The organism is Sphaerisporangium sp. NPDC005288 (assembly GCF_040607475.1).
GTDB lineage: Bacteria > Actinomycetota > Actinomycetes > Streptosporangiales > Streptosporangiaceae > Sphaerisporangium > Sphaerisporangium rhizosphaerae.
Map to the genome: position 1 here is coordinate 1 of NZ_JBEXGT010000039.1, position 57,671 is coordinate 57,671.

Below are 57,671 nucleotides of genomic sequence, written 5' to 3' on the forward strand. Positions count from 1 at the left end.
CTGAGCCAGGATCAAACTCTCCAAACAATGTCTGAAGAAACATCCCGGCAGACACCCCCCACACATGGAAGATGCCAACCAAAGGAACCATCCCCGCGACCACGAAAGCCACGGAAGACGGGAAAATGCATAATCATGCACTGGCTTTTAACACACTGTTGAGTTCTCAAGAAACGGACGCGTACACCACCGGAAACCAGACCCACCAAGGACCCGACCCCCGACTGGGGCGTTCATCTCGTGTTCTTAAACTTTACCAGTTTCCGGCGATCTCCGTCAAATCAACCGATCTGCCGTCAATCATCGAAACCTGCTAAAATTCGCCACCCCGCTTCCAGGGCAACCCCTCGAACTTACCAGGCCAACCGGACAGATGCAACTTCGAGGCATCAACCGGGATGAACCGGACAGCAAGAGGATTGCGGGCACAGCCAGTCATCCGGAAGATTTTTTGGATCTCTCGGGGCCTGATCGCCGCCCAACGAGGGGAAACTCTAGCAGCATCCCAGGAGTGCCCGAGGCCACTTCGATAGTCGGTAAACCTTTCCCGCCTCTCAGCCATCCCAAACAGCGAGCGATTCGCGCCGGGGCAACCCGTCGGCAAGTCATCCGCAATCGCCACACGTTACGAAGAGGGTGCGGGACTCCCTCGGCGCCACCCCGGCGCCCGGGACCCCGCCCGTGGAGGTGGTCATCATGACGCGGTCGGAGTTCGACGACATCCGTGCTCACATCGCGGCCGAGAAGGGCGGCTCCGACGATCTCCTGCAGATCGCCGGCACCCTGCTCGACGACTTGGAGCAGGCGCGACTGCGCGAGGCGACGCTTCGCGCCCACTACCTTGGCCTGCTGACGGCCGCTCGGGCGACCGTCGCCGCGGAGGCGATCGGGGACGCCGACCCGTTGACATTCCTGCGGCACGAGTTGGGCAAGAAGGGACAGCTTCCCGACGGCGACGAGGAGGTCCTGCGCATCCTGTCGGACGTCCGGTCGGCGGAGGCCCTGCTCGCCAACCTTGAGCAGCGGCCGGCGAGCCGTCCCCGGGCGAGCGCTCGGATGCGCCGGTGCGGGGGCACCGCCCGCAGGCTGCCTCGCTGATCGATATTCCACGCCAAATCGGCACAGCAAGCTCACGTGTCGAGATGACTGGCTTTGCCGCGACATGAGAGTCGCCCTGGGAGACTTCCCCCATGTTGATGCGGGGGCTGAACTGGGCGGCTGTCACCTTGGTAGCGGTGTTCGGCATGCTCTGGCTGGGCGTGGTGGTCTTCGCCGCCACGGCCACGCCCGGGTGGCTGCGTGCCATCCAGATCGTCTTCAGCGTCTGCCTGCTCGGCTGGGCGGGTCGCAAGTCGTTGTCGCTGATCAGGGCCACCGCGTGGGCCGAGCGCGAGCGGGCGTGAGCTATTTGGCGTCGGCGTAGCAGGAGACCGCGACGGCCTCCATCGGAATGCGCACGGGCGTCTGGCCGAACAGCAGCCGCGTGGCCTCCTCCGCCGCCCGGCTCACCGCCGCCGACACCTCCTGCACCACCTCTTCGGGGCAGTGGACCATCACCTCGTCGTGCTGGAAGAACACCAGCCTCGCGGGGGACGGCAGCAGCCCGCGCAGCAACGCCATCAGCGTGAGGGCCCACTCGGCCGCTGTCGCCTGCACGACGAAGTTGCGGGTGAAGCGCCCGCGGTCGCGGGCCGCGCGACCGCCCTCGGGCCCGGAGACCAGGTTCAGCCAGTGCGCCGACGGCGGCGGGCACGTGCGCCCGAGCCAGGACCGCACCAGCCGGCCGTCCTCCCCGGCCTTGGCGGCCTCCTCGACGAAGGCGTAGGCGAGCGGGAACCGCTGCCGCATGATGGGCAGCAGCTTCGCGGCGTCGCCGCTGGTGCCCCCGTACATCGCGGACAGCATGGCGATCTTGGCGTTGTCGCGGGCTCCGCCGAACGCCTGCGCGAGGGCCGCGTACAGGTCGATCTCGCCGGCCGCGCGGGCCAGACCGCGATCACCGGCCATCGCCGCCAGCACCCGGGGCTCGAGCTGCGCCGCGTCGGCCACGACCAGCCTCCACCCCTCGTCGGCGACCACCACCCGGCGCATCACCTTGGGGATCTGCAACGCCCCGCCGCCGCTGGTCGCCCAGCGGCCCGAGACCACCCCCGCGACGACGTACTCGGGATGGAGCCGGTGGCGGCGGACCCATTGGTGGGCCCATGTCCAGCCGTGGGCGCTGTGCAGCCGCGCGAGCTCCTTGTAGGCGAGCAGGGGCGCGACCGCCGGGTGGTCGACCTGCTTGAGCACATGGGACCTGGTCGAGGCGACGCTGAGGCCGGCCGACTTGAACGCCTTGACGATCTGCTGCGGTGAGTCGGGGTTGACCGTCTGCCCGAAAGCCGCGCTCACCTGGTCGGCGAGGGCCTGGAGCTTGGCCGGGCGCATGCCGTGCACGGGCCTCGGGCCGAGCAGTTCGCTCAGCAGCTCATCGTGCAGGTCTTCGCGCCAGGGCATGCCGTCGTGGCTCATCTCGGCCGCGATCAGCGCCCCGGCGGACTCGGCGGCGACGAGCAGGCGGAACCGGCCCGGATGCTCGGCGGCCTCGATGCGCCTGAGCTGGTCGGCGTACACCTCGCTCACGTCGACCTCGGCCGGCTCGGGCTCGAAGAGCGTGTCCTGGACGGCGTGCGGACCGGTCTCGTCCACCGGCACCGGCAGGCCGCGCAGCCGCGCGTAGGCGGCCTGCGCCGACCTCGGCTCGCCGTACCTGCCCTCGTGGGCGAGCAGTAGTGACTCGGTGAGGGTGACGTCGTGGCAGCGCGCCACCCGGACCCCCTTGGCGATCAGCGGAGGGTAGAGGGCGCGCGTGTCGGCCCAGACCCACCGGGGGCGCGCGGAGCGCTCGAGATCGCCGACGGCCCGTGCGAGATCGCCCACCCGCCTGGCATGCTCCCCCGAGGGCCGCAGCGTGCCGCCCTCCGCGTCCGCCGTCACCGCGATCCGCATAGCGGCAGACTATCCGAGAGGGCCGACAGCGTTCGATCACAGGTTCGATTGCGCCGTCCGCGCCGCGGAAGCGGCGTGGGCGGCGGGGAAGCAGGGAGATCACATGCTCGCGCTGATCCGGGCCAGCCATCCGGGGCCCACCGTGGTCGTCACGGCGATGGGCTCGGCCCTCGCGGCCGGCGTCGGCAGGGGCGCCGGCGGCACCCTGCTCGCCGGTGCGGCGGTGCTCAGCGGTCAGCTGTCGATCGGCTGGAGCAACGACTGGATCGACCGGAGGCGCGACCAGGCCATCGGCCGGGCCGACAAGCCGCTCGCCGCCGGGCCCGGCACTCCGGACGGGGCAGGCGGGGGCCTGGCGCCCCGTACCGTCGCCCGCGCCGCGTTCGTGGCCCTGGCGGCGTGCGTGCCGCTGTCGCTGGCGAACGGCCTCGCGGCGGGGCTCGTACACCTGGCCGCCGTGGCGTGCGGCTGGCTGTACAACCTGCGGCTCAAGGCCACGGCGGCCTCGCCGCTCCCCTTCGCCGCCGCCTTCGGGCTGCTCCCGGCGTTCATCACCCTCGGGCTGCCCGGGCACCCGTGGCCGGCCGCGTGGGCCATGGCGGCCGGGGCGCTGCTCGGCATGGGCGCCCACTTCGCCAACGTGATCCCCGACCTGCCGGACGACCTCGCGCTCGGCGTGCGCGGCCTGCCGCAGCGCCTCGGGGCCACCGGCGCCCGCGTCGGCGCCGCCGTGCTGCTCGTGGCCGCGTCGGTCGTCATCGCCCTCGGTCCGGGCGGGCATGCCGGCGCGCCCGCCGTGGCGGGGCTGGCGGCCGTCGTGCTGGCCCTGGGAGGCGGTCTGGCGGCCGCGCGGGGCAACCTGCGACGGGCGGCCTTCGCGGTGACCGTCGTGGTCGCGGTGATCGATGTGGCGATGTTCGCCGCCCAGGGCGCCCGGCTGGTGTGAAAGCCGCCGCCGTGGGGAGCCGGTGAGGCCGGAAAACGGGAAAGGCCCTGGTCACATCTCTGTGACCAGGGCCTTCGTGGTAGCGGGGGTAGGATTTGAACCTACGACCTCTGGGTTATGAGCCCAGCGAGCTACCGAGCTGCTCCACCCCGCGTCGGCTTGCATTGAAGAGACTATCGGCCGTGGAGAGCACTGGCAAATCGTCGCGCCTCGCCGGTCTCGGGCCGGGAGCCTCGCGGCCCCGGCCCGAGAGCGGGCTACGAACTCGGCGCGGGCGAGGCGCTAAGCGTCGGCGCGGGTGAGGCGCTCGGTGTCGGCGTGGCCGAGACCGACGCGGGGTTGGGTGTGGTCGTCGCCGACGGGGACGCGGACGGAGAGGCCGCCGGCGTGGCGGCCTTCTGCTTGTCCAGTGCCGACTGCAGCTGCTTCAGCGCGTCGGCGAGCCGCTTCTGCGCCTCGCCGTACGCCGCGAAGTCGCCGCTCTTGATGGCCTTCTGGCCGTCGTCATAGGCCTTCTGGGCGTTGTTGTAGGCGGTGGCGAGGTCGGTGGTGACCGCGCTCGTCTGCGGCTCGCCGGGCGTCGTCGGGTTGGACGGCGTCTGCGCGCTCTGCCCGAAGACCTGGTCCAGCGCGTCCTTGAGCGTGTTGCCGACGCCGACGTCGTTGCCGAACATCACCAGCACGCGGAACAGGGTCGGGTAGCGCGCGGAGTTCTGCACCTTCGGCTGGACGTAGACCGGCTGGACGTACAGCAGGCCGCCACCGAACGGCAGCGTGAGCAGGTTGCCGTTCAGCGTCTCGGTGGTGCCGCCGATGCGCAGATCGTTGAGGACGCTCGCCGCCTTGGTGTCGAAGGCGTTCTGCGCCTGTTTGGGACCGCGGATCGTCGTCTCACTGGGGAGTTGCAGGATGCGGATCTTGGTGTCCGCACCGCCCGTCGCGTCCACCGACATGAACGCCGCCAGGTTGTCCCGGTTGTTGGGCACCATGGTGGTGGTCAGCGAGAACTTCGGATCGGTCTCGTTCGGCATCCGCATCGTCACGTAGTACGGCGGCTGCTTGGTCTTGGAACTGGCCGGGTCCTCGGGGACCTTCCAGAAGTCCTGGCCGCCGTAGAAGGCGTCGGCATTGGTCACGTGGTACTGGCCGAGGACGTCGCGCTGCACCTTGAAGAGGTCTTCGGGGTAGCGCAGGTGGTCCATCAGCTGCGGGGGGATCTTCGACTTGGGCTGGATGACGCCGCCGAAGGCCTTCTCCCAGGTCCTGAGCAGCGGGTCGTTGTCGTCCCAGCTGTACAGCGTGACGGTGCCGTCGTAGGCGTCCACCGTCGCCTTGACCGAGTTGCGGATGTAGTTGATCTGGTCGCGCGGCTGCTGCGGCGTCAGGAACCGGTCGGTGGAGGTGTCGCGGGTCATGTCGCCGAAGCTGCGGCGCTGGGAGTAGGGGTAGTCCTCCGACATGGTGTAGCCGTCGATGATCCACTGGACGCGGTTGTTGACGATCGCGGGGTACGGGTCGCCGTCCAGGGTGAGGAACGGGGCGACCTGCTGGACCCGCGACCTCGGGTCGCGGTTGTACAGGATGCGCGACTGGTCGTTGATGCTGGACGACAGGAGCATGTTGGTCTCGCCGTACTTGGCGGCGTAGAGCATGCGGGTGAAGAAGTTGCCGATGGGCACGCCGCCCTTGCCGCGGTAGGTGGTGTTCACCTGGCCGCTGCCCTGGCCGTTGCCGCTCTGCTCGGGATAGTCGAGTTCGATGTTCTTGCCGCCGCCGACGATCGAGTAGTCGGGAGAGTGCTCGCCGAAGTAGATGCGCGGCTCGAACGAGCCGAGGCCGTTGGTCGGCGGGATGTCCTTGACCAGGAAGTCGGGGTTGCCCTGGGGGTCGGTCTTGCTGCCAGGGCTGGCGACGAAGCCGAAGCCGTGGGTGTAGACGAGGTGGTCGTTGATCCAGTTGCGGTCGGGCGGCCGGCCGATCTCGCGCACCGCGACGACCGTGTCGCGCGACACGCCGTCGATGGTGTACCGGTCGACGTCGAGCGACTCGGGGAACTGGTAGTAGCCCTTGATCTGCTGGAGCTGCTCGTAGGTCGCGGGCAGCACCGTCGGGTCGAGCAGGCGGACGCCCGGGATCGTGGAGGCCTCGCTCGCGATCTCCTGCTGGCTGCCCTGCGTCTTGGCGCTGTACGGCGTGACCTCGGTGGAGGCCACGCCGTAGGCATCTCGGGTGGCCCTGATGTTGCTGTCGATGAACTGCCGCTCTTTGCTCTGCTGGTTCGGCTTGACCTGGAACTGCTCGACCAGGACCGGGTAGACGCCGCCGACCAGGACGGCCGACAGCACCAGGAGGCCGAGGCCGACGCCCGGCAGCATGCCGCCGGGCCGGATGACGCCGGCGAAGAAGAGCACGGCGCAGATCAGCGCGATGATCGCCAGGATGCTCTTGGCGGGCAGCACGGCGTTCACGTCGGTGTAGGAGGCGCCGAACACCTTGCCGCGGTCGGAGAAGACCAGCCCGTAGCGGTCGACCCAGTAGGCCACGGCCTTCAGCAGCACGAACAGGCCGACCAGCACCGAGAGGTGGACACGGGCGGCGCGCGTGGCGTGCAGGCCGGGCGAGTTGAGCCGGAAGCCGCCGTACAGGTAGTGGACGATCGCCGCGGCGATGATCGAGATGATCACCGCCGTGAACAGGAAGTTCAGCACCATCCGGATGAACGGATAGGTGAACATGAAGAACGAGACGTCCATCTTGAACAGCGGGTCGACCTTGTCGAACGGCGTCCCGTTGATGAACAGGAGCCAGGTCTTCCACTGGCCGGCGGTGGAGGACCCGGTGAACAGGCCCAGGACCGCCAGTCCGACGATGAAGATCATCTTGCGGTGCGGGTCGAGCGCCGCGCGGTAGCGGTCGGCGCCCTGCGCGGAGCCGCCGAACATGCCGATGCCGAACAGCGGCCGCGACCGGAAGGCGATGAGGATGTTCCCGCCGACGATGCCGCCCATCAGCAGCGCGCCGAAGACGAACAGCAGCAACTGGGTCACCAGCATCGTCGAGAACACCGTGGTGTAGCCGACCGAGTCGAACCACAGCCAGTCGGTGAAGATGCCGGCGAAGACGAAGAAGAAGATGACGATCGCGACCAGAGTGATCGCGACGGGCACGAGAAGCCGCGGCCGGCGGGGCAAACGCATCGCCCGACCCGCGCCGGGGTTCCGGAAGGTCAAGGCCCACCCCTAGATTTCACGAGTAACGGTCCGTGTCTTGGCAACCTACACCGGTGATGGCGCGGTCACGCTCCGAGCCCTGGGCACCGCCGGGGCACAACGTGCGCCGGGTTCGCCGGCGGACGCCCCCTGTCGAAGGCCGCCCGCGGGCAGGGTCGGAGATCGTGCGGCGCCGCTGGATGAGACGCGCGTGTCCACGTGACCCAACGCCCCGGACGGGCGGCGGGTTCCCCGAGGCGCGGTCGCGTGCGGCGATCACGTCGGCCACGGCGTCATCGGGACGAGCACCTCGGCACCGGCCCGGAACCCGTGCGCAACGCCTCGATCGCCTGGACGGCCTCATGCATGGTGGAGACCTTGACCAGGCGCAGGCCCTTGGGCACGGCGGGAACGGCGTCGTCGCAGTTGTCGGCGGGGGTCAGGAAGACCGTCGCGCCGGCGTCGCGGGCGCCGACCATCTTCTGCTGGATGCCCCCGATCGGGCCGACCTTGCCGTCCGGCGTGATCGTGCCGGTGCCGGCGATCGACTTGCCGCCGGTGAGCTCGCCGGGGGTGAGCTTGTCGTAGATGCCGAGCGAGAACATCAGCCCGGCGCTCGGCCCGCCGACGTCGCCGACGTTGACGGTGACCTCGAACGGGAACTTGTAGCGCGTGCCGCCCATCATCACCCCGACGATGGGGCCGTCCTTGCCGGCGACGGTGCCGACCTGGACGTTCATCGGCTTGCCGTCGCGCACGATGCCGAAGTCGACCTGCTCGCCCGTCTTGTGCTTGCGGACCAGCGCCCCGACCTCGTCGACGGTGCGCACCGGGGTGCCGTCGACCGTCGCTATGCCGTCCCCCGCGCGCAGCTTGCCGTCGGCGGGCCTGCCCTTCTGGGCGCTGGCCACGGCCACGAGGTAGCCGACCGGGATCTTCAGCTCGTTCAGCGCCGCCGCGGTGGCGTCCTGCTGGGAGCTGCTCATCTCCTGGGTGTTCTGCTGCTCGACCTCTTTGACCGACACCGTCTTCGGGAAGATCGTCTCTTCCGGGACGACGGCGACCGTCGGGTCCATCCAGCCGCGCAGGGCCGTGAGCAGGTCGATGTGCGCGTCGGGGCCGCCCTGGTAGGCGACGGTGACCAGGCTGAGCTTGCCCGAGGTCGGGTAGGTCTGGTGGCCCGAGACGCTGATGACCGGCTTGCCCTTCACGTCGCCGAGGGTGTTCTCGGTCGGGCCCGGGCTCAGCGCGACGTACGGCACCGGAAGCAGCGCGCCCGCCCCACCCAGCACGAGCGTGAGGACGCCCGCCATCATCAACGTCAGACGTCGTCGGGACATGGTGGCAACTCTATGCGCTTACCACGTCCGTGGTTACGCGGACACACACAGGGCGGACATCCAGGTCAATCGCAGCTTCCCGGCGGGGCGGATCACCCGCCGGCGCCGACCCACTCGGTGGAGCCGTCGGTGAACACCTGGTGCTTCCAGATCGGGACCTCGCTCTTCAGGTCGTCGATCAGGCGGCGGGATGCCTCGAACGCCTCGCCCCGGTGCGCGGCGGCCACCGCGACGATCACCGCGGCGTCGCCGAGCTTGAGCTCGCCGACCCGGTGGACGGCCGCGAGCGCCGTGACCGGGAAGTCCGCGGCGACCTTCTCTGCCACGCGGCGCAGCTCGGCCTCGGCCGTCGGATGCGCCGAGTACGACAGCAAGGTCACCGGCTTGCCGTTGTCATGATCGCGAACGGTGCCGACGAAGAGCGTCGTTCCCCCGGCCCCGTGGTCGCCGACGGCGGCGAGCACCTCTTCCACCGACAGCGGAGTGTCCCGAATGCCCAGCAAACGAATGGCGGTCACCCCTCGAAGCCTACTGTGTCGCCCCCACATCCGGTCTCTCACCGACCACGCCGAGCCGCTCGCACCGCCTCAAAGGCGCCCCGAGCCCGCCGGGCACAGCGAGGCCACGCAAGCACGGTCAGATGCGGCGGCGTCTGCGGGCCCGGCGGACGATGGCGGCGGTGCCGATGACCGCGACGGTGGCCCCGGCGGCGGTCAGGGTGGCCTCCTTGCCCGGCAGGCGGCGGCCGACGACCGCGTGGCGGCCCTCGCGCAGCTCCAGGAGCTGCTGGAACGCCGCTTCGTTGGTCCAGGCGGGCTTCCACCCGGCCGCGCGCAGGGAGGCGCAGTCGACCACCCACGGGTAGACGACGTAGTGCAGGTCGGTCGCGGGGGCCGGGGTGATGCCGAGCCGGTGCAGGCGCTGGGCGGTGCCGAAGGTGAGCCCGGCGGGCAGCTCGAAACGCCGCAGGCCCGACAGCTCCTCGACCTGCTCCATCTCCAGCCATCCGTCGCTGCCCACGGTGACGACCCCCGAGACCTGGCCGAGCGCCGCGAGCTCCAGCGCCGAGACCAGGTCTTCGACGTGGCAGAACTGCCAGCGTGGGGCCGAGCCCTTGACCGTGAGCAGGCGGGGCGCCTCGAAGTGGCGGGTGACCACGGTGTCCACACCGGCGCCGACGACGGCGGCCGGCCGCAGCACGGTGACCTCGAGGCCCGGGTGGCTGCGCAGGGCGCGGCGCACGAGCGCCTCGATCTCCAGGTGGTCGCCGACGACGCCGGAGTCGGGCTCGGCGGCGACCGGCGCGTCCTCGGGCAGCGGGACGTGGTTGTCCGGCGCCGCCCCGTAGACCATGGCGCTGGTCACGACGACCACCCGCCGGACGCGCGCGGCGGCCGAGGCGGTGAGCACCGTCTGGGCGGCCCGCAGGTTGTACCCGCGGCGCTCGCCCGGGTCGGAGTCGAGCCGGTAGTCGGCGGCCAGATGCACCAGCACGTCGACGTCGGAGATGCGGTTCGCCAAGAGCGGATCTCGGACGTCGATCACCCGCCAGGTGACGTCCGCGACGTCCCCCCGCTGATCGTCGATCGCCACGACGCGGCGGAAATCCGCAGACGAGGCGACCCGGGAGAGGAACTCCCTCCCCAGACCGGATGCCGCGCCCGTGACGGCGACGACCGGCGGGCGGAGGCGTTTCGAGGTAGTCACGAGGTCCTCACTTTGCACTGATCCGCCCTGCGACGGATAACGTGGCGGATGTGGACTCCTCCATCCTGCACGAGGTAGAGCGGTGACTGACCTGCCAGGTCGCGAAAACGACCCCAACGAGAATCCGTTCGCGATGTTCGGCGATCCGGAGCAGATGGCCGCGGCCATGCGCCAGTTCGCCGACATGCTCTCGGCTCCGGCGGGCTCCGGTCCCGTCAACTGGGACATGGCCAAGAACATCGCCCGCCACGCCGTGGTCGCCGAAGGCGATCCGAGCGTCATGGAGGGGGAGCGCCGCCAGATCGTCGACGCGCTCCGCCTCGCCGACCTCTGGCTGAACGAGGTGACCGAGCTGCCGAGCGGGCTGACCGCGCCCGAGGCGTGGAGCCGCTCGGAGTGGATCGAGAAGACCGTCCCGGTGTGGAAGCAGCTGTGCGACCCGATCGCCGAGCGCATGGTCGACACCATGGGCGGCGCCCTGGGCGGCGCCGGGCTCGGCGGGCTCGGCGGCGACCAGGCGATGGCCGCGCAGCTCGGGCCGCTGATGGGCATGATGCGCCAGATGGGCGGCATGATGGTCGGCAGCCAGATCGGCCAGGCCCTCGGCGCGCTGGCCCCCGAGGTCATCGGCTCCTCCGACATCGGGCTGCCGTTGTCGGACACCGCCGCGCTGCTGCCGGGCGGCATCGCCGCCTTCAGCCACGGCCTGGAGATCCCCTCCGAGGAGATCCGCCTGTACCTGGCGCTCAGGGAGGCCGCGCACCATCGGCTGTTCCAGCACGTCCCGTGGTTGCGCACCCAGCTGTTCGGCGCCGTCGAGGAGTACGCCAAGGGCATCACCGTGGACACCTCCGCCCTGGAGGAGCAGATCCGCGGGCTGGACATCAGCAACCCCGAGCAGATCCAGGAGGCTCTGAGCGGCGGCGCGCTGCTCAAGCCCGAGGAGACCGAGCGCCAGAAGGTCGCGCTGTCGCGGCTGGAGACCATCCTCGCCCTGGTCGAGGGCTGGGTCGGCACGGTGGTCGACGCCGCCGCCGAAGGCAAGCTGCCCTCGGCCGCCGCCCTGTCGGAGACCATGCGCCGCCGCCGGGCGACCGGCGGGCCCGCCGAGCGCACCTTCGCCACGCTCGTGGGTCTCGAGCTGCGTCCACGCCGGCTGCGCGAGGCCGCCGCGCTGTGGCAGGCCCTGGCCGCCGCCCGCGGCGTCGACGGGCGCGACGCGGTGTGGTCCCACCCCGATCTGATGCCGGTCGCCGCAGACCTGGACGACCCCGAGGCGTTCGTCCGCGGCGACACCAAGCTCGACCTGTCGGCGTTCGAGGAGCACCAGGCGCCGCAGGACGGTCCGGGCGGGGAAGAGCCAGGCGAGGCCGGTCCTGAACGCGGGTCCGCGGGGCCCGGCGAGGGATGACGCTCCACGAGCGGGCGCTGGCCGCGCTGTCCGGCTGGTCCGCGCCGACCGCCGGCGAGGAGTCGCTCCGCGAGGAGTTCCTCTCGCACCTGGGCCGGTACGACGACGCCATGTGGCGCTCGTGCGCGCCGGGGCACCTGACGGCCACCACCGCGGTGCTCTCGCACGACGGGTGCAAGGTGCTGCTCACCTTGCACCCGAAGGCCGGGATGTGGCTGCCCATGGGCGGGCACTGCGAGCCGGCCGACCTGTCGCTGGAGGATGCCGCGCTGCGCGAGGCGACGGAGGAGTCCGGCATCGCGGGCCTGCGGCTCCTGCCCGGCCCGCTCGCGCTCGACCGGCACCGGGTGTGGTGCCATCCCCCGCACAGCTGGCACCTGGACGTCGAGTACGGCGCCGTGGCGCCGCCGGGCGCCGAGTTCGTGATCAGCGAGGAGTCGCTGGAGCTTCGCTGGGTGCCCGTCGAGGACATCCCCGAGCCGACGGACGAGGCGACCCGCCGGCTCGCGCGCCGCGCCCGCGCGCTGCTGCTGGACGCGAGCCCGCAGCAGCCCGCCTGAGATCTCTGCTTCTGCGGTGACACGAGGTCCGTGCGCCGCGTCTTCACGCGGGTCATACACAGGCTGGATAGGCTCTAGAGGTACTGCCGAAGCATGCCCGGGGGACTGGTGAACATCACGACCGACACACCGGTGGGGGGCGTGATCGTGACCCCGTCCCGGCGCCTCCGCCTCCGCGTTTCCGGGAAGCTCGCCTGGCTCGCGGTGACCCCGTTCGCCGCCTGGGCCGTATGGCGGCTCGGCGGCCTGGAGCGTGGATCGTTCCCGGCGCAGATCATGACCGCGACTCCGTACGCCGCGGCGGGCTCGCTCCTGCCGGTCCTGCTCGGGGTCCTGTCACGGAGAAAGGCCGTGACCGCGGTGGCTCTGGCGACGACCGCCGCGCTCGGCGTCAGCGTGCTGCCCCGCGCGTTCGGGGACGCGCCGGTCGCGCAGGCGTCCTCCGGGGTGCCGTTCACGATCATGACGTCGAACCTCTTCTTCGGCCACGGCGACGCCCAGACCGTCGTGGACCTGGTGCGCCGCCACCGCCCCGACGTCCTTAACACCCAGGAGCTCACTCCGGGGGCCGTGGAGGCCCTGGACGCCGCGGGGCTGAAGGACCTCATGCCCTACCGCTACCTGCAGGACGAGTGGAGCGCGGCGGGCAGCGGCATCTTCTCCCGCCATCCGATCACCCGCCTGGACGGTCTGTTCCAGGTCATCGGGCACAACATGCCGGCGGCCAAGCTCACCCTGCCGGGCGGCGCGCAGGTCCAGGTCGTCGACGTGCACACTCTGCCGCCGCTGGGTCCGCAGGTCACCGAGTGGACCGAGGGGCTGCGCGCGCTGCCGGCGGGGCCGGCGTCGGGGCCGTTCCGCATCCTGGCGGGCGACTTCAACGCCAGCCTCGACCACGCCGAGATGCGCAAGGTGGTCGCCCGCGGGTACCGCGACGCGGGCGACACCGCCGGGGGCGGCCTGACTCCGACCTGGCCGGCGAACAAGAAGCTGCCGCCGCTCATCACGATCGACCATGTGCTCGCCGACCGGCGCATCTCGGTGCTCGGCTACCACGTGTACACCGTCCCGCGCACCGATCACCGCGCGGTCATCACCGAGCTGTCCCTGCCGGCCGCCGGCTGACCCCCTGCCGGCCGGGCGGCCCTCACCGCTGGGGCGCTTCGCGGGACGTCATCGGCCGGTGAGCAGGGCCCGGGTGTTGTCCCAGCCTTCCAGGCCCGGGTCCAGCCGGGCGACGTCCGCGGGGACGCGCAGCCGGTGCCAGCCGGGGCCGGTGGCCACCATCCGCCTGCCGGGCGCCTGCGCGCGCAGCCGCGCGACCACGTCGTCCTCCTCCAGCCCGGCCTTCGCCCAGTCGGGGAACGGCAGCCGGGCCGCCATCGCCACGGCCCCGCCGCCCTCGGCCGGGCAGACCGCGATGGGCGCGCGGCCGAGTTCGCGGAACAGCTTGCCGATCAGCAGCGGGGGCAGGTCGGGGGCGTCGCCGCTGATCACGACGGCCTCCTCGCCGTACGGCGCGAGCGCGGCGAACGCCTCGGCGACGCCGCCGGAGTCGGGCAGCGCGATCACCCGCGTGCCGGGCCAGGCGAGGTCCTCGAGCCCGTCGACGCCGGCGGCCAGGATGACGGGCTCGACCAGGTCAAGCCCGGCGACGATCTCGTAAGTGTCCTCGGCCAGTGCCAGCAGGAACTCTCCGGAGTCCACGCCGGGCGGGGCGCCCTTGCCCATGGCCGGAGTGACCAGGACCGCGGCCTGCCTCATCGGGCTCCAGCGGTGGCCGCCACCCCTGTGGCGAGACGGCCGTCGCGCGGGTTCAGCATTCCTCGACCGTACCGTTCGCCGCCATGGAGTACCCCTCCAGGAACCCGCGTGCCCGTTCGGCCCTGGGATAGCGCTCGACGAGGGCCCAGAACCTGGGACCGTGGCTGGGCACCAGCAGGTGGACCAGCTCGTGCATGATGACGTAGTCGACGACCCAGGCGGGCATGCCGCGCAGGCGCGTCGACAGCCGGATGGTGCCGTGGTCGGGGGTGCACGACCCCCAGCGGTGCCGCTGGTTCTCCGCCCACCGCACGCTCGAGGGCACCGCCTTGCCGTCCAGGTAGCGCACGGCGAGATCGCGGGCCCGTTCGAGCAGGTCATCGTCGCTCGGGCGCCTGCGCTGCTCTTTGGCGGCGAGGCGATCGAGCATGCGCCGGACCCATTGTTCCTCGTCGGTGCGGCTCAGACCGGCAGGCAGCAACACGATGGTCTTGTCTCCATCGCGATATGCGGATACGGTCCGCCGGCGGCGTGCACTCCGGCGGACCTCGACTGTCTCGGGGGGCACATATGAACGGTAGCCGACAGTGCCGTATTTCCACAGGGGGTGAACAACGTTTTCCCTGGTCAATCAACGTTCGCCTGATGTTCAGTCAACTCAGCGCCCTCATGTGTCCCACATGCCGCCACCGACCGCCGTGAATCCGCGCCGAACTTATCCACAGGTGGGGACAACGGCCGCCGAGCGGGGCGGTGTCCGTGGCAGGCTGCGCGATCGTGACCTCCTCTCCGCGGTTTCCCGCCGCTCCCCCTCCCCCGTCCCGCCGGCGGCCGCCCGCGCCACCCGCCCGGCCTCGGCTCAAGCCCGCACTGCGCCGCCTCCACCGTGACGACCGCACCCTTCAACTGGGCGTCCACCCGTCGCGCGCGGTGGTGCTCACCGATCTGGAGCCGCGCGTGCGCCGCTTCGTCGAGGGCCTCGACGGCACGCGCACGCTGGAGGAGCTGATCGCCCGCGGCGACCTCGACGAGGCCACCGTCCGGCGGGTCGTGGCCCTGCTGTCCGAGCACGGCGTGCTGGACGACGCCGCCACGCGGCCCGCGCCGCTGCGCGACCTGACCTCCGGCGAACGCGCGCGGCTCGGGCCCGACCTCGACGCGCTGTCGCTGTCACCCGCCGACGCGGGCGACGGCGGGCTGTCGGCGTTCGGACGCCGCCGCGCGGCGCACGTCCGCGTGTACGGCGCCGGGCGGGTCGGCGCCCAGATCGCCGTGCTGCTGGCCGCGTCGGGCGTCGGGCACCTGTGCGTGGTCGATCCGGGCACGGCCCGGCACGAGGACGTCGTCCCCGGCGGGCTGTCGTTCGCCGACGCCGGCCACCGCAGGGAGGACGGCGCGGTGGCCGCCGCGCGCCGGGTGGCGCCGGGCGTCAACGCCTGGACCGGCGGCACCGCCTCCCAGCTCGCCGACGGCGCCCGCCGTCCCGACCTGGTCGTGCTGGCGCCGGTGGGCCCGCTGGACGGCCTCATAGCGCACGAGCTGGTCGCGCTGGGCATCCCGCACCTGCTGGCCAGCGCCGCGGAGGGCGTCGGTTCGGTCGGCCCGCTGGTGATCCCCGGAGTCACCTCGTGCCTGCGCTGCCTGGAGCTGATCCGCCGCGACCGCGACCCGTCGTGGCCCATGATCGGCGCCCGGCTGGGCGGGTTCCCGGCCGGTGAGATCGCCTGTGACACGGTGCTGTCAACGCTGGTCGCGGCGCATGCGGCCGGTCACGCACTGAGTTGTGTCGACGGCGCGGAGCCCACTGTGACGAACTGCACAGTCGACGTAATGCCTGATTGGGGTTGGAAAAAACGGTCGTGGGAGGCCCATCCGCAATGTCGTTGTAGTCGAAAGCACTTCGGTCCGCTAACAATGGTCGCGTGAGCGACTTCCCCCAACACGCAGTGACGCGTTCGGCCAAGCTGGCGACGCTCCCCTTGGGGTTCGCCGGCCGCACCGCTCTCGGCCTGGGCAAGCGCATCGGTGGGAAGTCCGCCGAGATCGTGGCGCAGGAGATCCAGCAACGCACCTCCGAGCAGATCTTCCGCGTCCTCGGCGAGCTCAAGGGCGGGGCCATGAAGCTCGGCCAGGCCCTTTCCATCTTCGAGGCGGCGCTGCCGCCCGAGATCGCCGGTCCCTACCGTGCCACGCTCACCAAGCTGCAGGACGCCGCGCCGCCCCTGCCGGCCGCGACGGTGCACGCCGTCCTCGCCGAACAGCTCGGCGACGACTGGCGCCGGCACTTCCAGAGCTTCGATGACGCTCCCACGGCCGCCGCCTCCATCGGCCAGGTGCACAAGGCCGTCTGGGAGGACGGGCGCGAGGTCGCCGTCAAGATCCAGTATCCGGGCGCGGGCAAGGCCCTGCTGTCCGACTTCAACCAGCTCGCCCGGTTGGGCAAGCTGTTCGGGGTTCTGCTTCCGGGGCTGGACATCAAGGCCGTGCTCGGCGAGCTGAGAGAGCGGGTGACCGAGGAGCTGGACTACCTGCGCGAGGCGGAGGCCCAGCACGGCTTCGCCACCGCCTACCACGGCGACCCCGATTTCTTCGTGCCGGATGTCATCGCCGCGAACGAGCAGATCATCGTCACCGAGTGGCTGGACGGCACCCCACTATCGAAGATCATCACCGATGGCACCAAGGAGCAGCGCGACCGCGCCGGGCTGCTGTTCGTGCGGTTCCTGTTCAGCTCCCCCGCCCGCGCGGGCATGCTGCACGCCGACCCGCACCCGGGCAACTTCCGCGTCCTGCCGGACGGCCGGCTGGGCGTGCTCGACTTCGGAGCGGTCAACCGCATGCCCGACGGCTATCCGGAGGTCTTCGGCACGCTCACCCGCATCTTCAACCAGGGCGACATGCGCGCCGTCGTCCAGGGGCTGCGCGACGAGGGGTTCATCCGCCCCCACATCGAGGTCGACGTCGAGGCGCTGCGGGCCTTCCTCGCCCCCTACGTCGAGCCGACCCGGGTGGAGGAGTTCACCTTCAGCCGCGAGTGGCTGCAGCGGCAGGTCGCGACGGTCACCGACCTGCGGCCGAACAACGTCGTGCGCCAGCTCAACCTGCCCCCCTCCTACGTCCTGATCAACCGGGTGCACGCGGCCGGCATCGGAGTGCTGTGCCAGCTCGGCGCCACGGCCCGCTTCCGCGACGAGGTCGTCCGCTGGGTCCCCGGCTTCGCCGACGGCCCTCCCGCCTCCGCCTAGGTCTGTGCCGATCCGGGTTCACGCGGCGGCGCGCTGTCCGATCCCTCCTCCTACGCTGTACGTGTGACGACCGAACGCACACCCGATGACGCGTCGCGATCCGGCCCGCCGGTCGGCGGTCGGCCGCGGAAGATCGGATGGGGGGCGCTCGCGCTGTTCCTGGCGGCGTTCGCGGTCTTCGAGAGCGTCAAGTACGGCCTGCCCACCACCGCGGCCGCGCTGTTGTTCTTCGCGCTGTGCGACCTGGCCCGGCTCGCGGGGGTTCGTCCGCCCGGCATGCTCTACCAGGCCGTGCACCGCGTGTGGATCCCGCTCGTGGTGCTGATCGCCTACTCCCTCGGGCCGGTCGCGTGGCCGCCGTTGTTCACCGCGGCCCTCGGGTGGCTTACCCGCATCGCCGTCGAAAGAGCCTTCGGTCGCGGATTCCCCCTCACCGATGGCTCGTCCCGTTCGTCCGATGCCGACACCCCACCAACGGCGTCCTGACCATCCGACCTCACCCGCCGAGCCCGCCCCTCACAGCCGGTTCGGCCACGAGAGGGCGAGACGGGTGTGGGTCTTGTCGATGACCGTCCGGCCGTCCAGGGCGGCGTCCGGGGTGTCCCTCGGGTGGACGTCCAGGCGGAGGTCGCCGGTCGCGGGACGTCCCGCGGCGTCCCACTCGCGGACGTGCGCGGCGAGGCGTTCGGCCGGCTCGGCGCCGCCGGGCCCGTAGCCGTCGACGACCAGGGCGAAGCAGGAGTCGGCTCCCTTGCCCCGCCGCAGCACCGCGAGGCCGTCGTCGGCGAGGACGCCGTAGGTCAGCGTGTACCCCTCCATCGCCAGCGGCGCCCGTTCGAGCAGGCCGGAGGCGCCGCTCTCGGCCAGCGAGAACCAGCGCGGCTGGTGGACCGCCAGCCACAGGTTGAACCCGGCGCAGACCTCCGCCGTGCCCGCCGTCACACCGGTCTCGCGTCCGGAGGCGGGGCCGGCCAGCAGGGCCCGGGTCGCGGCGGCGTCGAGGTCACCTCCGGCCGGCGACTCCAGGATGAGCTGGGCGTCCCGGTCCAGCACGTACGTCCGCTCGGGACCGGCGGCCGGGCCGCGCATGCGCATGAAGCCGCAGGGCTGGATCGAGCGGCTGGCCCAGTGGCCCTCCGCACGCTCCAGGGCCACCGAGCACTGGACCCCGCGCAGGTCGAGCGGGACGACGACGCGCCCGCCGGAAGCGATCTGGTCCAGCCACGCGGGTTCGAGGTCCCACACCCCCACCGTGGCGATGACCCGGTCGTAGGGAGCTCGCGCGGAGAACCCCCGCGCTCCGTCCCCGCACACCACGCGGACGCCTGGGTGGCCGGCCGCCGTCAGGTGTGATCGCGCGGCGTCGGCGACGTCCCGGTCGATGTCCACGCTCACCACCTCACCGCCGGGGCCGGCGAGGTGGGCGATGAGCGCCGCGTTGTACCCGGTGCCCGCGCCGATCTCCAGCACCCGGTGTCCGGGCTCGACCCCGAGCTGGTCCAGCATGATCGCCATGATGGTCGGCTGGGAGGAGGAGCTGATCGGCCGGCCGTCGGCGTCCCGCTTGGTGACGATGGGCAGGTCTCGGTAGGCGGCCTCCGGCGGCGTGCCCGGCACGAACAGGTGCCGCGGCACCGACCGCAGCGCGGCCGCCACCGGCTCGCTGAGCGCCCCGCCGCGCTCGCGCACCCGCTCGACGAGCCTACGCCGCAGCCCGGCGAGGTCGGCGAGGTCGGCGCCGTCCGTGGCGGGACCTTCCTGGCGGACCATGGCGTTCTTCCCTCCGCTCGCGGGCGTACCCATCATCCCCGCGAACGGCGAAAGGAGCGAACCTGGCCGTCATCCGGAGAACACCGAAAGGGGCGGACCTGGCCGTGCGGGCCGGTCCGCCCCTGGGTCACCCGGTCGGGTGACGCGGCCACTCGGCGGGAGGCGAGTGGCCGGGCGGGGTGGGAGGCGAGAGCCCACCCTGGGAAGGGGCGGCCGCCCGGTGAGAGAGGAGCGGCCGCCCGAGGATTGTGCCGGTGATGAAGTTCACCAGGCCGGGCGTCGTGGCCGGCGTCGCCGTATCACGGCGCGCCGGCCCGGTGACGGCGGAGTGAGGAGCCGCGCCCGGTGAACGTCTGTCGTCACCGCGCTAGGCCATGCGGGCCAAGGCGTTCCTGAGCCGCAGGGAGGCGCGTTCGGCCTGCTTGCGGGCCCGGCGGATGCGCTGGAGGCGAAGGACGAGACGTTGCTGCTCGGCCTCGTTGTGCAGGGCCTGTATTCGGTCCCGTACCAGTTCCTGGCGGATATACGGGATCTCGCTGCTCCAGGTAGGCAGGAAGCTCATCGTGGTGGCCTTTCGGGTCATGAAGTCTGGTGTGGAAGAACTGTGCTGGTGGGTCAGGCTGCGACCGGGGTCTTGCGGGGACGGCCCCGCGGCCTCTTCCTCGGAACGACGGCTCCGCGAAGGACGAGCTCTCCGCCCCAGACGCCCCACGGCTCCTCGCGCTCCAGCGCGCGGGCGAGGCAGGCCTTCTGGATCGGGCACCCTCCGCAGAGGGCCTTGGCGAACTCGACGTCCTCAGGGGACTCGGCGAACCACAGGTCGGGGTCGGTACGACACGGGATATCGGCTTCGTCGACCAGGTCCATGGTCGTCCAAACCGCCATCTGCGTCACCTCTCTGTTTGCTGGTTGATCTGGTCGTTTACCTCTTTGGGTGTCGGATCTGGCGGCTTGGAAAACAAGAAGGCCGCGGATCCTGGGTACGGATCCGCGGCCTGGAGGCGCTTTTTGTTCCCGGTCAGGTTATGACCGGGTGCCTCCAGGGTGGCGGACCCTGCACCCCACCATTGGCGGTGCTGCTGGTCTGCTCGTCGCCGAACGGACGCCCGAGGGCGGCCGCGTGCTCGGCGATCACGACGGTGGTGCCATAGGCGAAGCCGGCCGCATCGGCCAGGATGCGGGCGGTCTTCTCCTGTCGGAGTTTCGCCGGGCCTGCGACCGTGAGAACGGCGGCCGGCATGGCGACGGGGGCGGTGAAGCGGGCGGCGCCCATGACCGGGGCGGCACCGCGCATGCCACTGCCACGCGGGGAAGCGAGCCACGGCGTGGCGCAAGTCGGAATGAGAATCTGCTTCACGGGGCTCACCTCCCAGGTGATTGCGGGGTTGGACGGGGATCGTCCGACCGGCTTGTGCATGACTCTAAACGCGGACCCGGGGGCCCGGCAACTTATTTTCTACCTGCTATTTCACGGATTTGCTACACGGATCATGCACTCTTGGACGACCGACACGGCGAGGTCTCCGGAGGCGGTGAACATCTGCCCCTGGGCGAGGCCGCGGGCGTTGCCCGACCACGGCGACTCCTGGGCGTAGAGCACCCAGTCGTCGACCTTGAGCGGCCGGTGGAACCACATGGCGTGGTCGAGGGACGCACCGGTGAGGTTGGAGGCGCCCCAGGCGAGACCGTGGGTGAGCAGCACCGTGTCGACCAGCGTGTAGTCGGAGGCGTAGGCGGCCAGCACGACGTGCAGGAGCGGGTCGTCCGGCAGGTCGGCGTCGTACCGGAACCACACCTGCGTCTCGGAGCCGCGCAGGGAGGGGTCGCGGTAGGCCTCCCAGGTGAGCGGCGTGACGTAGCGGGCGTCGACCGGGCGCGGCTTGGCCAGCCAGCTCCGCCACGGCTCGGTGTCGCCGACGAGGTCGAGCATGCGGTCTTGGAACAGCGGCAGCGTCTCGGGGTCGGGCACCGACGGCATGGACGCCGCCTGGTGGCCGATGCCCTCCTCCAGGACGTGGAAGGACGCCGACATGGTGAAGATGGCCTTGCCGTGCTGGATGGCGACGACCCGCCTGGTGGTGAACGAGCGGCCGTCGCGCACCCGCTCGACGTTGAAGACGATCGGGACCGCCGGGTCGCCGGGCCGGATGAAGTAGGCGTGCAGGGAGTGCACGGTGCGGTCGCCCGGCACGGTGCGGCCGGCCGCGACCAGCGCCTGCGCCGCCACCTGCCCGCCGAAGACGCGCTGGATGCGCTCTTCCGGGCTCCTGCCCCGGAAGATGTCCTGCTCGATCTGCTCCAGGTCGAGCAGGTCGAGGACCTCCTTGAGCGCCTCGTTCACGTCACTTCCCCTCCGCGGCAGATGTCCAGGACGGCCTGGCCGTAACGCTCGAGCTTGACGCGCCCGATGCCGGCGATCGAGAGCAGGTCCTCCTCGGTGGTGGGGACCCGCTCGGCCAGTGCCTGGAGCGTAACGTCCGTGAATACGACGTACGTCGGCACCTTGGCCTCTTTCGCCGCATTCGTACGCCAGAGCTTAAGCCGCTCGAGGAGCTCCTGGTCATAGTCGGCGGGACAGGTGGCGCAGCGGCCGAGCTTCTGCTCGGCGGCCACGGTGAGGGTCTTGCCGCAGACGCGGCAGGAGATGGGCACGGCGACGCGGGCCTGCGCGGCGCGGCGCTCACGTGGGCCGGACCGGGCCGGGCCGGGCGCGGCGGAGGCGGCCGTGCCGGTGAGGCCGTCGAGGAAGCGGGACGCGCGCCGCGCCTTGCGGCCGCCCGCCGACCGCGCCAGCGCCCAGGACAGGTGCAGATGGGCCCGGGCGCGGGTGACGCCGACGTAGAGCAGGCGCCGCTCCTCCTCGATCTGCTCGGGGGTCTCGGCGTAGACGATCGGCAGCATGCCGTCGGTGAGGCCGATCAGGAAGACCGCGTCCCACTCGAGGCCCTTGGCGGCGTGCAGGGAGGCGAGCGTCACCCCCTCGATCGGCGGGGCGTGCTGCTCGGTGGCGCGGCGCTCGAGTTCGGCGACGAAGCGGGCGAGGTCGCCGCCCTCGGCCGCCATGTCCTCGGCCAGCTCGGCGAGCGCGTTGAGCGACTCCCACCGCTCGCGGGCGGAGCCGCCGCCGGGGGCCTCGGCCGTGAGCCCGATGCCGCCGAGGATGTCGTGGACGGCCTGCGCGAGCGGCTGCTCGTCGTTGGCCGAGCGGGCGGCGCCCCGGAGCAGCACGACGGCCTGCCGGACCTCGGGCCGCTCGAAGAAGCGCTCGGCGCCGCGCAGGAGATAGGGGACGCCGGCCTCGGTGAACGCCTGCTCGTACAGCTCGGACTGGGCGTTGACCCGGAAGAGCACGGCGATCTCGCGCGTGGGCACGCCCTGGGCGATGAGCTCCTTGACCCGCGCGGCGACCGCCGCGGCCTCGGCGGGCTCGTCGTCGCACTGGGCGAACACCGGCCGCGGCCCGTCGGGCCGCTGCGCGACCAGTTCGAGCCGGTGGGGCGTGCGCGCCTTGGCCAGCAGGCTGTTGGCCAGCCCGACGACCTGCGGCGTGGAGCGGTAGTCGCGCACGAGCTTGACCACCGTGGCGGAGGGGTGCTCGACGGCGAAGTTGGTCAGATAGCGCGGGGTGGCGCCGCTGAAGGAGTAGATGGTCTGGTTAGGGTCGCCGACCACGCAGATGTCGTCGCGGCCGCCCAGCCAGGTGTCGAGCAGGAGCTTCTGCAGCGGGTTGACGTCCTGGTACTCGTCGACCACGAAGTAGCGGTACTGACGGCGGATCTCTGAGGCGACCTCCTCGTGCTCGGTCATCACCGCGGCGGTGAGCTCGAGGATGGTCTCGAAGTCGACCAGGTGGCGCTGGCGCCGGAGCGTCTCGTACGCCTCGTAGAGATGGGCGACCTCCTGGGCGGGGATCGGCGGCGTGCGGCCGGCCTTGGCGGCGAGGGCGGCGTACTCCTCGGGGGTCGCCTGGGTGACCTTGGCCCACTCGATCTCGGCCGCGACGTCGCGCAGCTCGCCGCGGTCGGGGGTGCGCCGCGCCACCCGGCACGCCTCGACCAGCAGGGGCAGCTTGGACTCCACGACCCTCGGCGGCTCGCCGCCGATCACGCGTGGCCAGAAATAGGTGAGCTGGCGCAGCGCGGCGGCGTGGAAGGTGCGCGCCTGGACGCCGGTCGCGCCGAGTGCGCGCAGGCGCTGCTTGAGCTCGCCGGCGGCGCGCGTGGTGAAGGTCACAGCGAGCACGCTCTGTGCGTCGACGACGCCGGAGCGGACGGCGTGGGCGATGCGGTGGGTGATCGCCCTGGTCTTGCCGGTGCCGGCGCCCGCGAGCACGCACACCGGCCCCCGCACCGCCTCGGCCACCTCGCGCTGCTCCGGGTCGAGCCCGGCGAGGGCGTCTTCGCGCTCCAAACTGGGCCTCCTAACGTGCGATGCGGACGGTGTGCTGGCATCATCCTTCCAGCAGCCGGCCGCCCGCGCGGCCTGCATGTGGACAACCTGAAAAGCGCTCCCAGGTTGGTGCCCTACGCTCTCGGCTGTGCGCGTCGGGGGTTCTCGTACGTGCGCGAGTGCGAGGTTTGCTCCACAATGGGAGCCGATGGTTTCGGGGAAGGAAGACGTCCAGTGAGAAGCGCGGTAACGGTGGGATCGCTCGCTCTGGCCACCGTACTCCTCGCACCGGCGGCCGCGTCGCCCGCCGGCGCGACCACCACGCCGACACCCTCCCCCAGCGCCACCCAGGCACCGCCCGGTGAAGACGTGCTGGCCTCGACCATCGTGCGCACCTACGCCTACGGCCGCCAGTCGGCCCGCCAGCGCATGGACGTGTGGTGGGATCCGCACGCCGGCCGCAGGCCGGGCGTGTTCGTCATCCACGGCGGCTGGTGGAACAGCGGCGACAAGAAGTACATGACCGAGGTCACCCGCTCGTACGCCGCGATGGGGTACACCGTCTTCAACATCAACTACCGGCTGTCGCAGGAGGCCGCCTGGCCGGCGCAGCGCACCGACACGCTGGCCGCCATCGCCACCGCCCGCCGGCACGCCGACTTCTTCTCCTTCGACCCCGACCGCTATGTCGTCGTCGGGTTCTCGGCGGGCGGCCACCTCGCCACCGCGGTCGGCACCTACAAGGACGGCCTGCCCGGGCTGCGCGGCGTCGTCGGCATCTCGCCGGTGATCTCCCCGCTCACCGCCTACTCCGACGGCGACGAGGGCGCGGACTTCGACCAGCGCAAGCTCCGCCAGAGCGCCATCGCGCTGGCCGGCGGCTGCCGTCCCACCGGCGCCTGCGCGAGGGTCTGGTCCAGCATGGAGGTGCCCTGGCACGCCAGCGCGCACGACGCCCCCGTCCTCACGGTGCACTCCTCGGACGAGTTCGTGCCCGCCTACCAGAGCGAACTGCTGAAGGAGCAGCTCAACCAGGTGGGCGTGGCGATGAACATCCGCGTCGTGCCGGGGTACTTCCACAGCGCGCCGCTCTACCGCGAGCCCGGCGTCGCCGAGGGGGTCCGCGAGTGGGTCGCCGGCAAACTGGCCGCGCCCGCCGCGCCGAAGCCGGCGAGCGGCTCCAAGTCGGTAGCGTCCGGACACCTGCCTTCGCTGCGCCGGGTCGGCTCGCACTGACGCGGGCGTCGGGTCGGCGCGCACTGACGCGGGCGTCGGATGCCGGGAACACCAGCGGGAGCGCCGGTGTTGCCAGGTGATGCCGACGATGAAGGGATAAATCAGGCTATGGCGCTCAAGGTGTACACCACCAGCTGGTGCGGTCCCTGCAAGAGGCTCAAGGGCCAGCTCATGCGCGAGGGCATCTCCTTCCAGGAGATCGACATCGAGGCCAACCCAGACGCGGCCAAGTTCGTGGAGAGCGTCAACAACGGCAACCAGGTCGTGCCCACGGTGGTGCTCGAAGACGGCACCGCCCTGACCAACCCCTCGGTCATCAAGCTCAAGGGGCTGCTCGCGCGGGCGAAGGCCTGACGCGACCCCCTCGGCGCCCGCCGGCGACGGGCTCGGCCCGCTCGCCGGCGTCCCGTCGCGAGTCCCCCGTCCCGCTGACGGTCGCCCTGTCTCGCTGAGGGGTTGCCGGTCTGATCGGGGTACCCCGTCTGGTTACGGGCCCCCTGCCCCACTGACGGGTTGCCCATCTCATGGCAGGTTGCCCGTTTCGCTGCGGGGCCTCCGTCCCGGTGACGGTTCGCCATGTTCCGCAGCCGGACGGCCCCGTCCGGCGGCCGCGACCCGGGGTTGCCTCCTCGGCTACCAGTCGCCCGGGAGGTAGGAGCCGTACCACGTCTCGATGAGGCGGCGGGCGATGGAGACCCCCGGCGGCAGCCGGATGTCGCCGTTCTCCACGGCCGCGCCCAGCTCGGCGCGCGTGAGCCAGAGCGCCTCGGCGATCTCCTCGGGGTCGCGGGTGATCTCGGTGGTCGTGGCCCTGGCGAAGAATCCGAGCATGAGGCTGCGCGGGAACGGCCACGGCTGGCTGCCCAGATAACGGGGCTCGGCGACGGTGACGCCGACCTCCTCGAACACCTCGCGCGCGACGGCCTGCTCGAGCGACTCGCCGGGCTCGACGAAGCCGGCCAGCACCGAGAAGCGTCCCTCGGGCCACTGCGGGCCGCGGGCCAGCAGGCAGCGGTCGTCGCCGTCGTGGACGAGCATGATGACCGCCGGGTCGACGCGGGGGAAGTGCTGGCTGCCGTCGTTCGGGCAGACCCGCATGTGGCCGCCGTTGATGATGTTCGTGCGGCCGCCGCACCTCGGGCAGTGCTCGTGGGTGGCGTGCCAGGCCTCCAGCGCGACGGCGTTGACCAGCAGGCCGGCGTCGCGGTCACTGAGCGCGGCCCCCGCCTTGCGCAACCCCTCGGTGGCGACGTCGGCCCAGTCGGGCACGTCCTGGATCGCCTCGGCGACCTCGGTGCCCTCGGGCAGCGGCGCGGAGGGGGGAAGCGGCAGCTCGCCCTTCACCGCGACGGCGAAGTAGGCGACGCCGCCGGGGTCGACGCCGAGCAGGTAACGCTCGCCGGGCGGCGCCTGGTGCGGGGACACGAACACCAGGTTCGCCGTGCCGTTGTCGCGGCGGATCAGCGTGTTGCCGTCACTGATGAGCAGGACGCGCGTCGCGGGGTCGGCCCACGCGGTCTTCAACCAGGCCTCGTCGTTGCGGTGCAGGGCGGACCTGTCGACGCCTCCTCGCGCCAGAAGCAGGGGACCGAGCAGCCGCTGGCCCTGCGACATCTCTCCCACGTGCGTCTCCCTCCCAGCAGGTTGTCCATCCTATGCCGCTGAAGATGGCCGACCGAAATGCCCGGCGGGCGGCCACAACACGGACATTCAGCGTGATTAGCATGTCCAGCAGCGAGTGATATCGCGGTGCGGCTAGGATTCACCCGGTCAAGTTAGGTTAGCCTTACCTGATTCCGGGGGTGTCCTGCGTGCGGCTGTACCTCACCGCGCTGAACCCGACCGACTCGGTCACCGATGGATTCCTGCCGGCCGCCCGCGCGCTCGGCTGTGAGGTGACGCTGCTCACCGACCGGCCCGAGCGGTACACCGGGGTGGAGACCCTGCGCACCGACGTGCGCGACGCGCGCGCGGTCATCGACGCGATCGCCCGCCACCGCCGGCCCGACGCGATCTTCTCCGACTCCGACCACATCCAGCCCGAGACCGCGCTGGCCGCCGACTACTTCGGGCTGCCGGCCAAGGACTGGCGCGCCTGCCTGACCGCCAAGAACAAGGCGCTCATGCGGCGCCGGCTCGCCGCCGCGGGAGTGGAGCAGGTGTGGTCCGCGCGGGTCGGACCCGGCGAGCCCGTGCCGGACCCGCCGGCGTACCCGGTCGTGGTCAAGCCGCGCGAGGGGGTCGCCAGCGAGGACGTCGTGCTGGCCGCCGGCGCGGAGGAGCTGGCCGCGGCGGTCGCGGGCATCCGCGCCCGGCGCCCGGGGGCCGCGCTCGTGATCGAGGAGTACCTGGAGGGTCCCCTGCACACCCTGGAGACCCTCGGCGACGGTCACGCGCTCCACGTCCTCGGCGGCTTCCACACCACCCTCGGCCCCCTCCCCCACTTCGTGGAAGAACGCCTCGACTGGGACCCGCGAGCGCTCCCCGGCCGGCCCGTCCCGCACGCCCCTGACGCGGGCCCAGGCCACCGCGTCCCATCCGCCCTTGACGCGCCGCGGGGACGGGCCGTCCCGGACGTCCTTGACGCGGGCTCTCGCCACCGCGTCCCAACCGCCCTTGACCCGCCGCGGGGACGGTCCGTCCCGGACGGCGCCGAGGCGGGGCCGCGCGAGCATGTCGTGCGGGCGCTCGCCGCGATCGGCGCCGGGTTCGGCGCCTGCCACACCGAGTACGTCATCACCGCCCGCGGTCCGCGGATCGTGGAGGTCAACTACCGGCTCATCGGCGACACCTGCGGCTTCCTGCTCGCCGACCTGCTCGGGGTGCCGCTGTTCGAGCACATCCTGCGGGTGCACCTCGGCGAGCCCGCACAGGCCCCGCCGCCGGTCTCCGGTCACGGCGCGGCGCTGAGCCTGGTCGCGGAGCGGGCAGGGGTCGTCAAGGCGGGGCCGGGCGACGTGGCCGAGACCATCGGCGGCGTGCGCCTGCGCCACCGCGCGTTGCGCGCGCCCGGGGACGTCGTGGAACCGACCCACACCAACCGCGACTACCTCGGCATACTCCGCGCTGTCGGGTCCGGCAGGCAGGCCGTCGACCGCGCCATCGAGGCCTTCCGCGCCCGCGCCCCTTGGGTGGTCGAGTGACCCGGGCCACCGCCGAGCGCGAGGAGACCTCCTCCGGCCTTCGTCCCGGCGAGCCCTCCCGTGACCATCGCGCCCCACACGGCCATGGCGACCATGTCGGCCATGTGGGCAATGGAGGCAAGGACGCGCAGCGCGGCCAGGACGAGGCGGGTGCGCCGGATGGCGCGGACGGTCCCGGCCGTGTGCGGGACGCGGGGCCGCGCGGCGGCGGACCGCGCGAGCCGTATCTGGCCGCCCGGGTGCTGGACGCGCTGGTCCGCGAGGACTACGGCGGCCTGGCCTCCCGGATGACCCGCACCAAGGACGGCGTCCAGCTCGTGCTGCCCTCCGGGCGGCGGGTGCGCCTGACACCGGGCCACCTGTACCAGGACTTCAAGGTCGCCCGTGGGCAGTCGCTGACCCTGGCCGAGGTGCTCGACGCGCTGGTCCAGAGCGCCGCCCCCGGGGACGCGGAGGGCGTGGCCGCCTTCGCCGAGGAGTGCCGCGCGGCGCTGCGCGCGTACGAGTTGCACGACCCTCGCCGGGACGAGATCCTGGCCCGCCTTCGCCCCGTCCTGCCGGCCTCCGCCCACGCCGGCGATGAGGCGTCTTTGAGCCGGACGGTCGCCTACGAGACGCTCGCCGCGTTCGCCGACCATCCGGTCTACCCCACCTCGCGCGCCCGCCTCGGCCTCGCCGACGACGAGGTCGCCGCCTACGCCCCCGAGTTCGCGCCGTCCTTCCCGCTGCGCTGGGCGGTCGTGCCGGTCGAGCGGGTGACCAGGCCGGCGGCCATGGGCGCGCTTCCCGCGTGGTGGCCCGCGCACGACGCCGAGCACCTGCGCTTCCCGGTGCACCCGCTGACCGTGGCCGCCGTCCGCGCGATACCCGGTGTACTGCTCCTGGACGAGCCGTACCTGGCGGTGCGTCCCACGCTGTCGATGCGCACCGTGGAGGTGGACCCGCGCACGCACCTCAAGCTGCCCCTGACGACGAGCACGCTTGGCGCGCGCAACCGGCGGTCCATCAAACCGGGCACGCTGGAGGACGGCGCGCGGGCGGAGCTGCTGCTGCGGGAGATCCTGCGCCGCGAGGACGGCCTGGACGTGCTGGTCGCCGACGAGCAGACCTACGCGCACGCGGGGCACGACCACCTCGGCTGGATGCTGCGCAGGCTGCCCCCCGGCGAGATCGTCCCGGTCGCCGCCCTGACCGCGCCGTTCCCCGGCGGCGGCCGGGTGATCGACCAGTTGGCCGCCCGTTACCGGGGCGGCGAGGTGGCCGCGTTGCTGGCCGACTACCTGCGCGTGCTGTTCACCTGGAATGTCCGCTTGTTCGTCACCTATGGCGTCGCGCTGGAGGCGCACCAGCAGAACCTCGCCCTGGTCTTCGACGAGGACGCGGGCCCCGGCGCGGCGATGCGGTTGCTCGTCAAGGACGACGACGGGTTGCTCGCCTCCCCGGAACGGCTGCTCGCGGCGGGGCTGGAGGTCCCCGCGTTCGCCGACCCGCGCATGCTCAACGGCGACCCGCACGCGCTCGCGGACGTGTTCGTCACGATCACTCTGCATCTGGCCGCCGCCGCGGTGGCGTTCGGCGCGGGCCATGGCGAGCTGGTCGCGCCGGCGCTGGAGAGCGCGCTGGCCGAGTACGGCGGCGACCCGGTGGCGCGGCTGCTGCGCGCCCGCACGCTGGACGCCGCCCGCCTGGTCGGCAAGTCCATGGTCAGCGCCGGAACCCTGGTGGCCCGGTCGCGCATCGTCTCGGCCGACATCAACAAGCACTACGGCGCCAGCGGGCCGAACTACCTGCGCCACCACCTCCGGAGAGAGGCCGACCATTGAACGGCGTCGTATGCGACTCCGCCCACTACGGGGAGGGGACAGGCAACGCGGGCGAGGCGGAGGGCGCCGGGAACGCAAACCACGCGGAAGGCGCAGGGAAGGCCGAGGGTGCCGAGCCGGCGTGGCGGCGCGTCGCGGAGCGGGCGACGCTGGCGGCGCTGCTGCGGTGCTGCGTGCGGGAGGTCGCCGGACCGCGCGGACAGGTCTGGGCCGCCGCGCCGTACCTGCTGCTGCGTCTGGCGGGCACCCTCATCCGCGTGCCGGCCTCCGGAGGGATCGCACTCCGCTTCGACGGCGACGCCGAACGGCTGTGGCACGGCGCCTGGCGCCCGCTGTCGGCCGACCACCTCGTCCGCCTGGTCGAGGCCGAACTCGGCGAGATCCCTCCGGTCGACGCCGAACAGGACGAGCTCCGCGCCGTCGATGCCGAACCCGAGGAGACCCGCCCGGTCGAGGGGGAACCAGGCAAGGCCCGTCCACGTGAGAATGAGCCGGGCGAGGTACAGCCGGTCGAGACCGAACCTACGGAGATCCGCCCGGTCGAGGGCGAACCGGGCGATGCCCGTCCGGGTGAGGCCGAGCGGGGCGAGGTCCAACCAGTCGAGAGGGAGTCGGGCGCGGCTTCGGGAAACGGTGGGGCGGGCGACTTCGGGGCCGGTCGGGGGGAGGGCTCCGTCGCGGCTCGGCCCGTGCTCCGGCGTAACGAGGAGTTCGCCGGGCAGGTCGCCGCGAGTCGTGCGGCCATCGCGGTCATGCTGCGCGAGCGGGCAGGCGCGAAGCCTCCCCAGGATCCGTGGCTGGCCTCGGAGCAGGCGCTGGTGCTCGGGCACCCGTTCCACCCCTCCCCCAAGTCCAGAGGCGGCGCGGGGTGGGTCCGGTACGCGCCGGAGTCGCACGCCGCGTTCCCGCTGCGGCTGCTGGGCGTGCGGGACGACGTGCTGGCGACCGGCGGCGACTCCGGGGCCCTCGACGGGCTCGGCGAGGCGCCGCCCGGGTACACGCTGCTCCCCGCCCACCCGTGGCAGCTCGAGCTGCTCGCCGCCGAGCTGGCCGCCCCGTTCGCGGACGGGCGGCTGGTGGACCTCGGGGACGCCGCGCTGCCCGCGGTCCCGACCTCCTCGGTGCGCACGGTGTACGAGCCGGCGATCGGCAAGTGCCTGAAGTTCGGCCTCGACGTGCGCATCACCAACTGCGTGCGCAAGAACGCCTGGTACGAGCTGGCCTCGGCGGCCGAGGTGAGCGCCCGGCTCGCGCCGGTGTTCGCCGACCTGGCGCGGCGCCTGCCCGGCACCCGCTGGCTGCCCGAACCGGGGTACCGCTCGGCGCGGCTCGGGACGCGCCTGCTGGAGGGGCTGGGCGTCATCGTCCGGTCCAGCCCGTGGGAGGTCGCCGGTCCCGGGGTCACTCCGATCCTCGCCGGGACCCTGGCAGCCCTGGGCGCCGTCCCGGACGGCGAGGCGCCGGAGCCGGCGGCGGTGGTGACCGCGCTGCGGCGCGAGCCGGTGCGGTGGTGGGGCGCGTACGTGGATCACGTGGCGCTGCCGGTGCTGGACGCCTATTTCGGGCACGGCGTGGTGCTGGAGCCCCACCTGCAGAACGTCCTGGTCGGCATCGACGCCGACGGCATGCCGATTGAAGCGATATTTCGTGACATGGAGGGCACCAAGCTGGTCGAAGGCCGCCACGACCTGTCCGGGCTTCCGGATCCGGTCACCAGGGCCGCCACCTACGACGCCGCGCGCGGCTGGAACCGCGTGGTCTACTGCATCATGGTGAACCACCTCCCCGAGATCGCCGCCACCGTCGCGGGAACGGCCGCGCCGCACGCCCGCGACGACCTGCTCCACGAGCTGTGGGCGGACGCCCGGGGGCGCGTCGCCCGCCACGCCGGCCGCGGCCGGCTCCCGCTCCCCCTGCGCGACCTGCTGGCCGGAGCCCCGCTACCCGCCAAGGCCAACCTGACCACCCGGTGGGCCCGCTCGGCCGACCGCGACGCGGGATACGTCCCCGTGGCCAACCCGTTCGCGGGGGTGCCGGCGTGAACATCCCCGACCGGGTGCGCGAACGCGCCGAACGCCTCGCCGACGCCCTGCCCGCCTATGTGTACGACCTGGCCGCGCTCGACCGGCACGCCGCCGCCGTCCGGGCGGCCCTGCGGGACGTCGAGCTGTACTACGCCGTCAAGGCCAACCCCGACCCCGCCCTGCTGCGCACCCTGGCCCCGTACGCCGACGGCTTCGAGGTGTCCTCCGGCGGCGAGGTCGCGCACGTCCGCTCAGTGCTGCCGCAGGCCCGCCTCGCGTTCGGCGGCCCGGGCAAGACCGACGCCGAGCTGGCCCTGGACGTCCACCGCCTGCACGTCGAGAGCCCCGGCGAGCTTCGCCGGCTCATCGAGACCGGAGCCCCGGCCGACGCGCTGCTGCGGGTGAACCTGGCCGTGCCGGTCCAGGGCGCCGCACTGGCCATGGGCGGCGGCGCGACGCCGTTCGGCATGGACCCCGGCGGGGTGCGGGAGTGCCTTTCGCTGCTGCGCCGGCAGAACAGGGTGCGGCCGCGCGGCCTGCACGCCCACCTGGCCAGCGGCCTGCGCGCGCCCGACCTGCTCGACCTGGCCAAGGCGGTCCTGGGCTTCGCCCGCGACCTGTCCGGCGAAGGGCATATCCCGACAAGCCGGGACCTCGGCCAGGACGCGCCGGCCGTGGAGGTCAACCTCGGCGGCGGCATGGCCGTGTCGTACCACGACCCGTCCGAGCTGTTCGACTGGGAGACCTACGGACGGGGGCTCGCGGAGCTGCGCGAGCCTGGCGAGCTGTTGCGCGTCGAGCCCGGCCGGGCGCTGACGGCGTACTGCGGCTGGTACCTCACCAGGGTGATCGACGTGAAGCGGGTCCACGGCGAGGTCTTCGCCGTGGTCACCGGCGGCACCCACCACCTGCGCACCCCCGCGGCCAAGGGCCACGACCAGCCGCTGGCCGTGCTGCCGACCGGCCGCCCCGGCACGGGCGCGACCGCCGAGCCGGTCACCGTGGTCGGCCAGCTCTGCACCCCCAAGGACGTCTTCGCCCGCCAGATGCCCATGACGGTCAACGTCGGGGACATCGTGGCCTTCGGCCTGGCCGGCGCCTACGCCTGGACCATCTCCCACCACGACTTCCTCATGCACCCCAAGCCCGGCTTCCACTACCTCACCTGAGCCGGAGGAGAATTCCCCGAGGGGGACGTCGAGAGGGCGGGGACGGCTCCGACTCCCTGGTGAGAGGCCGGAATCGGCGGGGACGACGATCCTTGGGGGAACGACGGTGGACGCGGTGAGGACGAACACGCTCAAGGCGCCCGGGGCGACGCTGTACTACGAGGTGCGGGGCGAGGGGCCGGTGCTGCTGCTGATCTGCGGCGGGGTGTACGACGCGGCCGGGTACGCGGGCCTGGCGGGCCGGCTCGCCGAGCGCTACACCGTGGTCACCTACGACCGGCGCGGCAACGGGCGCAGCCCGCTCGACGGGGCGCCGGAACACCAGAGCGTCGAGGTGCACGGCGACGACGCCGGCCGCGTGCTGACGGCGGTGGGCGTCACGGCGGAACGGCCCGCTCACGTCTTCGGCAACAGCTCCGGCGCCGAGATCGGGCTGGAGCTCGCCACCCGCCATCCCGAGCTGGTGCGCACCCTGGTCGCCCACGAGCCGCCCGTCTTCGACCTGCTGCCCGACCGCGACCACTGGCGTGCCGTCGTCGACCAGGTCGAGAAGGTCTTCACCGAGGAGGGCGTCGAGGCCGCGGGTCAGGCGCTCTCCGCCGCGATGGGCATGGGCGGCGGCGAGCCGTCCGAGGAGGACAGGGCGGACGGGGCGGACGGGGCCCAGAGGGTGGACGGAGGCGGAGCGGACGGGGCGGAAGGCGCGTCCGGAGGCCAGGCCGCTGGTGAGGGGGACGCCGCGGCGGCGCACGGCCCTGAAGGGGGGATGGACGCCGGGATGGCCGAGATGATGGAGCGCATGGGGAGGAACTTCGCGTTCTTCATCGGCTACGAGGTGCCGGGGTTCTCCCGTTACGCGGTCGACGTCGCCGCGCTGCGCGCGTCGGGGGTGCGGGTGGTGCCGGCCGTGGGCGAGGCGTCGCAGGGTGAGCCGCCGTACCGGGCCACCATCGCGCTGGCCGAACTCCTCGGCGCCGAGCCGGTCGCGTTCCCCGGCGACCACGGGGGCTTCGGTTCCCAGCACGTGGCCTTCGCCACCCGGCTGGACCAGGTGCTGTCGGCGTCCTGACCCACCACCCAGCTGGACCAGGTGATGTCGGCGTCCTGACCCACCGCCCGCTTCCCACACCCGTGGACAGGGTTTCCTTGATCGCGAACGGACCCGCGACCCGCGGCCGGGGCCTGCAGACCTGCCCCGCGCGACGGACGCCGTGCCGCGCGTGCCGCGCCACGGGAACGGGGCGGGGGCGCCGGGCGGGATGCCCGGGCGCGGGCGATACGGTCGAGGGCATGTCGCGATCATCGGACGCAGAGGTGTCCCCGGAGCCGGTCTCTCCTTCCGCCTCGTCCTCGCCGGCCGTCACGGCGGACGATCTCGACCGGACCGTCCTGATGGCCGTGGAGACCCTGCGGCGGGTGCCGGAGGACGCCTGGCACCAGAGGGCCGGCTCGCTGGAGTGGGACCGCTGGGAGACCATCCAGCATCTGAGCGACGACTTCTTCTCCTACGCCATCCGGCAGGGCCCTAGGACGCCGTTCGTGGACCGGCACCTGCCGCTCGTCTGGGAGAGCCGCAGGCCCGGCGGCCCAGCCAGCGCCTTCCGCTCCGACCCCGAGGCGGGGCCGGACGGGCTGTTGCGGATGCTGGAGGCGACCGGGGCGCTGCTCGCCGCCATCGTGCGCACCAAGCCGCCGCACACCCGGACGTACCACGTGTACGGGGCGTCCGACCCCGAGGGGTTCGCCGCGATGGGCGTCGTGGAGGCGCTGGTCCACGTGCACGACGTCATCGACGGGCTCGGGCTCGCGTGGGAACCGCCCGCCGACCTGTGCGTTCGCGTCCTCGCCCGCCTGTTCCCCGACGCTCCGGACGACACCGAGCCCTGGCCCACCCTGCTGTGGGCGACCGGCCGCGGCGAGCTTCCCGGACGTCCGCGTCCGGCCACCTGGCGCTGGTACGGCGCCCCTCGCGCGTGACTCTTCCACCCTCGCCTTGTTAGCGGATTTTCCTATTTCTGTGACTTGCCGGGAAATCGGCGATTAGGCCTAGCTATTTCGCCCTCCCTTCACGGCGTTCCCGCAATTGCCGCAGCCTCGGCGCCTTCTCGCAATTCCGGTCGATCGGCTCTCCAGCGGAAAGCGGCGAACGTTTGTTGCGAACATTCCCTTCCACGGGGTAAGGATCGAACGCCAAGTGGGGATGGGCACCAGGGGGATTCGCCGGAGAGAGGGCGGGGCTATGTCCGAGAAAGCACATAACTCCGAAATAGACGATGAAAGCGGATGCGGGACACCGCGGAGAACAGCGGATTCGGCACCGGTCAAGGCTCCTGTCACCGATCGAGATCGGGCCGATGACGATGAGCGCCGATGACACCGTTTCCGAGAAGCGCGCGGCCGACGACGCCGGCCTGCTCACGGTTTTGCGCCGCCACCTGCTCGCCGAAGGCGTCCGCTGCCGCGTCTTCATGAGGATGCGCCTTGCCATCGGCACCGAGGCGATCCCGGCGCAGCGCGCCTGCCGTCCGCCCGAGCTGACCGTCTACGGGCCGGACGGGAAGACACGGGCGAAGGTCACGGTGCGCACGAGACTGTGGGGCACCGCGTTCCTGGTCAGCCCGGCCGGAGACGCCCCGGAGTTCCAGTTCCCCATCGGCCAGATCTGCGAGACCCTGCGCTGGCTCTCGCTGCTGGCCAACGACGAGCTCTCGCTCGACGCCCCGGTCGGCTCCGGCCCCGAGTGACAACACCAGGTGAGAACACCGGCAGCGGGTGCGGCCCGGCCGTCACCCGTCCTTGGGAACCGACTCGATGAGGCGGACCAGGCCGGCGGAGTCGAGCAGGTCCACCGGGCGGACGGTCTGGTTGGCCCTGACGTAGTGGAAGGCGGCGCCGACCTTCCCCAGGGGAACTCCGGCGAGGTGCGACCAGGCCAGGCGGTAGGCGGCGAGCTGCACCGAGGCGGCCCTGGCGGCGCCGCCGCGCGGACGCTCGCCGGTCTTCCAGTCGACGACCACGTACCCGTCGCCGTCGGCGAAGACCGCGTCCATGCGGCCGCGCACCAGCCGGTCGGCGATCATCGTCTCGAAGGGGACCTCCAGGTCGACCGGCTCTAGAGCCGCCCACGGGCTCTCCTCGAACCGTGACTGCAGCTCGGCGAGCTGGGCGTCGGCGCCGGACAGCTCGTCGGAGGCGCCGGGCAGCTCGAAGTCGTCGATCAGCCGCTGCTGGCCCCACCGTCCCTCCAGCCAGCGGTGGAAGGCGGTGCCCCTGCGCGCGAGCGGCGCGGGCTTGTGGGGCAGCGGGCGGCGGATCTGGCGGGCCAGCGCCGCGGGGTCGGCCGCCAGGGTGACCAGCGAGGAAACCGTCAGATGCGCGGGCAGCTCCACGACCGCGCCGCCGCGCCGCCTGCTCTGCTCGCGCTCGCGGAGCAGCAGCTCGGTGTCGCGCGCCCAGGCCCGGACGCGCTCGCGCTCCCACTCTTTCAGCGGAAGGTCGTCCAGCGACGGCGCGGCCCGCGAGGTCGCCGCGTCGGAGGACGCCGACCCCGAAGGCGCCGTGTCCGAGCGGGCGCCGTCGGAGGAGGCCGTGTCGGAGGAGACCGTGTCGGAGGGGACTTCGTCGGAGGACGTCTCCTCCGAGCGAGCGCCGTCGGAGGACGCCGCGTCGGACAGGACGGCGCCGGGACGCGGGGACGGCGGCGGAGGGGCGTCCCAGGAGGTCGTGTGCGGGGGGACCTCGGGCCAGAGGTCGTCCTCGGCGGGATCTTCCAGGGGCGGGAGATCCTCGGCGACGGCGTCGTCGAGGGGCAGGTCATCCCAGGGGAAGTCCTCCGGGACGTCGTCGTCCCAGGGGACCTCCTCCCATGCGAAGTCGTCCGCCGGGACCGCAGGGACCGCCATCGGGGGCGAGGCAGGGCCGCCGGGAGCACCCACCCCCGCGGCGACGACGGGCCCGCCCGGCGACTCGGAGCCGCCGGAGAAGGCCGGGCCGTCAGGCGACGCGCCCGAGAGGACGGGGTGGTCCGAGGCCACGCCGGACGAGGCCGGACGATCCGAAGATGCCCCCGAGGAGGCCGGACCATCCGGAGACGCCCCCGAGGAGGCCGGGTGGTCGGAAGACACGCCAGAGGAGGCCGTATGGCCGGGGGACGCGCCCGAGGAGTGGTGCGGGGAGGCGGCGAGGGCGGCCAGGACCATGTCGGCGCCGGTGCGGACGGCCTCGTACCGCTCACCCTCGGGGGTGGCCGGCCAGGCGGCCGAAGCGGGCTCGGCCAGCAGGGGGTTGGCGGCGTCCTCCTCGACGTCCGGCGCCCAGTACGCCACCTGCCCGCAGGAGTCGCGGACCTCCCGCAGGAAGCTGGAGGGCTCCAGCGGCCTGGCGGCCGACCCCCAGCGGTACCCGGAGGCGATCAGCAGGTAGTGGGCCCGCGTGACGGCGACGTAGGCCAGCCGCCGCTCCTCCATCAGGTCGCGCTCGCGGCAGCGCTCGTCGAACTCGGCCAGGTCGTCCTTCTCCAGCCCTTCCAGAGCCGGCAGGTCGGCCCGGTCGCCGCGAAGCGGGTAAGGGAGCTTGCGGGGGTTCTCCGTCCACCGGGAGTTGGTCGCCGGCGTCGCCGGGAAGACGCTGCCCTTGGCCAGGCCGCCGCGCTGGGTGGTGAGCTGCGAGAGCCCCGGCACGATGACGACCGGCCACTCAAGCCCCTTGGAGGCGTGGACGGTCATGAGCTTGACGCTGTTGGTCTCGCCCACCCGCCCGGCCTCCAGGCCGAACTCCTCCGACTCGGCCGCCTTGAGGTAGGCGAGGAAGGCGCCCAGGGTCGGGTCCTCGGCGTCGCCGGCGAAGCGGGAGGCCGCGTCGAGGAAGGCGTCCAGGTCGGCGCGGGCGGCCAGCGGCCCGCCGCCGCGGGATGCCACCTCGACGTCCAGGCCGACCCGCCGCTCGATCTCGGCGATCAGGTCGGGCAGCGGCTGCCCGGCGTGGGCGCGCAGGACGCGCAGCTCGTGCGCCAGGCGCGGCAGCCGCGCGCGGGCGAGCGGGGAGAAGCGTTCGAGCCACTCGGAGCGGTCGGCCAGCTCGTCGAGAGCGTCGACCAGGCTGCCGCGCTCCTCGCGCATGTCGACGACGACCTGTTCGAGCGGGTCGTCGGCCGCCGGCCCGCGGCGGGTGGCCATGGTCAGCTCTCTGGCCAGGTCGCCGAGGACCTTCAGGTCGGCGGGGCCGATGCGCCAGCGCGGCCCGGCGAGCAGGCGGACGAGCGCGTCGCCCGCCGTCGGCTCGTACAGGACGCGGAGCGTCGCCACCAGGTCGGCCACCTCGGGGACGGTGAGCAGGCCGCCGAGCCCGACGACCTCGACCGGGATGTCGCGCGCCTCAAGGGCCCGGCGCAGCGCGGGGAACTGGGCCCGCTTGCGCGCCAGGACCGCGACGTCCTGCGGCTGCAGGGCCATGGCCCCGCCCCACGTGCCGCCCGGCTTGAGCTTGTCGCGTAGCTTGTCGCGTTCACCCTCGCCCCACGGCAGGCCGTCCGGGGCGATCTCCCTGCCGAGCATGCGGGCCACGCCGTCGGCGACCCACGCCGCCTCGTCCTCGGCGGTGTCATGGAAGGCGCACACCACCCGCCCGCGGGCGACGCGGTTGCCGCCGGGGACCAGGACGGGCACCTCGCGGGCCTCGGCGCGCAGCGGGCCCTGCACGCGGGCGGCGACGTCGAGCACCCGCTCGCCGTTGCGGAAGCTGACCGAGAGCCTGCGCACGGGGGCGGGCCGGCCGGTCGCCGTCGGGAAGTCGTGGACGAACCGCTTGAGGTTGCCGGAGGAGGCGCCGCGCCAGCCGTAGATCGACTGGCAGGGGTCGCCCACGGCGGTCACCGGGTGGCCGCCGCCGAACAGGGCGCGCAGCAGGACGAGCTGGGCGTGGCTGGTGTCCTGGTACTCGTCCAGCAGGACCACCGAGAACCTGCCGCGCTCGATCATGCCGACATCGGGGTGGCGGTCGGCGATGCGGGCCGCGAGCGCCATCTGGTCGCCGTAGTCGATGACCTCGCGCCGGCGCTTCTCGCGCTCGTACGCCTCGACCAGGGGCAGGAACTGCTCGCGGATGTCCTGCGTGCGGACCGGCCGGCGCTGGGACAGGGTGGGGCGGCCGGTGAGCCGGGCGTAACGCTCGTCCAGCCAGTGGCCGATCTCGCGGACCTCCGCCGGGGAGCGCAGGTGCTCCGACAGCTCGCCGGCCAGATCGAGGACCGCGGCGGTGACCGAGGGCGGGGCGAGGTCGACGCGGTCCATCGGGCCGTCGTACCGGCCGACCACCCGGGCCGCCATCTGCCAGGAGACGGCCGGGCTGACCAGGCGCATGGTCGGCTCCATCGCCTCGCGCAGGGCGTGGTCGGTGACCAGCCGCGCGGCGTAGGCGTGGTAGGTCGAGACGGTCGGCTCGGCCTCCAGCAGCTCGGCCGGGGCCAGGCCGACCTCGGCCAGGCGGGAGAGCCGCTTGCGCACGCGGGCGGCCAGCTCGGCGGCGGCCTTGCGGGTGAAGGTGAGGCCGAGGACGTGTTCGGGGTGGACCAGCCCGTTGGCGACCAGCCAGACCACCCGGCCGGCCATGGTCTCGCTCTTGCCCGACCCTGCGCCGGCGACGACGACGGTCGGTTCGAGCGGCGCCTCGATGACGGAGGCCTGCTCGGGCGTGGGCGGCGGGATGCCGAGCTTCTCGGCCAGCTCGGCGGGGCTGATCAGCGCGGGCCTGGTGTCGTCCGGCCCGGCCGCGGGTGAGGACGGGCGCGGGGAGGGGTCGGGAGGGGGCGTCAGCACACCTGGCCTCCGCCGTCGTTGACGGGGCAGCTGGCCTTGGCGGCGCAGGTTCGGCACCCGTCGTTGACCGTGGCGGTGAACACCCCGGAGGCCATGCCGGTGGCGACGGTGCTGACCAGCGTCTTGGCCCAGCCGGGGTCGGGGTCGTCGCCGAGCGCGCCCTGCCGCTGCTCCTTGGCCTCCTTGCCCGCGGCCTTGCCGACCTGCACGAGCGCGGCGCCGCCCGGCTCGGTCATGCCGTGGCGCTCGAACGCCCCGAGCAGCGTGGCGAGCTGGTAGACGCCGAGCTGGGGGTGGCGGTCGAGGTCCTGGTCGGACGGCTTGGTGGTGCCGGTCTTGATGTCGATGATCACGGCCCGGCCCTCGCCGTCGCGTTCGACGCGGTCGACCCGGCCGCGGATGTGCACGCCGTCGGACAGCTCGGCGGTGAAGGCCTCCTCGACCGCGACCAGCTCGCGGGGGTTCTGCTCGTGCCAGGCGAGGAAGCGGGCGACCATCTGCTCGGCGACCTGGCGCTGCTTGCGGTTGAACCACACCCCGCCGAAGTCGAGGTCGCCCCAGACCTCGTCCAGCCGCTTGCCCAGGGTGTCGCCCTCCTGCCCGGCGACGGCGAGAACGGCGATGGCGTGGATGACGCTGCCGAGGCTGCGGGACATGTCGGTGCCCGAGGCGCCCACGGCCGTCTCGAGCAGCCAGCGCAGCCCGCACTTGGTGAAGTTCTCCACCGCGGACGGGGAGACCCGGACGACGTTTTCCGGCCAGCTCAGCGGACGGTCGTCCGAGAGCGGGGTGAGCGCGTACCACTCGTCGGGGTGGGCTCCCGGGACGCCCGCCCGCGCCAGGCGGGCCAGGTGGGCGGCGGCGGCGCGGCGCATCGGCTCGGGCCTGCCGGGGTCGCACACGGCGGCCCGCAGGTCGGCGACCAGGGCGGACATGCTGAGCCAGCGGGCGCGGTCGTCGACGGCGGCCTCCTCGACGGCGCCGGGCAGCAGCTCGGTGAGGAACCGCGAGGGCCGCTCGTCGGTGTCCTCGCCGCCGACGGCGGTGACGACCAGCCGGCGGCGGGCCCGGGTGGCGGCCACGTAGAACAGCCGGCGCTCCTCGGCCAGCAGCTTGGAGGCCAGAGCGGCCCCGGCGGCGTCGGCGCCGTCGAGCGCGGAGCCGCCGGCCCGCTCGACCATCTCCTGGACGCCGAGCAGCGACCCGCGCAGGCGCAGGTCGGGCCAGACGCCCTCCTGCACGCCGGCGACGACCACGATGTCCCACTCGAGGCCCTTGGAGCGGTGGGCGGTCAGAACGCGGACGGCCTCGCCGTCGGGCGCGTGCTCGGCCAGGGTGTCTCCGGGGATCTCCTGGGAGGACAGGTCGTCCAAAAAGACCTCGGGCCCGGCGTGCGGGAGGCGGTCGACGAACCGCGCGGCCTGGTCGAACAGCGCCACCACGGCGTCGAGGTCGCGGTCGGCCTGGGCGCCCCGCGCGCCGCCGGCCATGCTGGCCTCGGTCCAGGCGTCGCCCAGCCCGGACGCCTGCCAGACCGCCCACAGAGCCTCCTCGGCGGTGTCGCCGCGCTGGACCGCCTCGCGGGCGACGGCGATCAGCCGGGCGACGCGCTCGGCGCAGGCGGCGACGTGGTCTTCGACCGGGACCAGCTCGCGGACGTCGCGCAGGGCCGCGACCAGCAGCTCGTCGGACGAGCGCGGGGGCGGCTGCGGCGTGCCGTCGTCCGCGGAGGCCGCCGCGAGCTCGGCGGCCCTCAGCGCACGGCGCAGGCGCCGCACGCCGATGGCGTCGGTGCCGCCGACCGGGCCGGTGAGCAGGTCTTCGGCCGTCGCGACGTCGAGCGCGGAGCGGTGGAGCGCCACGCGCAGCAGGGTGACCAGCGGCCGGACGCCGGACTGCTGGACCAGCGGCGCCTCGTCGCCGGCCACCACGACCGGCACTCCGGCGGTGAGCAGCGCGCGGCGCAGCATGGGCACCTGCCGGCTCGCCGAGCGCACCAGGACGGCCATGCGGCTCCAGGGCACCCCTTCGAGGAGGTGGGCGCGGCGCAGGGTGTCGGCCACCACGGCGGCCTCCTGGCTCTCGCTGTCGGCCAGCAGCACCCGGACCTCGCCAGGGTCGGCGCCCTCGGGGGTGGTGAGCTCGCGATGGCCGTCACCGCGCGAGCGCGCGGGCGAGGAAGGCGGCTCGGCGCCGGGGACGGCGGGCGGGGCCGGCAGGCGGGCGGCGACGCGGCGCGAGGCGGCGAGCAGATCGGGACCGCTCCTGCGGCACACCCGCAGCGCGATGACCGGCGCCTCGCGGCCCTCGGCGGTGCGGAACCGATCGGGGAAGCCGAGGATGCCGCGCACGTCGGCGCCCCGGAAGCCGTAGATGGACTGGTCGGGGTCGCCCACGGCGACCAGGTCACGGCCGTCGCCGGCCAGGCGCCGCAGCAGGAACTCCTGCGCGGGGTCGGTGTCCTGGTACTCGTCCACGAACACGACGTCGTAGGCCGCGCGCTCGCGCCGCCGCACCTCCACGTCGTTCAGCAGGCCGGCGGCGGCGCGGATCAGCTCGGCGTAGTCGAGGGCTGGGGTGGGGTCCAGGTCGAAGCGGTCGGCGTACCGGTAGGCGAACCGGCCGGCCGCCGCCCAGTCGGGCCGGCCGTGCTCGCGGCCGAGGACGACCAGGTCGTCGCCGTCCAGGCCGCGTTCGGCCGCGCGGGCGAGGAAGTCGCGCAGCTCTTCGGCGAAGCCGCGCGTCTTGAGCGCCTCGCGCATGCCGGAGGGCCACTGCGCCGCGCCGTCCTCCAGCTCGCCGTGCAGCAGGCGGCGGACCTCCAAGAGCTGTTCGGGGCCGGTCAGCAGCCGGGGGGGCGGGTCGCCCGCGAGCACGGCCTCGCGGCGCAGCAGGGCGTAGGCGTAGCTGTGGAAGGTGAGCGCGAGCGGCGTTCTCGTGGTGCGGCGCATGCGCGCGGTGATACGCTCGCGCAGCTCTTCGGCGGCCTTGCGGCTGAAGGTGAGGACGAGCACCCGCTCGGGGTCGGTGCCGCGCCGCTCGACGCGGTCGACGACGCTCTCGACGATCGTGGTGGTCTTGCCGGTGCCGGGGCCCGCGAGCACGAGCAGCGGGCCGCCCTGGTGGCGCACGACCGCCCGCTGGTGCTCGTCGAGAGCAGGAGGCATCGCCTGCCCCGCGCTTCCCCGCCGCACCAGCCGGTACGTCTGACCACTCACAGCACGCTATTCCACCAGACCACAGGTGTAGATCGTGCCGACTCGAGCGGTACGGTGCCCGATCCGGCCGCCGACCTGGGCGACAGGTCACGATATCGAGGCATTCTCCGCATCGCCGATCCGACACGCCGACCGCGCCGGTCATTCGTTGGCCCTGCGGGTTGGCACGCGTTTGGACCTGTTGACCCGGCCCTTCTGTTGCCAGGCTGACCGGACCGGAACCGTTCAGGAAGAGCGCCGACCGGCCGGACCCCGCGGGGCACCCGACCGGCCACGCGGAAAGGAGCGCGGTGGCCATGGGACCGCGGAAGCAGAACGGCCGGCCGCCCGGCGGCGCGCGGGCGGCGGCCGGCCGGTGGGGCCGGGCGCGGGGCGCGGCGGGCGCCGCGACGGCGATGTTCTGCGTCGGGACGCTGACCGCGGTGTCCCCGGCGTTGCACCACTACCCCGTCTACGGCGGCCAGGCCCTGCGCTACGCGCTGGGCGGGCTGGTGCTGCTGGCGGTCATGCGGGCGCGCGGGCTGCCCCACCTGCGGCTGACCGGCAGGGAGATGGGGCTGATCACGTTGCTGGCCGTCGTCGGGCTGGCCGTCTTCAACGTCCTGGTCATCGAGTCCACCCGGCACGCCGACCCCGCGACCGTGGGGACGGTCGTCGCGACCGTGCCGGTCGTCCTCGCCCTCGCCGGGCCGCTCATGGAGCGGCGACGGCCCACCCCGCACCTGGTGGCGGCGGCCGCGATCGTGGCGGGCGGCGCCGGGGTGGCCACCGGGCTCGGCGGCGGCACGCCCCTCGGCGTGGTGCTGGCTCTGGGCGTGCTCGCGTGCGAGGTGGGGTTCTCGCTGCTCGCCGTCCCCCTGCTGGCGCGCCTGGGCGCGGTGCGCGTCTCGGCGTACGCGACGATCGCCGCGGTGCCGCTGCTGCTGGTGGCGGGCGTGGCGGTGGACGGACGGGCGGCGCTGCGCGTTCCCACGGCGGGCGAGGCGACGGCGCTGGTCTACCTGGCGATCGTGGTGACCGCGTTCGCGTTCTTCTGCTGGTACGACGCGCTGCCCCGCCTCGGGGCCGAGCGCGCGGGGCTGTTCTCCGGTTGCCTGCCGGTCGGGGCCATCGTCGGGACCGTCGTCCTCGGCACCGGCCGGCCCAACGGCGCCGAGATCGCGGGCGCGGCGCTGGTCGTCGCCGGCCTGGTGTTCGGGCTGCGCCCGCGCCGCCGCCCGGAGGCGGCCCCGCCGCGCGAGCCGGGCGGCGATGGTGTAGTCCTGAGCGGGAGGCCCTGTGCCGGCCAGGAAGGAGCACCTCGGTGACAGATACGGCAGCTGTGGCGAGCCCGGTGGACTTCACCGTCCACGGGGACTACGGCCTGAAGAAGTCCACCAGCGCGACCGGCGCGTTCACCCGCCCGCCGTACAGCTTCCGCGACCGCGTGAGCGCCGACGGCGGCGGCGGGTACCCGGCCGAGCCTGGCCGCTACCACCTCTACGTGTCGCTGGCCTGCCCCTGGGCGCACCGGTCGGTCATAGTACGGGCGCTGAAGGGGCTGGAGGACGTCGTGTCGATGTCGGTCGTGGACCCGGTCCGCGACGGGCGCGGCTGGGCGTTCCGCGAGGGCCCCGGCCACACGGCCGACCCGGTCAACGGCTTCACCCTGCTGCGCGAGGCGTACGAGGCGAGCGATCCGGGGTACGACGGGCACGTGTCGGTCCCCGTGCTCTGGGACCGCCAGAGCGGGCGCATCGTCAGCAACAACTTCCCCGACATCTCGATCGACCTCGGCACCCAGTTCGAGCGGTGGGCCGACACCTCCGTCGACCTCTACCCCGCCGACCTGCGGCCGCAGATCGACGAGCTGAACGACCGGGTGTACGCCACCGTCAACAACGGGGTGTACCGCTGCGGCTTCGCCACCGGCCAGCAGCCCTACGACGAGGCGGTCCAGGCCCTGTTCGCGACCCTGGACGAGCTGGAGGAGCGCCTCGCCTCCGGCCGGTACCTGTTCGGCGACCGGCTGACCGAGGCGGACGTGCGGCTGTGGGTGACGCTGGTGCGCTTCGACGCGGTGTACGTCACCCACTTCAAGGCCAACCTGCGCCGCCTGGTCGACTACCCGAACCTGTGGGCGTACGCCCGCGATCTCTACCAGCGCCCGGCCTTCGGCGGGACGACCGACTTCGACCACATCAAGCGGCACTACTACCAGACCCACCCTCAGATCAACCCGTCCCGCATCGTCCCGGCCGGTCCGCTGACCGACTGGACCGCCCCGCACGGCCGCGGCTGACCGAGCCGCCCGTCCCCCGACCCCCAGCCCCTGACCACCCGGCCCTCCACCACCCGGCCCGCGATCAGCCGGCCGAAGAGTGGCGCGCTGTTCCCGCGCGCTGTTCCCGCATGCTCTCCACCCGGATAAGAGCCACTTCAGAGCATTTTTCCGTACATGTACGGATGTACCTACGGATGTTCAAGCCTCACGCGCGCACCTAGCGTCTCGGGCGCGGGCCGGTTCGCTCCCGGCCCGGGACGCGAGAACAGGAGCGCCCTGACGTGACATTCCCGCCCCTCCCGCCGTAGCCGTCGCTCCCGCCATGGGAGATGTTCTCCGGCGGATGGCGCGGCCAGACCCCCCGCCCATACCGCTCCGTCCGCCGGGCTCGCCATTCATTTCTCTCATCACCCCCCAATCCCACCTGTCATGCCGCCGGGCTACCCCCCTGCGGTGCGACGGCCGTGCCCGCCCGACCGGCGACCGGCGCAGGTGGGAGGCAGAGAAAGGAAGAACGCGCATGAGGCGCAGAGCTCTACTGGCCGCCGTGGCCTGCGTGGCCACGGTCGCCGTGGTGGCACCCGCCACCCCCGCGGGCGCCAAGCCCTCGCCCGGGGCCAAGAAAGAGGTCAACTCCTCCGTCGCCGCGGCCGAGCGCGCCGCCGCGGACCCGTCGCAGCGTGCCGCGGCCGCCGCGGACCAGGCCGTGGCCAGCGGCCTCGACGACCTCCGGCTGAGCCTGAACGAGGTCTACAAGCGCACCAACGTGACCGCCGGCGCGGGCGGCGTCTACTCCGTCGCCTACGAGCGCTCCTACAAGGGCCTTCCGGTGGTCGGCGGCGACGCGGTCGTGATCGCCGACTCCTCGGGACGGGTGCGCGACACCGCGGCCGCCTCCGCCGCCATGCCCACCGGCCTGTCGACCACGCCTGCGGTGAGCGCGGAGAGCGCCACCGCGACCGCCAAGACCAAGCTGGAGCGGGTGGACGACAGCGCCGCCCCACGCCTGGTGATGCTCGCCTGGGGCAAGAAGCCGCGCCTGACGTGGGAGGCGACGGTCTCCGGCATCGCCGCCGGCAAGCCGAGCATCCAGCACGTCTTCGTCGACGCCGCCACCGGCGAGATCGCCGACTCCTACGACGACGTGCGCGCGGGTACAGGCACCGGTTACTACTACGGCAGCGTCACGATCAACACCAGCGGCTCGGGCACCTCGTACTCGATGACCGACTCCACCCGCAGCGGCCTGCGCTGCGGCGGGCAGAACGGCTCGGCGTACACCGGCACCGACGACGCCTGGGGCAACGGCTCGGGGACGAACCTGGAGACCGCCTGCGTCGACGCCCTGTACGGCGTCCAGCGCGAGTGGGACATGCTGGGCTCGTGGCTCGGCCGCAACGGCATCAACGGCAGCGGCGGCGGCTTCCCGACCCGCGTGGGCCTGAACGACGTCAACGCCTACTGGAACGGCAGCTACACCAACTTCGGGCACTCGCAGGACGGCGCCCGCCAGGCCACGCCGATCGACGTGGTGTCCCACGAGTTCGGCCACGCGATCTTCCAGACCACCCCCGGCGGCGCCGGCTCGGGCAACGAGAACGGCGGCATCAACGAGTCCACCGGCGACATCTTCGGCTCGCTCACCGAGGCCTACGCCAACAACCCCAACGACCCGCCGGACTACCAGGTCGGCGAGGAGGTCAACCTCGTCGGGGACGGGCCGATCAGGTACATGTACAACCCGTCGCTCGCCGGCGACCCCAACTGCTGGTCGTCCTCGATCCCGAGCACCGAGGTGCACTCGGCGGCCGGCCCGCTCAACCACTGGTTCTACCTGCTGGCCGAGGGCTCCGCGCCGGGCGGCGGCAAGCCGAACAGCCCGATCTGCTCCAGCGGCCCCTCCTCGGTGACCGGTCTCGGCATCCAGAAGGCCGGCAAGATCTACATGGGCGCCCTGCAGCGCAAGACGTCGAGCTGGCGGTACGCCAACATCCGCTCGGCCTCCCTCGCGGCGGCCGTGGAGCTGTACGGCGCGACGAGCACGGAGTGCGCGACCACCAAGGCGGCGTGGAACTCGATCAACGTGCCCGCGCAGTCCGGTGAGCCGTCCTGCACCCCCAGCTCCAGCAACGACTTCTCGCTGACGCTGAGCCCGACCGCGGGTTCGGTGGCCCCGGGCTCGTCGGCCACCTCGACGGTCGCCACGGCGACCACCGCGGGCAGCGCGCAGACGGTCGCGCTGTCGGCGTCCGGCCTGCCCTCCGGCGCGAGCGCGAGCTTCAGCCCGTCCTCGGTCACCTCGGGCTCGTCGTCCACGCTGACCATCTCCACCAGTAGCTCGACCCCGGCCGGCACCTACAGCGTGACGATCACCGGAACCGGGACGGGCGCCACCCACACCGCGGTGTACTCGCTGACCGTGACGGGCACCTCCGGCACCCGCACGTTCACCAACGGCACCGACTACACCATCAACGACGGCTCCACGGTCACCAGCCCGGTCACCTCGACGGCCAGCGGGAACGCGGTATCCCCGGTGCAGGTCAGCGTGACCATCTCCCACCCCTGCGCGTACGACCTGGGGATCCGGCTGCGCGGGCCGAGCGGAACCTACTACACGCTGAAGTCCAGCGGCAGCGGAAGCTGCGCGTCCTTCGGCACCCGCACCTACTCGGTCGCCGTGAGCCAGGTGGCGGCGGGCCAGTGGGCGCTCGAGGTCACCGACAACTACCTGCTCGACACCGGCTACCTGGACACCTGGACCATCACCGTCTAGGCCGGCGCACTTCCAGGCCCCCGAGATCGCACCTGGTCCCGGGGGCTTCTGCGTGCCCGGCGGCGCCGGCGCGCCGGCGCCTCCCCGGCCTGGACATCTCGGTCAGACGGGCAGAGTGACCTCGGTCCTGGAGCGGACGCCGAGCTTGCGCAGCACGGTGGCGACGTGGCTCTCGACCGTGCGCCTGGACAGGAACAGCACGTCCGCGATCTCCCGGTTGGTGCGGCCGAGCGCGACCAGCCGGGCCACCTCCCGCTCGCGCTGCGACAGCGCGCCGGCGCCGTTGCGCAGCGGCCGGTTGGCGCGCGGACGGGGAAGGTGGATCTCCACGCCGATGTCGCGCAGCACGCGCCGGCACCGGGCGGCGTCGTGGGTGGCGCCCATCTCGCCGTACCGCTCGGCCAGTTCGGTGAAGGCCGCTGCGGCGCCGCCGTCGCCGAGGGCGAGCCTGGCCCTCGCCTCCCCCTCGCCGGCCCGCGCCGCCGCGTACGGCTGCGGCATGGCCGTGTAGGCCTCGCGGGCCTGCGCGTAGCGGGCGGCGGCGTCGGCGTGCCGGCGTTCGGCGGCGGCCAGGGCGCCGCGTGCCACCTCCAGCGCGGCGTCGGCGTTGGGCGCGATGCGCCCGGCGATGCCGCGGGCGTACTCGGCGACCAGGTCGGCGGCCCGGCCCGTCCGCCCGCCCCAGACCATGGCCGCGACGGCCGAGGGCACCAGGCCGGCGCCCCACACCCAGACCCCCTTGCGGCGCAGCAGGCCCACCGCCCGTTCGGCCTCGGCGACCGCGCGGTCGAGCGCGCCGCGGGCCAGGTGCAGCTCGATCATCCCACCTGCGGCGGCCAGCACGATGGGGACGTACCGCGCCTCGGGCGCGTCAAGGCCGGCGCTGTGGAAGTGCTTGGTTGCCTCGTCCCACTCTCCGGTGGCCACGGCGAGCCAGCCCAGCACCAGCCACAGGTCCACCACGATGAGCGGCGTCTCGGTCGCCAGCTCCCCGAGGGCGGCCGCGCGGTCGCGCAGGCCCTCCCAGCGGCCGGTCAGCCACTCTCTGCGGATGGTCGAGACGTCCAGCAGGTAGGCGGGGTACTTCGCGCCGGTCTCCGCGGCCAGCCGCCGCCCCTCCCGGCCGAACCTCTCGGCGGCGGCGTAGTGGCCGAGCGTCGTCGCCGAGTCGTGCAGGTTGCAGTACGCGCGGGCGGCCTCGCGGCGGACCGCCGTCGACGGGTCGCCGGAGGGCAGCGTCGCCGCCACGGCGAAGGCGCGGGGCGAGCCGATGATCATCTCCAGGGAGGCCCGGTTGGCCAGGACGGCCGCGGTCAGCTCGGGGTCGTCGGCGGTCGCCACGAGCGCCTCGGCACGCTCCATCCACTCCTGGTGCTTGGCCAGCGGCTCGACGCCCCACCCCGGCATGGCCAAGCTGGCCCAGCCGCGGGCGGCCAGGGTCGGCCGGTGGCTCAGCTCGGCGCAGGCCGCCATGATCTCGGGGCGGCCCGCCGCGGTGTCGCCCGCCTGGTTGGACAGCACGACCCCCAGGCTCAGCCGGGCCTCGGCGCGCAGGTCGCGGGACAGGAAGTCGTCCCGCAGCACGTGGCGCAGCAGCCGCACCACCCGCTGGTGGGACAGGCCGGTCGCCGCGAAGCGGCCGAGCATCAGGGCGAGCGGGCCGCGTTCGGGCGCGGGCAGGCCGGGGTCGTCCAGCATGCCCTCGATGACCTCGACCGCCACGGCGGTGTCGCCGAGGGCGGCGGCCTGCTGGGCGGCGGCGGTGCCATGGCGCAGCCACGCCTCGGTGTCGCCGGCGTGCCGCGCGTGGAAGGCCAGCTGCACCATGGGCGGGGAGTCCATCGCCAGCAGCGCGCCCATCGCCCGTTCGTGCCCGGACCTGCGCTCCGGCCCGGGGATCGCGTCGTACACCGCCTGCTGGGCCAGCGCGTGCCGGAAGCCGTACCGGCCGCCCGCGTGCTCGTGCAGGACCCCGGCCCGCAGCGCCTCGCCCAGCCCGGCCGAGGTGCCGCCGACGGCCGTGAGTAGCTGCTCACCCGCGGGGAGCCGCAGCAGCGCCGCCGCCTGCACCGCGCCGACGGCCGCCGCCGACAGCCCGGCCATGCGGTCGGCCATGGCCTCGCGCAGCAGCAGCGGCACGGCGACGCGGTCGAGCGCGTCCGGGTCCAGCGCGCCGGGCAGGGACCGCACGACCTCCTCCACGACGAACGGGATGCCGGCCGTGCGCTCATGCAGCCGCTCGACGAACCGGGACGACAGGTCGGACCTGTCGAGCAGCGCCCCGGCCAGGCTCGCCACGTCCGAGACGTCCAGCGGGGCGAGCGGCACCACGACGCTGGTGGTGTCGGGCTGGTGGCGGTAGGCGCGGCCGAGGGGCGAGCGGCCCGCGCCCTGGTCCTCGCGCCGGTAGGTGGCCACGAGGGCGACCCCGGCGGGCGGCTGGTCGGCCAGGAAGCGCAGCAGATCGCGGGTGCCGTCGTCGGCCCAGTGGAGGTCCTCGATGACCAGGACGGCGGGCGCGACGGCGGCCAGCAGTGCGCGGATGGCGCGGAACACCCGGTGCCGCTCGGCCCGGGGGTCCTCGAGCGGGGGCGGTGACGGCGGCAGCGCGCCGGACAGCTCGGGCAGGTAACCGCGCAGGGCGCCGGTCACCGGGTTGAGCGCCCCGGGCTCAGGGAGCCGGCCGGCGATGTCGCGCAGGGCCTCGAACACCGGGCCGTAGGGGAAGGGCTCGCGGATCTGGTGGCAGTGGCCGAGCAGGACGACCCGGTCGCCCGAGGCGAGACGGCCGAGCGCGGCGCGGACCAGACGCGTCTTGCCGATGCCGGCCTCGCCCTCGACGAGGACCACGGCCGGCGGGCGGGTCATCGCGTCGATCAGAGCCCGCAACTCGGAGGCGCGGCCTACCAGTGCGGGCGCGGGCACGCCGCTCATCCACTGCTCCAAGGTACGGGTTGCATGACCCCCCGGGTCAGTTATCCACGTACCGTCGGTCAAGGTCAACCCTTGGGCGTAACAGGCTTGTTGCGGATGCGGTCAAGCGGCACAAGGGGGGCTCATGTTCCCCCGGTGCCGCGCGGCGCGCCCCCGGGCGGCGTCGGCGGCGTCAGCGGGCGGGGGTGTGGTGGGGGTCCGCCGTGAAGGTGTGGTCGACGAGACGGGTGGTGGCCTTGCCGTCGTCGCGGGGGGCGTAGGTGCGGACGAACTCGTCGTAGCGGTCGGTGAAGTCGCCGGAGAGGGCGTCGATCAGGCGCACGGCCTCGATGACGTCGCCGCTCTCGGCCAGCAGCGGCCCGGGGGCCTGGGTGCGCAGGTCGAGATAGAGGCCGCGGGAGTTGCGGTAACGCTCCAAGTCGTAGCCGAAGAAGATCATCGGGCGGCCGGTGGCGGCGAAGTCGAACATGACCGAGGAGTAGTCGGTGATCAGCACGTCCGCGATCAGCAGCAGGTCGGCGATATCGGGATAAGTGGTGACGTCGAGGGCGAAGGGGTACTCCCGGCTGACCGGCCCCGGCCGGACCAGCGAAGCCGGCCCCGGCACCACCAGCCCGGCGCCCACCGGCGGCGCCTGCATCATATGGCCCCGCACCAGCAGCACGTGGTCGCGGCCGAGCACCCGCCGGGCCTCGGCCAGATCGAGGCGCACCGAGGAGTTCCTGCGGTCGTGGTCGCGCCACGTGGGCGCGTACAGCACCACCCGCCTGCCCGCCGGGATGCCCAGACCGCGCCGCACGGCCGCCGCCAGCTCCGCCCGCTCGGGCGAGGACAGCACGTCGTTGCGCGGCAGGCCGGAGGAAAGGATCTCCCCGCCGTACCCGAAGGCCCGGCGCAGCACCTCCGACGCCCACGGACTCTGGGTGACCAGAAGGTCCCAGTTCGCGACCTCGGCGGCCTGGCGGTACCAGGCGGCCGGCCGGGGTTCGCGGGACATGTGGCGCTGGTCGCCGCCGACGCGCTTGAGCGGCGTGCCGTGCCAGGTCTGCACGCAGATCTGGTCTTCGCGGGCCCGGAACCACTGGGGCAGCAGCGTGTTGGTGATGATGTGCCGCGACCGGGCCAGCGCGGTGTAGTGCTCGCGGCTGCCCTCGCGCACGATGGTCGGCGAGATGCCCGGGCCGAGGCCGAGCGCGGCGGAGTCCGGCGGGACGAACGCGCCGTCCTTGACCACCCAGATGTGCTCGCGGTCGTCGCCGCGGCGCAGCCGCTCCTCGTACACCGCCCGGGCGTTGTCGGAGTAGGACCGGCCGTCGAAGGAGAGGTACACCGTCGCGTCGCGCAGCTCGCGGCGCCGCTCGGCGGGGTAGTGCACCCGGCGCAGCGCCCACAGGCCGCCCGCGCCCTTCTCGTCGTCGGGACGGCGCTCGGCCGCGACCAGGACGGGCACGTCGAAACGCGTCGCCACCAGGCGGTACTCGCGGCCGTCGACGATGTGGACGCCCTCGTCCAGGGTGGCGAGCAGGCGGTGGTCGACGCGCAGCGGCGCGGTGGTGCCCTTGCCGCCCGCGACCGACAGGCTCCAGGTGCCCGACCCCAGCGCCACCGTGCCGCCGAAACGCGGCAGCGCGCCCGGCGGCACGCGCACGGAGAAACCAGCTCCGGAACGCGCCAGCGGCACGCGGTAGGTCAGGCCCGCGCGCTGGCGCAGCACCAGGGCGCGCTGGCCGGGCTCGGTGTCGGGGTAGGTGCCCGCCAGGGTGAGGACCCCGTCGTCGCCCCACCCGGCCGAGGTGATGACCGGCCAGACGCGGTGCGCCGCGACGACGGCGCGGTCGCGGCGGTCGCGCAGCACGGTGATCTCGCGGCGGCCGACCCCGATGCGGGTCTCGGCGTCGTCGTCCATCATCACCGGCGCGGCCGGATCGCCCCGCGGCTCCACCCACAGCCTGCGGGCGTCCTGCTCCTTCATCAGCGCCGGCACGGCCAGCGCGACCGAGAAGCGCGTGCCCCCCTCGACCGGGGTGAAGTCGGCGGCCATGCGGTGGCCGCCGAGACGAGCCCGGCCCTTGGTGGCCTTGACCCCGGGAAGGAAACCGGTCAGCTCGACCTGGTCGCCGTCGTGGGTCACGCCGGTCAGCTCGGCGCGCGTCGGCTGCAGCACCACCTGGAACACCCGGTCGGAGGTCCACGCCGGCCGCACCCACCACCCGGGACGGACCCGCAGGCCCGCGGGCCGCTCGGTGCGGCCCATCACCGGACCGCGCAGGGCGCCGGTGGCCCGGGCGCCGCGGCTCCAGATGACGATGTCGGCCCACCAGGTCGTGGTGTCGGGGACCGCCGGGCGGCCGCGCAGCATGCGCTGGGCGCCGTGGACGGCGGCGCGGAGGGCCGCGCGCCAGCGCAGCGACCACGGGCGGACCTCGGCGACGAAGCCGGCCCAGTCGTAGTTGCACCCGGGCTCGGCGGCGTCGTGCGTGGCCTGCGGCCGGTAGGCGCGACGGGTGCGGGCCGTGATGGGCGGCACCCAGCGCGGGCCGCGCAGCACCACGGTGGCGCGGTTGAGGCGCCGGCTGCGCACCGACAGCCCCACCAGATAGGCGTGCCCGGTGATCCGCAGCCGCCCCTCGTGCCAGGAGACGTCGGCGACCTCGGTCAGCGGGACCAGGTCGGACCTGCGCAGCCGGAACAGCGGCCGCGGCGCGATGACCGGCAGGTCGGCGTACCAGGCCAGCCCCCGCCGCACCCGCTTGGACGGCTCGGCGGTCGCCGCGACCAGCCCCGCGAGCTCGTCGCCCTCGGCGAGCTCGCGCGGGTCGCGGTGCTCGATGAGGTGGTAGGCGAGCCGGCGGGCGACCGGCAGGCGCCGCTTGACCGAGGCGTCGACGCCGGACAGATAGTCGCGCAGCAGGTCGATGGCCTGGCGCAGGCGGGTGGCGTCCCGGCGGGCGGCCGTCTCGAGGCGCAGGCCGAGCGGCCCGTTGAGCGCCTCGTAGTGCAGCCTGCGGCGCTGGGCGCGGGTCAGCCCCGCGGGGTCGACCGCCGCGATCACGGCGTCGAGCGGATCTCCCCTGTCATGGAGGTCCTGGGCGGCCCGCAGCCGGTCGGCGACGATGTCACCGTTCCGCGCGGGCGTGGCACCGGTGGCCATCGGGGAGGCACCGCCTTTCCAGTCTCACCGCGAGGGGCGTTTCTGGAATGGTAATGCGAGTTACTGAGAAATCACTGATGATCTCCCTGCCACCGGGCGTGGCGCATATCTGCTCTTTCCCCCCTCATCGGCGTGCCCTCCTCGCGCCAGCGGGACAGGCACCGGTTCTCGTGCCCCCGCACCGGATGGCCGTCCGCGCGGACGACGCGCCACCAGGGGACACCGCCACCCCAGGTGGACATCACCCGGCCGACCTGCCGCGGCCCGCCCTCGCCGAGGTACTCGGCGACGTCACCGTAGGACATGACCTTGCCCGACGGGATGCGCTCGACCAGGTCGAGCACCCGCTCGGCGAAGGGGGTCGGGTCTCCGGTCACGTGCTCCACTGGGCGGGCCCGAGGGAGATGATCTCCTCCAGCTTGCCGAACTCGTAGGTCGCCTCCCCGTTGACCTGCTCGACGATGCCCTCACGGATGCCGTACGCCTCGCCGTCCTCGCCGACCAGGCTGCCGCCCAGCATCTCGGCCAGGCGGGCGAGCTGGGCGACCTGCCAGTCGGAGGTCGGCTCCCCGTACAGGCGTCCCTGCCATAGGGCGACGGCGTGCTCGGTCTCGCCGTGGCGGGCGAAGATCTGGCCGGACTCCGGCGTGCCCCGCAGTTCCAGACCGGCGTCCGCCGACGCCGTCACCTCGGTGAGCTCGGCGTAGGCGAGCGGCGATAGGCGTTGTACGCGCAACTCGTATCCCACGAGACGGGAACCCTAGCGAATCTTGACCGCTCGCCGGTATGGAAAAGGGCCACAACGGTCAGAACGCATCCGAAATGCCACCGAACCTCCGCCAAACAGCGCCCTGTTCGCGGCCCACATGTGATCATTGCCGTTCGGCCCGCCGGGTGAGCACGACGACGGCTCCGCCGAACCCGACCAGGCCGAGCAGGATGCCGGCGCCGTAGACCCACAGCCGCACGGGGTCGGCCCCCGGCGGGGTGGGGGCCGGGGCGGTCGTGCCGCCGCCGAAGTGCAGGCCCTTGCGCACCGCCACCGAGCCGCGGTAGCCGACGAGCTCGCCCGCGCGGGCGAGCGCGGCGGCGGCGTCGACGACGCCGAACCCGGCCTTGTCGTCATAGCCGCCCCGCGGTCCCCCCTTGGTGGAGGAGGAGACCGCCCGGGAGACCAGGTCGGGGGTGAGGCTCGGGTATCTCGCCTTGATCAGGGCGGCCACCCCGGCCACCAGGGCCGTGGAGGCGCTGCTCCCCTCCACCTCCACGTAGCCGCCGCCCGGGACCGCCGCCGGGACGCCGACGCCGGGCGCGCCGACCAGCACCGAGAGGTTGTCGCTGCTGAACGCGGCCGGCCGGCCGCGGCGGTCGACGGCGCCGACGCCGATCACTCCGGCGAAGCCCGCCGGGAAGCTCCAGAAGGAGGTGCCGCGCTTCTGCGCCGCCTGCGTGTCGCCGTCGTTGCCCACGGCCGCCACCAGCACCACCCCGCGCGCCAGCGCGTACGCGACCGCCTCGCGGTCGGCGCGCTGGGCGGCGTACTCACCCAGCGACATGCTGATGACCTGAACCCCGTGGTCGGTGGCGTACCGCACCGCCCGCGACAGCGGGCTCTCGGCCGGCAGGCCGAGGCCGTCGTCGGGCGCGACCAGGTTGTCCTCGGGCTCGCCCTCGTCGATCACCGGGACCGACAGGATGCGCGCCTCGGGCGCCACGCCGATGAGCCCGCCGTCGCGCCCCGAACCCGCGATGAGCGAGGCCATCGCGGTGCCGTGCGGGCCGGAGGAGATGGTCTCGTCGTCGAAGATGCTCGACCGCATGTCGGGCGCGACGGTGACCTTGTCCTTCAGAACCGGGGTCTTGACGTCGACGATGCTGTCGATCACGGCGACGGTCACGCCCGCGCCGCGGCTGGTCTTCCACGCCTGCTCGGCGTTGATCGCGTCGAGCACCCACCGCTGCCGGTCGCGCACGTCCTGCCCCGCCGCCGGCCCGGCGAGCAGCCCGGCGAGCGCGAGCGCCGCGCCGAGCGCGCCGGCCGCCCTCAACACACGTTCCCCTGGGTGCACCGGGGGATGTCGGGAGGGGCGGCGAGACCGCGGGCGATGTGCCCGGCGATCGACTGGGCCGTCGGCCACAGCTCGCTGTGGGTGATCTCCTCGGGCGGCACGGCGGCGCGGGTGCGGCCGTCGGCGTACCCGGCGGTGGAGAAGACGATGTACGGGCCCGCGCCGGTCCAGCCGGTGCGCTGGCGCTGCGCGGCCCCGAACCGGTCGGTGGCCGTGCCGGGGAAGGCCACCGGCCGGACGCCGACGCGGTCGTCCACGGGAAGGTCGGCGGCGGTGTCCACCCTTTTCTCCTCATCGGCCAGCACGGCCACCCCCACGGTCACCACGAAGGTCGAGGTCTGGTCGACGTAGGTCGCGCGCAGCATGGTGCGGCAGCCGTGCTCGCGCAGCACCGAGGCGACGGGGGCGTCGACCACCGAGGGGCACCGCGCCTCGGGAGCGATGCCCACGCGGCGGGCGAACTGGCGGACCCGGGAGAGCCCGAGGTACTCGACCTGGGCCGGGAAGACGGCGTCGGCCCGCCACGCCTGCCAGCGCCGCGCGACGTCCTGCTCGGCGTAGCGGGCGCGCTCCGCGACCGTCAGCGGCCGGGAACGCGTCTCCTGCAGCACCCCGACCGCGCCGAGCAGCACGTTGATCGCGGCGATGGCCAGGATCGTGCCCATGATCAGCAAGAACAGGGAGCGGAACCGGATGCCGCGCTCGAGCTCCTCGCGGTCGCGCGCCGCCCGCAGGCCCGCCGCGCGGGCACGCGAGCCGCTCCACGACCGCGCTCCCCCGCCGGCCGGGCCGGCCTCGGACCGGAAGGGCCCCGAGCGCGGGCGGAGGCCGCCCGTGGGGAGCCGGGGCGCGCCACGCGCGCCACCGGCACGCGCGGGCCAGGGCGTCACCGGCCGCGCCCGTGGCTCCTCAGGCGACATACTTCGATGCTACGTCGGCGCCCGCCGCCACCGGCCCCCTCGCCTCCCTCACATTGCCTGGTGTCCGCCTCGCGCCTCTGGCGGCCCTCGCCCGCCTGCCGCGCCCGCCGCGCCGCAGGAGCACCACCACCGCCGCCAGGCTCACCCCCGTGCCCGCGGTCGCGGCCAGGGCGATCCCGCCGTACAGAGTGATCATGCCCGTGTCGCGGCGCACCACACGCACCGGCGGCAGCGGCGCGGGCCCGGCGCCGAGCCCGGCGGACATGGGCAGGTCGGCGTCCTGGGCACCGGGCCCCGCGGCGGTGTGGCGATGACGCACCAGCCTCGCCGCCTCGGCGAGCGCGCGGGCGGCGTTCACGACGCCGAAGCCCACGCCCGGGTCGTACCCGCGGGCGGGCCTGCGCGTGACCCCGGTGGTGAGCGCCTGGGCGACCAACGCCGGGGACATCCGCGGATACCTGGCCTTGATCAGCGCGGCGACGCCGGACACCAGCGCCGTGGCCTGCGAGGTGCCCCGCCCGACCCAGTATTGGTCGCCGGGCCCGGCCCCGAAGACGTCCACGCCGGGCGCCGCCACCTGCACCAGCGAGTTGCGGTTGGAGAACGACGCCTTGTGCAGCCCGTGGTCGGCGGCGCCGACGGAGATCACCCCGGGCAGCGACGCCGGGTAGGAGTACGGCCCGTCGCGGCGGCCCGCGCCGTCGTTGCCCGCGGCGGCCACCAGCACCACGCCCTTGGAGACCGCGTACCGGATGGCCGCCCGCTCCTGCCGGGTGGGCCGGTCCTTGGAGATCGACATGT

44 protein-coding genes and 1 tRNA gene (1 of these 45 running past the window's edge) are annotated in these 57,671 nt (G+C 73.3%); 21 read left to right on the top strand and 24 right to left on the bottom strand.

Annotated elements, in window-relative coordinates; genetic code table 11:
* Positions 1–696 precede the first annotated feature (696 nt).
* Positions 697–1,098, top strand: a complete 402-nt coding sequence (locus ABZU32_RS30280; RefSeq protein WP_354840608.1) for a hypothetical protein — start codon at positions 697–699, stop codon at positions 1,096–1,098.
* Between the two features lie 92 nt (positions 1,099–1,190).
* On the top strand, positions 1,191–1,403 hold the full coding sequence (locus ABZU32_RS30285; protein ID WP_354840605.1) for a hypothetical protein: 213 nt from the start codon (positions 1,191–1,193) through the stop codon (positions 1,401–1,403).
* Position 1,404: 1 nt separating this feature from the next.
* On the opposite strand, the gene ABZU32_RS30290 is transcribed toward ABZU32_RS30285, so the two are convergent.
* Positions 1,405–2,991, bottom strand: a complete 1,587-nt coding sequence (locus ABZU32_RS30290) for a bifunctional 3'-5' exonuclease/DNA polymerase (protein WP_354927376.1) — start codon at positions 2,989–2,991, stop codon at positions 1,405–1,407.
* 103 nt (positions 2,992–3,094) lie between these two features.
* Here ABZU32_RS30290 and ABZU32_RS30295 point away from each other — a divergent pair, with 103 nt between their 5' ends.
* On the top strand, positions 3,095–3,937 hold the full coding sequence (locus tag ABZU32_RS30295; protein WP_354927378.1) for a UbiA family prenyltransferase: 843 nt from the start codon (positions 3,095–3,097) through the stop codon (positions 3,935–3,937).
* A gap of 77 nt (positions 3,938–4,014) precedes the next feature.
* On the opposite strand, the gene ABZU32_RS30300 is transcribed toward ABZU32_RS30295, so the two are convergent.
* From ABZU32_RS30300 to ABZU32_RS30320, 5 genes are all read right to left on the bottom strand, one after another.
* Positions 4,015–4,091 (bottom strand) — tRNA-Met (locus tag ABZU32_RS30300).
* A gap of 103 nt (positions 4,092–4,194) precedes the next feature.
* Complete coding sequence (locus ABZU32_RS30305; protein ID WP_354927380.1) at positions 4,195–7,134, bottom strand: UPF0182 family protein; 2,940 nt, start codon at positions 7,132–7,134, stop codon at positions 4,195–4,197.
* Between the two features lie 305 nt (positions 7,135–7,439).
* On the bottom strand, positions 7,440–8,486 hold the full coding sequence (locus ABZU32_RS30310; protein WP_354927382.1) for a PDZ domain-containing protein: 1,047 nt from the start codon (positions 8,484–8,486) through the stop codon (positions 7,440–7,442).
* Positions 8,487–8,578: 92 nt separating this feature from the next.
* Positions 8,579–9,004, bottom strand: coding sequence for a molybdenum cofactor biosynthesis protein MoaE (locus ABZU32_RS30315; protein ID WP_354840591.1), 426 nt, complete (start codon positions 9,002–9,004; stop codon positions 8,579–8,581).
* A 118-nt stretch (positions 9,005–9,122) separates the two neighbouring features.
* Positions 9,123–10,211 carry an NAD-dependent epimerase/dehydratase family protein gene (locus ABZU32_RS30320; protein WP_354927384.1) on the bottom strand — a complete coding sequence of 363 codons (1,089 nt, stop codon included), beginning with the start codon at positions 10,209–10,211 and terminating at the stop codon, positions 9,123–9,125.
* Positions 10,212–10,275: 64 nt separating this feature from the next.
* Between ABZU32_RS30320 and ABZU32_RS30325 the strand changes: the two genes are divergently transcribed.
* From ABZU32_RS30325 to ABZU32_RS30335, 3 genes are all read left to right on the top strand, one after another.
* Positions 10,276–11,604, top strand: a complete 1,329-nt coding sequence (locus ABZU32_RS30325) for a zinc-dependent metalloprotease (protein ID WP_354927386.1) — start codon at positions 10,276–10,278, stop codon at positions 11,602–11,604.
* The gene (locus tag ABZU32_RS30330; protein WP_354927388.1) at positions 11,601–12,164 is read left to right on the top strand and encodes an NUDIX domain-containing protein; all 564 of its coding nucleotides are present in this window, start codon (positions 11,601–11,603) and stop codon (positions 12,162–12,164) included. Before ABZU32_RS30325 ends, ABZU32_RS30330 begins: the two co-directional genes overlap by 4 nt.
* A 93-nt stretch (positions 12,165–12,257) precedes the next feature.
* Positions 12,258–13,289, top strand: a complete 1,032-nt coding sequence (locus ABZU32_RS30335; RefSeq protein ID WP_354927390.1) for an endonuclease/exonuclease/phosphatase family protein — start codon at positions 12,258–12,260, stop codon at positions 13,287–13,289.
* A 48-nt stretch (positions 13,290–13,337) separates the two neighbouring features.
* Here ABZU32_RS30335 and ABZU32_RS30340 read toward each other — a convergent pair whose 3' ends face one another.
* Together ABZU32_RS30340 and ABZU32_RS30345 are read right to left on the bottom strand one after the other, a co-directional pair.
* On the bottom strand, positions 13,338–13,928 hold the full coding sequence (locus ABZU32_RS30340; protein WP_354927392.1) for a hypothetical protein: 591 nt from the start codon (positions 13,926–13,928) through the stop codon (positions 13,338–13,340).
* Between the two features lie 52 nt (positions 13,929–13,980).
* Positions 13,981–14,496 (bottom strand): M48 family metallopeptidase, encoded by a 516-nt coding sequence (locus tag ABZU32_RS30345; RefSeq protein ID WP_354840574.1) that lies wholly within the window; start codon positions 14,494–14,496, stop codon positions 13,981–13,983.
* 209 nt (positions 14,497–14,705) lie between these two features.
* On the opposite strand from ABZU32_RS30345, the gene ABZU32_RS30350 reads away from it, so the two are divergent.
* The 3 genes from ABZU32_RS30350 to ABZU32_RS30360 all read left to right on the top strand — a co-directional run bounded on the left by ABZU32_RS30350 (position 14,706) and on the right by ABZU32_RS30360 (position 17,659).
* Positions 14,706–15,854 carry a ThiF family adenylyltransferase gene (locus ABZU32_RS30350; protein ID WP_354927394.1) on the top strand — a complete coding sequence of 383 codons (1,149 nt, stop codon included), beginning with the start codon at positions 14,706–14,708 and terminating at the stop codon, positions 15,852–15,854.
* Positions 15,851–17,173 carry an AarF/ABC1/UbiB kinase family protein gene (locus ABZU32_RS30355; protein WP_354840568.1) on the top strand — a complete coding sequence of 441 codons (1,323 nt, stop codon included), beginning with the start codon at positions 15,851–15,853 and terminating at the stop codon, positions 17,171–17,173. Before ABZU32_RS30350 ends, ABZU32_RS30355 begins: the two co-directional genes overlap by 4 nt.
* A gap of 63 nt (positions 17,174–17,236) precedes the next feature.
* The gene (locus ABZU32_RS30360; protein WP_354927396.1) at positions 17,237–17,659 is read left to right on the top strand and encodes a DUF4260 family protein; all 423 of its coding nucleotides are present in this window, start codon (positions 17,237–17,239) and stop codon (positions 17,657–17,659) included.
* 30 nt (positions 17,660–17,689) lie between these two features.
* Here ABZU32_RS30360 and fxlM read toward each other — a convergent pair whose 3' ends face one another.
* The 6 genes from fxlM to ABZU32_RS30390 all read right to left on the bottom strand — a co-directional run bounded on the left by fxlM (position 17,690) and on the right by ABZU32_RS30390 (position 23,353).
* Positions 17,690–18,943: a methyltransferase, FxLD system gene (fxlM, locus tag ABZU32_RS30365; protein ID WP_354927398.1), complete on the bottom strand. Its 1,254-nt coding sequence runs from the start codon at positions 18,941–18,943 to the stop codon at positions 17,690–17,692.
* Between the two features lie 367 nt (positions 18,944–19,310).
* A complete protein-coding gene (locus ABZU32_RS30370) occupies positions 19,311–19,526 on the bottom strand; it encodes a hypothetical protein (RefSeq protein WP_354927400.1) in 216 nt (71 codons plus the stop codon).
* 32 nt (positions 19,527–19,558) lie between these two features.
* The gene (locus tag ABZU32_RS30375; RefSeq protein ID WP_354840558.1) at positions 19,559–19,828 is read right to left on the bottom strand and encodes a WhiB family transcriptional regulator; all 270 of its coding nucleotides are present in this window, start codon (positions 19,826–19,828) and stop codon (positions 19,559–19,561) included.
* 133 nt (positions 19,829–19,961) lie between these two features.
* Complete coding sequence (locus ABZU32_RS30380; protein ID WP_354927402.1) at positions 19,962–20,360, bottom strand: hypothetical protein; 399 nt, start codon at positions 20,358–20,360, stop codon at positions 19,962–19,964.
* 51 nt (positions 20,361–20,411) lie between these two features.
* Positions 20,412–21,284, bottom strand: coding sequence for an acyl-CoA thioesterase II (locus ABZU32_RS30385; protein WP_354840552.1), 873 nt, complete (start codon positions 21,282–21,284; stop codon positions 20,412–20,414).
* The gene (locus ABZU32_RS30390) at positions 21,281–23,353 is read right to left on the bottom strand and encodes an ATP-dependent DNA helicase UvrD2 (protein WP_354840549.1); all 2,073 of its coding nucleotides are present in this window, start codon (positions 23,351–23,353) and stop codon (positions 21,281–21,283) included. The genes ABZU32_RS30385 and ABZU32_RS30390 overlap by 4 nt, the downstream gene beginning before the upstream one ends.
* A gap of 213 nt (positions 23,354–23,566) precedes the next feature.
* Between ABZU32_RS30390 and ABZU32_RS30395 the strand changes: the two genes are divergently transcribed.
* Both ABZU32_RS30395 and ABZU32_RS30400 read left to right on the top strand, forming a co-directional pair.
* Complete coding sequence (locus tag ABZU32_RS30395) at positions 23,567–24,568, top strand: alpha/beta hydrolase (protein WP_354840546.1); 1,002 nt, start codon at positions 23,567–23,569, stop codon at positions 24,566–24,568.
* Between the two features lie 108 nt (positions 24,569–24,676).
* Entirely contained in the window at positions 24,677–24,922 is a 246-nt protein-coding gene (locus tag ABZU32_RS30400; protein ID WP_354840544.1) for a mycoredoxin, read from the top strand.
* 279 nt (positions 24,923–25,201) lie between these two features.
* Here ABZU32_RS30400 and nudC read toward each other — a convergent pair whose 3' ends face one another.
* On the bottom strand, positions 25,202–26,182 hold the full coding sequence (gene nudC, locus ABZU32_RS30405) for an NAD(+) diphosphatase (RefSeq protein ID WP_354927476.1): 981 nt from the start codon (positions 26,180–26,182) through the stop codon (positions 25,202–25,204).
* A 197-nt stretch (positions 26,183–26,379) separates the two neighbouring features.
* On the opposite strand from nudC, the gene ABZU32_RS30410 reads away from it, so the two are divergent.
* From ABZU32_RS30410 to ABZU32_RS30440, 7 genes are all read left to right on the top strand, one after another.
* Positions 26,380–27,711, top strand: a complete 1,332-nt coding sequence (locus ABZU32_RS30410; RefSeq protein WP_354927404.1) for a siderophore biosynthesis protein — start codon at positions 26,380–26,382, stop codon at positions 27,709–27,711.
* Positions 27,708–29,534, top strand: a complete 1,827-nt coding sequence (locus ABZU32_RS30415) for an IucA/IucC family protein (protein WP_354927406.1) — start codon at positions 27,708–27,710, stop codon at positions 29,532–29,534. Before ABZU32_RS30410 ends, ABZU32_RS30415 begins: the two co-directional genes overlap by 4 nt.
* Entirely contained in the window at positions 29,531–31,576 is a 2,046-nt protein-coding gene (locus ABZU32_RS30420) for an IucA/IucC family protein (protein ID WP_354927408.1), read from the top strand. Before ABZU32_RS30415 ends, ABZU32_RS30420 begins: the two co-directional genes overlap by 4 nt.
* Complete coding sequence (locus tag ABZU32_RS30425) at positions 31,573–32,727, top strand: alanine racemase (RefSeq protein ID WP_354927410.1); 1,155 nt, start codon at positions 31,573–31,575, stop codon at positions 32,725–32,727. The genes ABZU32_RS30420 and ABZU32_RS30425 overlap by 4 nt, the downstream gene beginning before the upstream one ends.
* 115 nt (positions 32,728–32,842) lie before the next feature.
* A complete protein-coding gene (locus ABZU32_RS30430) occupies positions 32,843–33,796 on the top strand; it encodes an alpha/beta fold hydrolase (protein WP_354927412.1) in 954 nt (317 codons plus the stop codon).
* Between the two features lie 221 nt (positions 33,797–34,017).
* On the top strand, positions 34,018–34,704 hold the full coding sequence (locus tag ABZU32_RS30435; protein WP_354927414.1) for a hypothetical protein: 687 nt from the start codon (positions 34,018–34,020) through the stop codon (positions 34,702–34,704).
* 377 nt (positions 34,705–35,081) lie between these two features.
* A complete protein-coding gene (locus ABZU32_RS30440; protein ID WP_354840525.1) occupies positions 35,082–35,471 on the top strand; it encodes a hypothetical protein in 390 nt (129 codons plus the stop codon).
* Positions 35,472–35,513: 42 nt separating this feature from the next.
* On the opposite strand, the gene ABZU32_RS30445 is transcribed toward ABZU32_RS30440, so the two are convergent.
* Positions 35,514–39,464: a UvrD-helicase domain-containing protein gene (locus ABZU32_RS30445; RefSeq protein ID WP_354927478.1), complete on the bottom strand. Its 3,951-nt coding sequence runs from the start codon at positions 39,462–39,464 to the stop codon at positions 35,514–35,516.
* A gap of 68 nt (positions 39,465–39,532) precedes the next feature.
* Positions 39,533–42,706 (bottom strand): ATP-dependent DNA helicase, encoded by a 3,174-nt coding sequence (locus ABZU32_RS30450; RefSeq protein ID WP_354927480.1) that lies wholly within the window; start codon positions 42,704–42,706, stop codon positions 39,533–39,535.
* Between the two features lie 347 nt (positions 42,707–43,053).
* On the opposite strand from ABZU32_RS30450, the gene ABZU32_RS30455 reads away from it, so the two are divergent.
* The 3 genes from ABZU32_RS30455 (at position 43,054) to ABZU32_RS30465 (ending at position 47,796) form a co-directional block, all read left to right on the top strand.
* Positions 43,054–44,064 carry a DMT family transporter gene (locus ABZU32_RS30455; protein WP_354927416.1) on the top strand — a complete coding sequence of 337 codons (1,011 nt, stop codon included), beginning with the start codon at positions 43,054–43,056 and terminating at the stop codon, positions 44,062–44,064.
* Positions 44,061–45,038 carry a glutathione S-transferase family protein gene (locus tag ABZU32_RS30460; RefSeq protein WP_354840516.1) on the top strand — a complete coding sequence of 326 codons (978 nt, stop codon included), beginning with the start codon at positions 44,061–44,063 and terminating at the stop codon, positions 45,036–45,038. Before ABZU32_RS30455 ends, ABZU32_RS30460 begins: the two co-directional genes overlap by 4 nt.
* Positions 45,039–45,540: 502 nt before the next feature.
* Positions 45,541–47,796 carry a M4 family metallopeptidase gene (locus ABZU32_RS30465; protein ID WP_354927418.1) on the top strand — a complete coding sequence of 752 codons (2,256 nt, stop codon included), beginning with the start codon at positions 45,541–45,543 and terminating at the stop codon, positions 47,794–47,796.
* A gap of 102 nt (positions 47,797–47,898) precedes the next feature.
* Here the strand turns inward: ABZU32_RS30465 and ABZU32_RS30470 are convergent, their stop codons facing one another.
* From ABZU32_RS30470 to ABZU32_RS30500, 7 genes are all read right to left on the bottom strand, one after another.
* Positions 47,899–50,730, bottom strand: coding sequence for an AAA family ATPase (locus ABZU32_RS30470; protein ID WP_354840510.1), 2,832 nt, complete (start codon positions 50,728–50,730; stop codon positions 47,899–47,901).
* A gap of 172 nt (positions 50,731–50,902) precedes the next feature.
* A complete protein-coding gene (locus tag ABZU32_RS30475; protein ID WP_354927420.1) occupies positions 50,903–53,881 on the bottom strand; it encodes a CDP-glycerol glycerophosphotransferase family protein in 2,979 nt (992 codons plus the stop codon).
* A 71-nt stretch (positions 53,882–53,952) separates the two neighbouring features.
* Positions 53,953–54,267 (bottom strand): MGMT family protein, encoded by a 315-nt coding sequence (locus tag ABZU32_RS30480; protein ID WP_354927422.1) that lies wholly within the window; start codon positions 54,265–54,267, stop codon positions 53,953–53,955.
* Positions 54,255–54,629: a hypothetical protein gene (locus tag ABZU32_RS30485; RefSeq protein WP_354840502.1), complete on the bottom strand. Its 375-nt coding sequence runs from the start codon at positions 54,627–54,629 to the stop codon at positions 54,255–54,257. Before ABZU32_RS30485 ends, ABZU32_RS30480 begins: the two co-directional genes overlap by 13 nt.
* A 124-nt stretch (positions 54,630–54,753) precedes the next feature.
* Complete coding sequence (locus tag ABZU32_RS30490) at positions 54,754–55,932, bottom strand: S8 family serine peptidase (RefSeq protein ID WP_354927424.1); 1,179 nt, start codon at positions 55,930–55,932, stop codon at positions 54,754–54,756.
* The gene (locus ABZU32_RS30495; RefSeq protein WP_354840496.1) at positions 55,926–56,870 is read right to left on the bottom strand and encodes a hypothetical protein; all 945 of its coding nucleotides are present in this window, start codon (positions 56,868–56,870) and stop codon (positions 55,926–55,928) included. The genes ABZU32_RS30490 and ABZU32_RS30495 overlap by 7 nt, the downstream gene beginning before the upstream one ends.
* On the bottom strand, positions 56,860–57,671 hold the 3' portion of the coding sequence (locus ABZU32_RS30500) for a S8 family serine peptidase (protein WP_354927426.1). It continues 487 nt past the right edge of the window; only the last 812 of its 1,299 coding nucleotides appear in the window; its start codon lies off the right edge, out of view; it ends in the stop codon at positions 56,860–56,862. The genes ABZU32_RS30495 and ABZU32_RS30500 overlap by 11 nt, the downstream gene beginning before the upstream one ends.

Coding starts and splice junctions, on each gene's coding strand:
- ABZU32_RS30455 (WP_354927416.1), top strand. CDS start 43,054: ATGGGACCGCGGAAGCAGAACGGCCGGCCGCCCGGCGGCGCGCGGGCG.
- ABZU32_RS30285 (WP_354840605.1), top strand. CDS start 1,191: ATGTTGATGCGGGGGCTGAACTGGGCGGCTGTCACCTTGGTAGCGGTG.
- ABZU32_RS30475 (WP_354927420.1), bottom strand. CDS start 53,881: ATGGCCACCGGTGCCACGCCCGCGCGGAACGGTGACATCGTCGCCGAC.
- ABZU32_RS30470 (WP_354840510.1), bottom strand. CDS start 50,730: ATGAGCGGCGTGCCCGCGCCCGCACTGGTAGGCCGCGCCTCCGAGTTG.
- ABZU32_RS30310 (WP_354927382.1), bottom strand. CDS start 8,486: ATGTCCCGACGACGTCTGACGTTGATGATGGCGGGCGTCCTCACGCTC.
- ABZU32_RS30495 (WP_354840496.1), bottom strand. CDS start 56,870: ATGTCGCCTGAGGAGCCACGGGCGCGGCCGGTGACGCCCTGGCCCGCG.
- ABZU32_RS30340 (WP_354927392.1), bottom strand. CDS start 13,928: ATGAGGCAGGCCGCGGTCCTGGTCACTCCGGCCATGGGCAAGGGCGCC.
- fxlM (WP_354927398.1), bottom strand. CDS start 18,943: ATGGTCCGCCAGGAAGGTCCCGCCACGGACGGCGCCGACCTCGCCGAC.
- ABZU32_RS30400 (WP_354840544.1), top strand. CDS start 24,677: ATGGCGCTCAAGGTGTACACCACCAGCTGGTGCGGTCCCTGCAAGAGG.
- ABZU32_RS30380 (WP_354927402.1), bottom strand. CDS start 20,360: ATGCACAAGCCGGTCGGACGATCCCCGTCCAACCCCGCAATCACCTGG.
- ABZU32_RS30335 (WP_354927390.1), top strand. CDS start 12,258: ATGCCCGGGGGACTGGTGAACATCACGACCGACACACCGGTGGGGGGC.
- ABZU32_RS30295 (WP_354927378.1), top strand. CDS start 3,095: ATGCTCGCGCTGATCCGGGCCAGCCATCCGGGGCCCACCGTGGTCGTC.
- ABZU32_RS30330 (WP_354927388.1), top strand. CDS start 11,601: ATGACGCTCCACGAGCGGGCGCTGGCCGCGCTGTCCGGCTGGTCCGCG.
- ABZU32_RS30465 (WP_354927418.1), top strand. CDS start 45,541: ATGAGGCGCAGAGCTCTACTGGCCGCCGTGGCCTGCGTGGCCACGGTC.
- ABZU32_RS30440 (WP_354840525.1), top strand. CDS start 35,082: ATGACGATGAGCGCCGATGACACCGTTTCCGAGAAGCGCGCGGCCGAC.
- ABZU32_RS30375 (WP_354840558.1), bottom strand. CDS start 19,828: ATGGCGGTTTGGACGACCATGGACCTGGTCGACGAAGCCGATATCCCG.
- ABZU32_RS30450 (WP_354927480.1), bottom strand. CDS start 42,706: ATGCCTCCTGCTCTCGACGAGCACCAGCGGGCGGTCGTGCGCCACCAG.
- ABZU32_RS30305 (WP_354927380.1), bottom strand. CDS start 7,134: ATGCGTTTGCCCCGCCGGCCGCGGCTTCTCGTGCCCGTCGCGATCACT.
- nudC (WP_354927476.1), bottom strand. CDS start 26,182: ATGTCGCAGGGCCAGCGGCTGCTCGGTCCCCTGCTTCTGGCGCGAGGA.
- ABZU32_RS30280 (WP_354840608.1), top strand. CDS start 697: ATGACGCGGTCGGAGTTCGACGACATCCGTGCTCACATCGCGGCCGAG.
- ABZU32_RS30370 (WP_354927400.1), bottom strand. CDS start 19,526: ATGACCCGAAAGGCCACCACGATGAGCTTCCTGCCTACCTGGAGCAGC.
- ABZU32_RS30290 (WP_354927376.1), bottom strand. CDS start 2,991: ATGCGGATCGCGGTGACGGCGGACGCGGAGGGCGGCACGCTGCGGCCC.
- ABZU32_RS30435 (WP_354927414.1), top strand. CDS start 34,018: ATGTCGCGATCATCGGACGCAGAGGTGTCCCCGGAGCCGGTCTCTCCT.